The organism is Streptomyces sp. NPDC031497 (assembly GCF_055580905.1).
The window spans coordinates 1-41348 of the sequence record NZ_JBVIKO010000047.1; the positions used below are offsets into that span (position 1 = coordinate 1).

General features: G+C 67.7%; 12 protein-coding genes and 1 pseudogene. 9 read left to right on the top strand and 4 right to left on the bottom strand.

The annotated features are described in order from the left end of the window. Positions 1–101: 101 nt before the first annotated feature. Both ACZ5K7_RS47000 and ACZ5K7_RS47005 read left to right on the top strand, forming a co-directional pair. Positions 102–24752 carry a hypothetical protein gene (locus ACZ5K7_RS47000; protein ID WP_468924592.1) on the top strand — a complete coding sequence of 8217 codons (24651 nt, stop codon included), beginning with the start codon at positions 102–104 and terminating at the stop codon, positions 24750–24752. Between the two features lie 295 nt (positions 24753–25047). After that, positions 25048–25491 (top strand): cold-shock protein, encoded by a 444-nt coding sequence (locus tag ACZ5K7_RS47005; RefSeq protein WP_468924595.1) that lies wholly within the window; start codon positions 25048–25050, stop codon positions 25489–25491. 120 nt (positions 25492–25611) lie between these two features. On the opposite strand, the gene ACZ5K7_RS47010 is transcribed toward ACZ5K7_RS47005, so the two are convergent. Both ACZ5K7_RS47010 and ACZ5K7_RS47015 read right to left on the bottom strand, forming a co-directional pair. Beyond that, on the bottom strand, positions 25612–26019 hold the full coding sequence (locus tag ACZ5K7_RS47010) for a hypothetical protein (protein WP_468924598.1): 408 nt from the start codon (positions 26017–26019) through the stop codon (positions 25612–25614). Positions 26020–26186: 167 nt separating this feature from the next. Beyond that, the gene (locus ACZ5K7_RS47015; RefSeq protein ID WP_468924601.1) at positions 26187–27161 is read right to left on the bottom strand and encodes a helix-turn-helix domain-containing protein; all 975 of its coding nucleotides are present in this window, start codon (positions 27159–27161) and stop codon (positions 26187–26189) included. A gap of 263 nt (positions 27162–27424) precedes the next feature. Here ACZ5K7_RS47015 and ACZ5K7_RS47020 point away from each other — a divergent pair, with 263 nt between their 5' ends. The 7 genes and pseudogenes from ACZ5K7_RS47020 to ACZ5K7_RS47050 all read left to right on the top strand — a co-directional run bounded on the left by ACZ5K7_RS47020 (position 27425) and on the right by ACZ5K7_RS47050 (position 38673). After that, positions 27425–31402 (top strand): S8 family serine peptidase, encoded by a 3978-nt coding sequence (locus ACZ5K7_RS47020; protein WP_468924604.1) that lies wholly within the window; start codon positions 27425–27427, stop codon positions 31400–31402. A 765-nt stretch (positions 31403–32167) separates the two neighbouring features. After that, positions 32168–32662 carry a MarR family winged helix-turn-helix transcriptional regulator gene (locus tag ACZ5K7_RS47025; protein ID WP_468924619.1) on the top strand — a complete coding sequence of 165 codons (495 nt, stop codon included), beginning with the start codon at positions 32168–32170 and terminating at the stop codon, positions 32660–32662. An 86-nt stretch (positions 32663–32748) separates the two neighbouring features. After that, positions 32749–34299, top strand: a pseudogene (locus ACZ5K7_RS47030) (MDR family MFS transporter); the annotation flags it as partial. 305 nt (positions 34300–34604) lie between these two features. Next, on the top strand, positions 34605–37148 hold the full coding sequence (locus ACZ5K7_RS47035) for a sensor histidine kinase (protein WP_468924607.1): 2544 nt from the start codon (positions 34605–34607) through the stop codon (positions 37146–37148). 82 nt (positions 37149–37230) lie between these two features. Beyond that, a complete protein-coding gene (locus ACZ5K7_RS47040; protein ID WP_468924609.1) occupies positions 37231–37668 on the top strand; it encodes a roadblock/LC7 domain-containing protein in 438 nt (145 codons plus the stop codon). Then, complete coding sequence (locus ACZ5K7_RS47045) at positions 37665–38033, top strand: DUF742 domain-containing protein (RefSeq protein WP_468924611.1); 369 nt, start codon at positions 37665–37667, stop codon at positions 38031–38033. Before ACZ5K7_RS47040 ends, ACZ5K7_RS47045 begins: the two co-directional genes overlap by 4 nt. A gap of 34 nt (positions 38034–38067) precedes the next feature. Continuing rightward, positions 38068–38673, top strand: a complete 606-nt coding sequence (locus ACZ5K7_RS47050) for a GTP-binding protein (RefSeq protein WP_468924613.1) — start codon at positions 38068–38070, stop codon at positions 38671–38673. An 84-nt stretch (positions 38674–38757) separates the two neighbouring features. Here ACZ5K7_RS47050 and ACZ5K7_RS47055 read toward each other — a convergent pair whose 3' ends face one another. Continuing rightward, on the bottom strand, positions 38758–39807 hold the full coding sequence (locus ACZ5K7_RS47055; protein WP_468924615.1) for an esterase-like activity of phytase family protein: 1050 nt from the start codon (positions 39805–39807) through the stop codon (positions 38758–38760). A 263-nt stretch (positions 39808–40070) separates the two neighbouring features. Continuing rightward, on the bottom strand, positions 40071–41348 hold a 1278-nt coding region (locus ACZ5K7_RS47060), incomplete at its 5' end, for a glycoside hydrolase family 38 C-terminal domain-containing protein (protein ID WP_468924617.1).

Sequence of the window (41348 nt, forward strand, 5' to 3'; positions counted from 1 at the left end):
TCCCCGGCATGACACCCACCCGGATCATCCAGACCACACGCACCGTAGACACCGCCGCCCGAACCACCAACTCATGGCACCAAGAATGGCCAGTCGAACAGGTGGCTCAGATAGTCGCTGCGGGCAGGTGGACGACGCAGGAGCACGGTCCGACGATCGAGGCGTTGACCAGGCCTGGGCGCCTGCACATAGTCGATGCCGCCGCAGCCAGGCCCCTGCTCGCAGATCTGCTGCACAAGTTTCCGGTTCTGCCGCAGGCTCTGACGGACGCGCTGGGCTATGTGGAATTCATGACCTCTCCTGTCTTTTGTCCCGATCGACTTATCGATGCTTATATAAAGTATCCCCACCTGATGGAGGGGTTGCTCGCGACGCAGGACGGCAGGTATCCGCTGATCGAGGCGATGAATCAAAGAGACCGCGCCACGATCCTGAGTGTAAACCCGCTTATAACGACTTCCCTGGAGGGAATTGTTTCCCTGATCCTTTCCATGGCCGTACTAGGGCCTGCTACGGAAACGATCGTGGCGGAACCCGCGCTGGCGGCTTCATTGGTGAAGAGATACAGAGCCAAGGGTGGTGGAAAATACACGAGAACCTTTCCTACCGAGTGGTCGCTTATTGCTGCATTGCGTGGTTCATCCGACCGTAATCTGGACTACGACAGGCTGCTCGGCGACCTCGATTTGCGACGTTCCCTGCAGCAGCATGCGGACCAGAGTTTTCTGTGGACAAAGACGCGTGGGCTGCTCGAAGCGGTGATGGCTGAGCGCGAGTTGATCAACATATTGGGTGGTGCCGTCTCCCTGATCGACGTTCTGGAAGACGTGCCGTCTTTCGCCGAGCGCCTTGTAAGTCGAGCTGATTGGTTGAAGGCTGCAGTGGCCAACCCGGCCGTCGCCGATGTGCTCTCTCTGCACCCCGCCTATTTCAGCACGGTGAGTGACGAGGAAATGGGAGCGGCGCTGCGAGAAGCCACGGCCGAGCCGTTGCCTGGACGGACTGCGGCAGGCCGGGGTTCCACGTCGCTGCAGCAGGCCCGGGCGGCGAATCCCGCACTCGACCGACTGCTCATCGAGGAAGGGCATCTCATTGCCGAACTGACGGCGGTCCCGGATCTGGTCGCCACCTTGGCACGTCATCCCAACCTTCTCGATCGCCCGCACCACTTTCGCAGACTGCTCACAGAACAAGGCAAGGGGCTGAAGGGGGCGGTGCGTGAAGGGTCAGCGTTGCTGGCGCCGTTCATGCTGGCCACCGCTCTGCGCTATGCACATTTCCGGTCCTGGCTGCTCTACGACGGCGTACAGGCGCTCATTGAGGTTCCAGACAGTAATCAGATCGGGATGGCCAGTGGGTGGGCGGGTGAATACCCGAACGTGGGCCGGATGCTGTTCGAGTCTCCGACGTTCAGTCAGCTGTTGGTGTACACAGACATGACAAGGCCCCCCGAAATTCTCCTCAAAGCTTGGGAGGTGCGACCCTTCGACGAAACCGCTCTGCAGGCGACCCAAACTGGCAGCTTTGCCGATGTGATTCAAATGATCGACGATATCCCGCGTTTCCTGGACCTTTTGCTTCGGGATGATTCTGCTTTCATGCGCATCGCGGGAAAGACTGCGTACCATCTGAACCTGCTCACGGACGATTTCGTTCAGAACCTCGGGCCGCATGAAGTACTTGTGCGAGAGCTGGCTGCCAAGGCGCCTGTTAATATGCCATTCCCGCACTGGAGGAGGCTGTTCGGTGATGTAGCGCTCCTGAATGCCCTGGATGCGCCAGAGAATATAGAAATTACCAGGATTTTGGCGTCGGCGCCTGCTGCGCTAGCGGAGGTGATCGCCCGTCCCGGCGCTGTGCGCGCTTTTAGTAATGCAGATTTCCGGGCAAATATCAAAAACCTGGTCGGGTCGAAGAAGAAAAAGAATTGGGCGGATGCGCTCGTCGGTGTCGTATCTGACGAGTCGTTCACCGGTGAATCGAAACTTTCCCCAGAGGGAATTGAGCTGACGGCGGAGAAGATTGCGCTTGCTCGGCTCTGGCACCGGGATCCGACTTCTGAGCGAGAATTTTTCGTCGAGACTGCGGGTCGTTCGGGAATTGATCCGGCGCGGCTCTTGGATGCTGACAGGATTGTTCGTGAGAACAGTCAAGCCCTCGGGGCTGCACGAGCAAGCGTAGCCCTGGGAGCAATGCTGTACAGTAACAGCGACGTGGCCCCCTTGTTGATTGAGCGGCCGGCGCTCTTCCAGGCGAAGGAGGGAATTGCTGGTATTCTTCCCCTCGTCTCAAAATTCCCGCAGCTTGCCGGTGCCCTCCGTGCGAATGATCACCTCTACGGATTGTTCATCGAAGGTACGCTGTCAGGCGCTCGATCCATCGATCCGAGTTGGATGCAGGCGTTTGCCGATAACCATCAACTGGCGCGTCTATTCAATAAGTCGAATGCGGCGACTTGGGCTATTGTGCAGAACAGGCACGAGCTGAGGACTGTCGTGCGTGTGAGTGATTCCTTCGCGCGGGTCTTCGCTGACGGTGATCCGGTGGGAGAGCATTTTGTTTCTCCGGACGCGGCCCCTCTGCTGAAGCGGGTGATGGCACTGAAGCCTGCTGCACAGTCCCTCGTCACGGCCGTCGCCGTGAGCGGTATCCCGGTGGCGCGATGGCTGAAAGGCAATTTGTGGGGCGTCGATGTGTTGGCTGACCTTCCGGTGGTGGCTGCGGGCATAACGGAGCACGCTAAGACCTTTGTCGACGAGCGGCTGTTCGATCGGTTCATGAAATCGAATTTGCCGACGGAGCTTGAAAACCGGCCTAGTCAAGTGGGTGAGATCCTGGGCGAAGCAGATCTGTTGAAGACGGCGCTGAGCGTTCCCGGAGTGATCCCTGTGCTGGCTGCGGACACGCGCATGGCGAAGGCCTTGAAGCACGGCCGGGCGCTGCCGGAACTGCTGCAACAGTGGTCTGCGGGGGTCGAACTTCTAGCGCGGTCGTCAGAGACGCGGACTGCTCTGCGCGTGGTCCCCAATCTCGCTGACGCCCTCATAGAATCCGAAAGGCTGCGCGATGAGTTTATTTGGATGCCGTGGCTCCCCACCGTTCTGACGCGTAACCGTGTGATGGTGCAGGATGCTGCAGGCAACAGCGCCATCTGGCGTCTAGCGGTCTCCAGCCGAAAGCTGGCCAACGCGCTGACACCGAAATTGCGGCGGAGGCTGACGGGGCTGGAGAGTCTGCTCGGGCAGCACCCCCAAGTAATCGGCCATTTCTCGTCTACGCCTCGGTTGGTGGAACTGGCAATCGCCCACGGTCCGGCTCTTGCCGATGCTCTGCGGAGGTTGATGAGCAAACGAGCAGACCTGTTCGCTGAGGGGGCGCTCTCGGGCCCTCTGCTTCAGGCAGTGGACGAGGCAATGGCGGTTCCGTCGGCTTCGGCGCCGGTCATGGGGGTGACGTCGACCGAAGCCTCGGACCGAACGGTGCCGTCGGGTGGGCTGATGAACAGGCCGGGGCGCGGCCGCAGTCGCAGGATGGACACAAGGAGGCAGACCGGGGACGCCGAGAGTCGGGCCGGCTCTGTCCGCACGGTGGACCAGGCGTTGGAGTCGGCTCGGGTGTGGGCTGCCGCATTGCTGACGACGGACGAGGCGGTTCAGCTACTGCTCAGTCCTGAGAAGGTGCGGACCGTGCAAGGCCTTGCGGAAGACACGTCTTTGCTTGCACTTCTGATGTCCTCGGAATCCTTCGTGGAGAGTCTTAGTGTTGATCCTTCGCAGTGGCGTGAATTTACATTCCGTTCTTATCTGGCCCCTGGTGAGAGGTGGCGCGATGGGGACTTCGAAAGAGTATTCCAGGGGTATCTGGACGAGTTTGCGCTAATTTTGGATGGCCAGCAGCGGGAGCGAGTGCGCACCGAGTCCCTTCCGGTGTGGCAGGCGATGCGGGACGAAGGTGAGCAGAGAGCGGCTGTAGAAGCGGAAATAGTAAATGAAAGGTTGACGAAGCTACGGGGTAATGATCCGTCGACGTGGGATTTCAGCGGCCGATACGTGTATGCGCTTGACGTCGAAAAGGAGATTATCGAGGGTGTCGATGACATAGCTCTGACGCAAGTGGCGAATGGTCTGACGCCGCCCGTCGAGGATTCGCACAGAATTAAGTACGGGTTGAATGACGCTGTGCATCTCCATATCCGCTCCAGGTCTGGAGGGCTGTCGTACACCAATGTGCTCGGGTCCGACGGCCGGGTCACCGTCCTGGTGTATGCCATGGCGACCAAGCGGGACGGCAACAGCTACGTCTGGCGTGGCGGAAAGGGGACCAAGGGCGCGGCGGATGTCGGCTTGGTGCACAATCACCCCCTCATCATCACGTCACGCCTGATGCTTGAACGGGCTCGCTCTCTGCGGTCTGCCACGGACGCGGTCAAGGGCAAGGCTGTCGTCGGCGGCAGTGGCAAGCTTGGCGCGAGCGGCAAGGGCAAGAGCCGCGTCAAGGCCGGAGAGCCTGGACAGGCGGATGCGGCAGTCACTGGCGCGAGTTCCGTAGCGTCGCGGCCGGTCGGCGACCCGGGCCTGGCGAAGCTGGGCATGCTGCTGGCGAATTATCACACTGCCGTCAGCGAGTTCCAGCATGCTTCGGTCCTGCGCGTTACCCAGGGCCTGGAGCGGTTGAGGTCCGCATTGAGCCATGCCGAAGAAGAGTTGCGCAGTCTCGGCCTGCCAGTGGGTGACAGCTCGGTGCGTGTCGAGATGGCCCACGTCGACGAGGCTTTCGATGTCGGGCTTCGGCAGGCTTACGAGCAGGCCATGGTCGAAGGCGAATTCGGGTTGGCGCGCGAACTGTTCCGCAGGCTGGAGGAGCGCTGGCCCGGCGTGGGCTCGGACATCGCGGCGTTCGCCTCCGCGAGTTCGGCCATGGGGCGATCAGATGCGAAGGGAACCGGAACCCATGCTCGAAGTGGCGACTACGCTCTGTCGGCCGCACCCGGGCACCGGACCACGGACGCGGAATCGTCGACGAGCGCGGATCGGCTGCCGGAGAGCCCTGTCTCAGCAGCGCAGGAACGTTCCGCGGACACCTACTCAACGCCGACACAGCACCCGCAGCCGGAGCAGCAGGGGGGCCATTACGCCGAAGCGGCAGTCTCGGCCGCGGCTGGTGGCACCCCGCCGTCGGCTTCAGCCGTTGACGACGGGATCGAGCCGCACCAATCTGTGCGGCCCCCCGCCTATGTAATCCAGGGCATGCTCGGCGAGGGCGCTGTCGCCGACGCGGAGGTCTGGGACTTCCATCGCGCGACCCGAGAGGCCCATAACGCCACTGCCGCCCTGCGGGGCCGGCAGCCCGCGCTGGCCAGACTTGCCGCGTCCCAGATCGCTGGCATGCTGCTCACCCACGACCATGAGGCATGGAACAACCTGCTGCGTGACGGCCGCTACGTGGTCGCGGACGGCGACTACATCTTCAAGCCCGATGACGGGCCCTTCGGCGGGCAGCGGCTGCACAGGCCCCTTCTCTGGGTCAGGCCGGTTCTGAATGATCTGGCGCCCACTGCCGCCGCCGAACCCGACGAGGTGCGGACCTACGGCGTCAAGTTCGCTTCGCGGTCGATGGACCTGAAAAGCGTCAGGGACACCACCAGCGCCGCCAGCATTGGTGGGCTTCTCGCCCTACACGCCCCGTCTGTCGCCGCGTCGACCGTCGTGCCCGGAGTACCTGCCATCAAGCTGGAAGCAGGTACGTCCCTGGTTCAGGGAAGACGGCAGACGGTCATCGCCGGACGCACCATCATGGTCGACGAGACCACAAGCTTTCACTCCGGTCTGGCAGTCGCCCTGTACGTCAACGGTATTCACTACGCAACCTTGTCCGGAATTGAACGCGGTCTCACGGTCAATTTCCCGGCTGCCCATACCGGTGCCCCCGAGCGGCCGCTGCCGGCGGACCTCGAGTGGCAGCGAGTCGTGGTCGGCGATGACGCACATCTGCACGGCGTGGTCGTCCATGCCCTCGACACGGTTCCGCTGATGCTTGGGATCCAGGAGCAGTTGCTGGGTGCGGGCCTGAGGACCACCGAGGTGTTCAGGGCGGTGAAGCAACTGCATCTGAACGAGGAGCTCCGCAAGCGCGGGCCAGCCGCACTCGGCGGAGGCCTCGCCAGCCGCAAGGTTCGCGTCGGAGGGCTGCTGCCGGGGACCGGTACCGATCTGCAGCTCGTTCTGCGGATGCAGCCCGTCAGTCTGCGTCTGCGTGGGGTTTCTGGCGCGGTGAAAAACCGTCAGGACCTGGGTACCGGCGTGATGACGACGCGTGGACACGGAAGCGAGAGTTCCGTGTCCGCCACCGTGTGGGCGAACGTCCTTGGGCTCGCGGCGATCACGGGAACCCCTCACACCGGCCACCGTGTTGCGAACGGCCTGGCGGTGTCCAGTCTCACTGTCGGTTCCCAGCGGAAAACTGAGAACACGAGCGGCTTCAACAGCCTTGAGCATGTTGTCCTGACCGGCACGGACGTGGAAGCTCGCTATGACGGGCGTGTTCTGCTGCATGTCACATTTCAGTCCACCGACAAGTCGCTGGTGCTGCCGTCGATCGGTGTCACTGTGTCTGCGGACCTGGGGGTCCCGTGGCGTGGCGGCGCGGGGGCCGCTGACCTTGAGCGGCGCCTTCTGGGTCAGGTGGTCTCGCCTGACGTCATGCGCAGTCTCGCAGCGGTGCGGGATGACGCCCAGCGGAACACGCGCGCACTGTTGGAGACTGCGGCGGCCATACCGGCACAACAGGCGGTCCGCTCCTGGCGGGGGATCGGCGGGACGGAGCACCCACCCGCGGCGGACGGACGCGAACCGCTCGCACTGGCCTCCAGACGGGGTCTGGGCCTCGGCGTCGTGGCGGCCCTGCCGGGCGTGGAACTGGTCCGGGACACCCTGCAGAGGTCCGCACACGACCTGGCGCGGCGAACCGGACTCGATGACCGGTCTTTGAGGGCGCTTGTACAGCACATCGACCTCCACGCCGGTCCTGACGCCCTGCAGGGACAGCTGACCGACGCCATGGCCGGACTCGTCTTCACCGTGCCGCTCGGGGGGAGGCGGGTGTACTACGAGCTCAGGGCTCGGCTCCTGGAGGAGCGCGGTTACAGCACGCGGCAGATGACGATGAATACGCGCGTTTCCAGCAGCCGCACGCACGTCAGCCGCATGGACAGCCACTTGGGCGTGCAGCTCGGTATCGGTGCCGGTTCACGGCTGTCCCTGCCCGGCGGCGTCCGCTTTCAGGTCGGTGCGGTACGCCTGATCGGCAGCTACTCCGTCACCCGCGGGCAGCACTTCACCGAGGTCACCGGCGGATACGAGCGCATTGAGGCCGAGGGAGCCGACGTGCGTGAGTACGGCCTGGGCTTCGACCTGAACATGTGGGCGGAGGGCACCCGGAGGCCTTGGCCCCAGAGGCTTGATCATCCGGGGATGGCGGCGCACATTGTGGTCCCGCGGCAGGTTCTGCCCGCCCGCCGGATCACAGCAGACGACGCCGCGTCCGTTGGCACGCTGCGCTGGATAACCCACGGGGCGCGCCCGGACGAGAAGATGCTGGACCTGTCCCGGGGCACCCACGGGATGTTCCCGGTGTTCGCCGACATGCCGGCTCTGCGTATGTCGGTGAGCGGATTCTTCGCGCAGATGTATGGCAGGCGGACGCCGCTGCCGGACGTGTTCCTGCGCGCGATGACCCCGCTGACGCTGGCCGCGCTGCTTCCGCAAATGAGCAGTCCTGACGGGGCGACCGTCGCGGCCACCGGCCCGGATGGGCGGCCGGTGACGCTTCAGCTGAACCTGCGGGCTTACCGTCCGGCGTCGGTGACGACGGACGGTCCCATAGAGATCGAGAGTTACGTCAAGAACAGCGTCCGCAGTGCCGAAGTCGGGTCGACCGGTTTCGGGGCCGAGATCCAGGCCACGGTGGGACCGCAGTTCCGGTACGGGTCTGACTCTGGTGGCGACGCCGAGATCAGTGACGGCACTCTCATCTCACCGGAGGTCGGCCACCACGGTGGTATCCCCGGCGGACGCCTGACGGCGATGGCCTACGCCACCGCCGGAATCCATCACCGGACCCGACGAGAGGAGGATCGCGGGCTCGTCGCGATCAACCGGATCACCTACTCCGGGGACACCAGACTGATTCGCTCCGATGTGGGCATCGACTGGAGACTGACGAGCTACCACAAAACCGGCGAAGTTCGCGACAGTGTCAAGCGCTTCATGATCTTCGCGAACGCGCTGGAAATGGTCGCTTCCAAGGAGCGGACCGCGCACATCATGCCGGCCGAACCGGATCGGGGCGCCGAGGTCGGTGCCTCCACGCGGGGCGTGGCTGCGGCACCCGAGGCGACTGCCCCGGGGCAGAGTGCGGCCGGTGTGCGCACTCATCTGCACGGCGGAGTGCGCACCATGGTGCACGCGGAGGTCCTCAGAGCCGACGGCGTGGCCAGGACGATCGTTCGGGCGTTGGAGGACGCCGGAATGCTGCGCAAGACGGCGTCTTCGGGGCGGGAGAGCGAGGCGGCCGACCGTACGGCAGACGCGCCGGCGACCTTCGAGGAACTGCGCCTGTGGGTGGGGGAGCACTTCGGCTCGCACGCGCTGGCCACCCGTTTCAGCACCATGCTCGGCAACGGCGTCACGTCGTCGTATTACCTGCCAGGCCTGTTCGGCGCCGTACGGGAGGTGCAGGTGCGGGTGCGGATCCGGGAAGTGGGACCCCAGACCGCCGACCGGCCGCGCCCCGACGTCGGGTTTACCGTCCGCAGTGAGGCCGAGACGCATCGCAAGTCGGTCGTGCAGACGGTCAGCGCAGTGGGCGGCGGAGTGGCTCTCACTGGTCGTGGTGGTAGCCACGATCTGGACTCTGGCGGGCAGGGGCACGCTGGCGTCGACTACGGCGTCGGCTACAGCGCGGGCCGTGCCGTCGAGGAGGCCCAGGTAGAGAAGGTGGTGGACATCTACCGGGCCAGCCCCAAGGGCAAGGGTGAGGACCGGGGTGCCCACGAGATGACGCACCCGGTCGAGTTCGACGTCATGGTGGGGATCGTCAACCATCCGCCACGCACGGTCGAACTCCTGGCCAAGGCCGGTGAGCGGGCAGCGGGGGGCGTTGCCACCCTTCTCGGGCTCCGCCGTACTGCCTTGCCCTGGGTGCGTGCCTACAGGTGGCGGACCAGCCGGCGAGTCTCGGGGCAAGCGCAGTTGCTGGTGCCGCGTTTCATGACCTCCGACGCTGCCGCGCCGACGGTTGCGCGCCCCTTCGTCCGTCCAGCCGGTGTCCAACCTGGCTGGAACCGGCGGGCCCCGCAGAGTCCGGGCGGCCTGAGCGCGGCGCTTGCCGAGCATCTTCACGTCCTGGACGTGCCGGCTGCTGACGTGATCCGCTCCTATGCCTGGATCGCGGCTGAGGGCCCTGCCCATTTCCCTGTTTCGTCGCTGGCCCACGTGGCCTCCGGAGCCATCGGTCGCCGGGGTGTGGACGGCGAGCACCTCGGTACGGTCGCCAGGGCCGGCTACGACCTTTTCACTCAGCCGGATCTGCTCGTTCCCCGGATCGCGGAGCTGCTGGGTGCCGACGGGCTGCCGATACCTGTGGACGGCCGCATGGTCCGCGTAGCCCTCACGGTTACGGGAGTTCAACTCGTCGGTCCGGCGGGCGGTGTCCCGCATAAGGCGCGCCGGTACCGCCAGCGGGACGACGAGCACGAGAACTCCCGGGAACAGTTCGTCGGGCTGCACCACGGGGGTGGTCCCGAGGCCGGCGGAGGCTCGGAGGCCGTTGCGTTCCTCAACCGCGATCCCTTCGAAACCGGACTGCGGCGTGAGACCGGCATTACTGCGGCTGACTCCGAGGTCGAGGAGCACAACCGGGAAGGCACGCAGCCCTTTCGCTTGGTGGTGGCTGATGTCCGTGTAGCCATCCGCGGCGGCAAGGACGAGCTGTCGGTGTCCGTGCCCGGTGGTCTCGTGGGCATGATCCGTACTACGAAAGACGGTGCCCTGGTCGGCGGTCTCGATGCGCTGCTGGCTCCGCTGGTCTCTAGCGTCGATTCGGCGTCCGCAGCCGTGACAGGCCATGAGGAAACAGCTGTCGCAGGAGCCGGCGTCGCGGAGCCGGGCACCGCTTCTCTCCGTGAGGAAAGGGGCGACCGTACTGGCCAGGATGTCGGCGCACCGGCTCCGGAAACTGCCGACGGAAAAGCACGCGAGGCCGGTAATGTGCCGCGAGTACCCGCCCGCGGGGACGACGTGCCGGCCGCTCCGCTCACTGCCCTGCGGGCGGAGGAGGCCGCGGAGGTCCCGAGCACCGGAAGCGTCCGCCAGGGCGCCCCTGGGGCCGCCGAAACCGTCGCAGCGTCCGGGGAGCCGGCCAGCGGCACGGCTGTCGGGGCCGTGGACCGGGTCGACCCCAACGGCGCGGTCAGTGTGCTTTCCTTTGGTGCCGATGTTGAAGGCTCCGTTGCGCCGTGGGGCCACAGGATCGACCTTCAGCCGGACGCACTGGCTTTCGCCGTCCCTCGGTCGGGCCTTCCAGGTATGCCCGAACTCGTTCGGGCGGTTGAGCAGCACGCCGCCGAATTGGGCCACCGGCTGTCGCGGAGCACGGTGGACCGGCTGCCCAACAGCCTGCTGCTTGACTTCCGTCACCTGCGATCCGGTGTCGTGCTTCCGCTGGGATCCGACGCCGAGATGCGGATTCAGCTGGTCACGGAGGATCCGAAGCGTGTGATTCGTCCGGCCGGCGTCTATGACGGTCGGGCTTTGGACCTGATACCGGAGGAGTCCGAGGCGGACAGCGCTTCCGGGCCCGCGGACAGCAGTCCTGAGCCGACACTCGCCGATTCCCGTACGGGCAAGCCGCTCGGTAGCGTGCCCGAAGACGGCGAGGCGAAGCCGTTCCACGCCAACGAGGCGATCAACGCCGTGGTCAACCCCGGTGCCGTGGTGAGGACGTACTCGTCTCCCACAGAAGCGTTCCGTATCCAGGTCGCCGCTTCGTTCGGTCTCGGCGTTGGCCGGGTCGGCCTGGGCGCGGCACAGACCTATTCCACGAGCCGCAGCACCACCACGGTCGGTGACGCCGAGCGGGGCCGTGTCGCGGTCGCCAAGACCGATTCCGACATGGTCGCCCTCCGGGCCACCTGGCGGATCACGCTGCGCACCGGCAAGAAGCCGGCCGGGGGCGGGCAGAGTACGTTCACGGTCACGGCGGCCGAAGACGACCGCCTCGTGGTCTACGTGCCGCGCTATTACCTCGAACCCGCCCCGGCGCGGCAGGTCGTCGCACAGGGAGAGGAAGTCGCCACGCTGCGGACACTGCTGCCGCCGACGCATCTCGCCACCGGTCTGACCGGACTGCCCGAACTGTACGACAGCGTCGTCGCCCTGCTGGGGAACGGTCCGAAGCTGGGCGTCGGGAGCGCTGCTCGTGGCGAGCTGCGGCAAAAGCTCTGGGACCTCGAGGCCCATCTCGAAGAAGCGATGGACTCCGGGTATCTCATTACCCTCCATGACGCGTACGGTGCTCCCCTGGCCACGGTACTGGTACGCAGTGAGCGCGACTCGAGCCTGCCGCCCGTCCTTGTGGGTGCGGCCAGTGACAAGGCCGCGGTGGAAGACGTCAGAACGGCGATCGAAGGCGTCAGCAGCAGTGACACGAAGGCCGCCTCCATCCGTGTTGCCCTGTCGGGTGGGGCGTCACCGCTTCCTCTGGGCCCCAATGTCTCCGTTGAGCTCGCCCGCACGGACTCCACCAGTGCTGGCCTGAGCGTCGGGCGTACTGGTTTGAGCGTGGAAGTGCTGCGGGTGATGGAAACCGCTGGCTACCGGCTCGGCCTGGTGCATACCGCCCTGGTGTCGGTGGCCGGCCGCGACAAGCGGTGGACGCAGCCTGTATGGGGTCAGGGCCATCTGCGGACGCCCGTGTCCGAGGCATTCCGCTATGGCCTGCCCGTGGGCGAGGACGCCCTGGCCACCCCGGACGAATCCATGGCGGGGGCCGCTACCGATGCCGTTGCGGTCCCCCGTGCCGTACCTGAGAACACGGCTCTACGTCATGCGCCGCGTGCGGACAGCGTCGGCCTAGAACAGTTGCCGGCCCACGCGGTCTCCGGCCGCGGCTATGGCACAAGCGTGGTCACGGTTCCCCACAGCACGGCCCGAGAGCTGTTTGAACGCGTCTACGGGCTGGCACTGCAGGGGGGATATGTTCCCAACGATCCGACGGCGCCTCTGCGTGAGGGTAACGATGTGCTGCGCAGTCACCAGCACGCCAATCTGGAGACGCTGCGCAAGCACCTCAACGCCAGGGCTTTGGGCGTCTTTTGGTCGAAGCTCAGCCAAGGCGGCCTGTTCGTCGAGCTGACAGTCCCGACCAGCACCGCGGGCGTCGTCACGGGCATGAAGATCCTGTCCCTTCTTCTGCAGGCCCGACCCACTCCCGGTACGACGGCGCAGTTCGTCGGTACGACCGGCGACTTCACGGTTGCCCATCTCAGCATGGGTATGAGCACCGCCAGGTATTCGGCCAGCAGCAGCATGCGCACGAGCCTCGTCGGGAGCATCCGAGGCGGCGGATCCCTCCACAGTGGCGGTTTTGGCGTCGGTGCAGCGCACCAGTACAGCGTCAGCAACTCCCGTAACAACATGGTCAATGAACCCGAGCTCGAGGAGTATCAGGGCGGTGACCTCCGGCAGTTCACCCAGGCGGTCGACTACCAGCTCAGCCTGAAGGAGAGCCTGACGGGTCTGAACCGGCTGGGGACGGTGCTGCCGACGCCGTACCGGAGATGGAGTCCGCCGCCCACCGTCTCCTTGACCGGCCAGAACATAGGCGTCCTTCTCTTTCCCATTGGCACCCCGCAGGGAGCACCAGCAGCCGTCCCAACTCCGCATGCACTGCTGGAGCACGGCGTCATCCACTACGTCGACACCACGGGCCTGTACGACGAGGCGGCCGCGCTCCTTCCCGACCTGCTGGAACGGCCCGGCAACAACGTCGAGGCATATCTGCGCAACTTGCTTGGCCCCACCGTCGTCACGTCGCATTTCCGTCAGATCCTGAACGGCGACTTCTCCAGCGATCAGCCTTTCGCCGCCGACTACTTCTACAACCAGAACGCCGCCGTGAACGTGTCGGGCGCCCTGAGCGGGTCCACGTTCGTGGGCGCCACGTCCAAGCCGTTCGTGTCGGGCAAAATCACGATGGGGCTGACCCAGGCCGGCAGCGAGCAGAAGAGCTCACGCAGTCTTCAGCTCACCTTGCCCAGCATCGGCGCCAGCGGGCCCGTAGGGGAGGGCGGAGTGCTGCAGGCCGGCCTGGACGTCTCCTGGGGACGGCAGTGGAACACCGCCACGGCCACGGAAGTGACCGGTGCCACCGAGGCCATAAGCCTGGGCCTGGGACGGCCCATGTACTTCTACCGCACGTCCGTGACCTACACGGTCAACGCCCTGCAGATGGCGTCAGCCAAACTGCTGCCCACCCGGTCCCGGTCCGGAACACGGACGGTGCCGAACCGCGACGTGGTTTACGGCCTGCCGGAGTGGGCGGCGCTGCGTGCCTACGGACGCGGCGAAGTGCCCCTGCCCGACCAGCAGCTCGTCGATGTGATGAACCTCTGGCGCGGGGGAGAGGTCCGGCTCAGCGGCGACACCGTCGCCGCCGTCTTGGTCCGCTGGGCACAGACCACACCGGACACGGCCGGCTCCCCGGCCGGGCTCACCACCTCCCACGCCGGGCTGGCCGACCTGCTGTGGGAGATGCACAGCACAGGAGAACTGCCGATCCTGGACGGCACCGTCCTGACCGACTTCGCGAACCTGTTCGACAAGCCCCTTCCTGCCCCAGAGGCTGAATCGCAGGCCGCCGTGCCGACGGCCGCGCCTGCCGGGCGGGCGAACGACCTGCCCGACTACCTCACCCGTGCGGGTCGGAGCTGGTACTTCGGACACGGTGCGGTCCGTGACGTCATCGGCGACGATCCTCAGAAGACGCCGATGGCCGTCGTGACGGAACTCCTGCGCAGTGTCGCGCCGAACGCCATGACCACCAACCCCGAGGTGTGGGACTCGGGCGGCCGGAACATCGGCACGCTGCAGGGCCTGCGCAGCGCACTGGAGACCATGCTCAGCCCCAGGAGGCTGTGGGCGTTCAGCGAGGAACTGCTCTCCCCGGACGGGATGACGTTCTACTTCGCCCATCCCCGGTTCGCCAGGGCCGGAGTGGGCGTCGAGGTCGTCCAGCTGACGCTGCACGCCACGACCGACGCCTTCAAATTGGTCGAGTTCCTCCCGAACACCGGTCTGGAGCACTATCGGCACGGGGGTGCCACCACGTCGCGCACCACGTCCCGGGACTCGACCACGTCGGTGAACGTGAGATTCGGTGGCGGCGAAGGGACCGGAACCAGCACGTTCGCCCTGACCGGCATCGCGGGTACGGCAGCGGCCACCCATCGCGCGCTGAACCGCAGCACCACCGAGACCAACGAACAGACCGCGTACAGCTATGACCAGGGAACCTGGCGGGCCGACGCGCGATTCCGGCTCGATGTGGAAGCCAAGCGGTTGAGGCTGAAGGGGGCCGGCTGGCCGATCAACGCCGTCATCGCTGCCATCGGTGACCGGCTGGGCACCGTCGCCCGCTCCGCCTCCGACTCGGTCAGCGGTACGGTGAGCCTGCAACTGCCGAGCCCAATCGCCAGGTTCCAGCCCCAGTACGGGCCGTTCCTCTCACCGGACCCTCGGCCTCTGCCGCAGCTGCCCGCTGACGTTCATATCACCGGGGAGTCGGTGGACGGACTCCGCGAGGCGGCCCACACCTTGTGGCAGCGTCTGTTCGGTGTCCATCCGGAAAGGGACCGGACGCCCGTCAACAGCATTGTCCTCCAGCTGTCGAGCCCTACCCAGGTCGCGGCTCTCCTACCGCGGGCCCAGTGGGCTCCGGTGATATTGACCGAGTCCGCGTTCGAGCTCGGTCGGCCTGCCGACCGGGCCACCATCTCCCTGCGGCTGCACGGATTCACCCAGGCGCGGGTGCTCGGTCGCTTCGAAGGGGAGATCGGGATCGGCCGCTACGGCAAGACCCAGACCGCGACGACACCGAGTTCCGGCATTGACGGATGGCGACCCTCGCATGGTGTAACCGGTTCCGGGACCGCTCTTGTCCCCACGTCGGACCAATGGGCGCACACCGCAGGGGGAGAAGCTCCCTTCAGCCGTGTAACGGCCGGCACCACGACTGCCGCGGTCGGCGAGAGCTACCGGCGCGAGCAACACATCAAGCAGCTCGGCTCGGCTACCTGGCGGGTCGCCTTGACGGCACATCTCTCTCTGAGCGCACAGAAACGCCATGAGGGTTTCGGCCCGACGTATTACGACCTGCCGGTGGAAGAGCACGTCACCGGCCGTGTGGAAGTCCAGCTGAACGAAGGAGAACTGGAGCAGCTCCTGCACCGTCTGAGGGAGTCTCCCCATCCGCGGGCCCTGCGTCCGCGGAAGTGGTCGGCGCTCGACGGGGTGCGAACTCATCTCGACCTCGTTCCCCTGCTTGAAACGGCTGCCACGGCCCGAGGCGGCACAGTGGCTCAGTTGCCCGAATCAGTGCTTCACGCAGTGCACAGGCTTCCCGAGGGCCGCGGACGCGCGGCGATCGCCCTGCGCCTGGACCGGGCCCACCTGCGGCGCGTGGCTCATCGCGCGGCTCTGCGCTGGGGCATCGCCACACTGCAGGCCGATCTGGAGGCAGTGGTCCCGGCCCGGGCGGAGACCGTGGTCCTCGACCGGGTCCGGGACACCGTCGGCAGGTACGAAGCAGCCCTGCAGGACACAGCCGCAGGAGACAGCGATCCGTGGGCGTTGGTGCGTGAGGTGAACGAGGCCCACGACGCGCTCAGGCGAGGGGACAGCCCCGTGCCGCCGGTGAGTCTTCCCGACCTGTTGCACTTCGCCGAGCTGAACTGGGACCACTGGCTTCGCGCCTTCGCCCACGAAGCGGGCGTCCCTGTACGCCTTGACCTAGCCGGGCTCGACGGGGTCGTCCACCGGCGGTGGGCGGAGCCCTCCGGGCGTGTCCACGCCTTCCATCCGCTGGATCGTGACGACTCCTCGCCGGGCTTCCGCAGCCTGACCGTCGACCAGGCTCAGCAGGCCGGCCTGCTGATGCCCGCGCAGGCCAGGGCGGTTCAGGAGGCTGGTCTGACTCCTGCCGAACTGGCGCAGATCTACCGCACATCGTGGAGGGACGGCAGGACCTTCGCGGAAGCGGCGGCGCGGGACGTCGACGAGCGGATCCGTGCGCGCGTCCGTCTGGCCTTCCGCCCCCTGCCCGGTGAGGGCGCGGCCGCGCTGCGGGAGCTGACACGCGTGCTGCGCGGCCACGGTCATGGAACACGTGCCATGGTGGAGATCACCGGCCGCCACGTCTACGCGACCAACGTCCGGGGCCGGGTCCGGTTCTTCGATCGCGGTGGCAAGGAATTGTCGGCCGTCACGGCGGAAGGCCCGGTCCGCTCTCTCGAGATCGACACGACGGGTGCGCTGCTCGACCGACAGCCGCAGGTGGTGGACGCGAACGGAACGAAGATCGTCTTCCCCCAGGTGGGCCTCACTGTCGACTTGTTCGACTTCTTCGCGCGCTATGGACCCGTCGATGGTTCGCCCGACCGGCAGCATGATCCGGGGGACGCAGCCACCCGCTCGGGACGCACCCGATTTCTGGAGACGGTCGCTGAGGAGGAGTCCGAGCAGGAGTCGCGCCACCGGGGCGGCTTCGGCGACGACGAACTGGACGCCGGGACTGCGAGCTCCGGCGGACGCTCTTCGCTTCCCTCCGGCGCGGCTGTAGCCCGGGAGCCCGGCGTCGGTCTTTCTTCGCAGCTGCTCGCCTTCGGCGCCCCGGAACCACCCACCGACGACGCGATGGAGGAGCACATCGCGGGCGGCGCGGTGGTGACCGAGGGTCCAGGGTTCTACACGCTCCAACCGCTCGGGCCGCTGGACGAACTGCTCAGCGAACTGATCGTCATGCCGTCCCAGGTCAGCCGGCCCGTCGCTGCCCGGCTGGAACTGCGGCGACTTCTCGCTCTCGTCCTTCGTACCCCGGAGGCCCTCCGGGCTTTCCGGGAAGCGGATCGTGGCGGCGAGGACACCATGCCGTGGCGGGTGCTGGTACTGCCGCGTGACCTAAGACTGACGGAGGTGCCTGGCTACGGCGACTTGCACGACCTGCACTCCGCGTCCGGCCGTCCGCGTCCGGCCGGGGGAGCGCGGGCTCTGACCGATTCCGCCCGGCGCGTGGTGGTCGTGCCGGAGGAGAACCTGACCGGTGAGAGCCCCTCTGTCGAAGGGGTGCAGGCGCAGCACGAGGGGTACTCCGAGGTCCTGCACGAGTTGTTCCATCTGCTCTGGCACCGCCTGCTGACAGACCCACAGCGACAGGCGGTGAGCGATGCTTTCGAAGAGAAACGGTCGGCGGCGCACGCCTCCGCGGTGCGCTGGCCGGACGGCCCCCTGACCGCCGACGGCCGCGACGACGTCAACTACTCCGCCACCAGCGTCGAGGAGTACTTCGCCCAGGCCGGCAACGCCTACCTGGGTGCCAACCACGGCCGCGACCCTTACACCGGACAGTCCCGCAACAACGGCGCCCAGTGGGTCCGGGACAACGAACCCAGACGCGTCGTCACCCTGCTGGAAAGCCTGCTCGGTGCTCAGGACTCTGCGATTCCCCCGCTAGCCAATCCCCGGTTCGCCACTTGGTCGGAGACGGAGGCCCTGGGCGCGGCCGCAGACCTCGAACGGCTGGCCGCGTCCGGACAGCCGCACCTCCCAGCACAGGAGCGATGGGAGGAGCCCGACCCCAACCCGGCCGTCCCGCCCGTGAGCACCGCCATCGCCCGGTTCGGCACCCCCGAGGGCCCGTATGCCCTTGCCCATGTAGAGCCGATGCTGCAAGAGACCGTCGTGGCGCTCCAGGACCTGGTGATCCGGCAGGTCGAAAACGACCGAGGACCGGACGAGGCGCTCCGGGTCGCCGTGCGCGCCCGGCTGACCGCCCGCTGGCTGAGCGGCGAGCAGGGACGGCTGTTCGACGAACAGGGTGCCGCACTGCCGGTGACCCACCGGGACACACCTCACCTGGCTTTCCTGCGGCTGCGGCTCTCCGACCCTCGCCCAGGTGATCCGGCCATCGCCCCCATGCCGGACGGCAACCCGGTCAGTACTCAGTCCTGGGCGTTTGGTGTCGACTCACCGGGCAGCAGCGCGAGCCACGGCACCCAGGCTCCGGTGAGTGTCGAGTACACCCACGCCTTCCGATCCACAGGGAGCGGACGGCTTCCGCAGGTCACCCTGCTGCCGAGCCTTACCTTCCTCGCGCATCAGCGCCAGTCCGAGGCCACGGCTGCATTCACGAACCAGCCGATGCTCCTGCTGCGCAGCCGCGAGCGATCCGACCTGTACCACTACCGCGTCCAGGCCGCAGTGCATGTGGCCGTGGCAGACTCGTCCGCCTCCCGTCTTGCCGCCCACATCACGCCTCCAACTGGCGATGCTTGGTACGAGGTCCCCGGTCCCCTCAGCGTGTGGTGGCCCAAGCATGCCCAGGACGAGGCCAACCCTGCGTCTTTGACCAGCGGGAATCCAGAGCTTCGCCCGGCGACGAAGGATCTGCTGAATCGGGTTCCGCTGGTCATGACGGAGGCCTTTGAGCACGCTGGCCGCATCTTGCAGGACGTGCTGGTGTCCTTCGGCGGCGAGCTGAAGAACATCTCCGCGCTCTCCCTGGAGGAGCTGCGCATCTTCTTCGGTGAGGGCCAACTGCGGTCCAACATGCCTCTGATGACCGACGGTCAGCTCACCTCGCCCACGCTCTACGACGAACGCGGTGAGGCGATCGGCGCGTTCCAGGTCAGCGTCGACCTGTCGCATCGCACCGGTCCGGACGCGCTTGCCGGACCCCCCACCCGTGGTTCCGTGCTGGAGTCGCACGTCCTGCGGTCCGTGCAGGTGGCTGGTACTACCAGGGCGGTCAACCGGATGGGCGTCGGGTTGGGCGTCGGCCTGGGCTGGACATTGGGTACGCCCGACCATGCCACCGGCACTCGGCAGCCCGGGCTCGGGGTGACCGGACGCATCGGCTTCTCTCGGCAGGACGCCGTCACCGTCGGCGCTACTAACGGAGCCAAGAGGTCCAGCTCGCTGTGGACCTCACGCCCACTGCTGCGGGTATGGGCTGACGCACACTTCGACATCAGACTGGTGCGCGCTCACGGTCCGCGGCGTGATCCGGCCCCGGGTACTCCGCTGGCCGGCGACCCCCGGTACTCAGTGATCCTTCGGGTGCCGTCGGAGGCCACGCTGACGGGCGCCCCCCGGACCATGCGCTACCTGCCACCGGAGATCGGCCGCCTGCGCTCGCTGGACGTGTCGGTCACTCCGCTGACCGTCGACGGGATCAGTCCGCTCTTCGACCGGCTGGAATCCTGGTTGCGCGACCAGGGCTTCCTGCCGCCGGGACCGTATGGCGACGCTCCGTGGCTGCTCGGCAACATGCGCCGACTCGCGTGGCTGCGCTCCTCGCCACGCTACGCCCTCGCCGAAATGCTCCAGGGCGGCCAGCGGATCCGCTTCACCAAACCATCGGTCACCGGTGAGCGCAGCGTCTCGGTCCTGTTCACCACCGAACGCCGCGACCTGTCTGGACGGCCGCAGGGCGGGGCCGTTCACGAAATGGACCTACCGCACGTCCGGACGCTCAACTACACGGGCTCGACCATCCCCGGTGAGGGGAGGACCGAACACGTTCCATGGGCGTTCACCAGTACCTTGCAGGGCTCGCTGACCAATCTCTTCGGCGGCCGGGTAGGTCACTGGCTGAGAGGGCTTACCCCCGGCTACGACTACGGCAGGCAGCGAACTGTCACGCACGTCGGCGGAAAGGGCGTCGGCCACGAGTTTTATACCCTGGGCCCGGCTGACGGCATCAGCGTCTTTGCCGTTCCCGTCACCCACGTGATGCAATGGTGGACGGACGCCGGTAGGGCCCTGCCGCCTGAGGAGCACGAGGGCCAGATCAGGCTCGCACTTCCCGCGTACCGCACGCTCGGTGAGCCCGCCACCGAGGAGGCACCGGTTCGGCCGCGCGCCCGGCCGCGCACCGACGCGGACCGGGATCAGCCGGTCGGCACGCTGAGGCTGCCTCAGACCGCGGTTGTGGACCGGTTCGACGGCAGCGACGTCCTACGTGCGGCGGTGCGGGAGATGCTTGCCGAGGCTGACGGCACGGCAGCGGCACCGCAGCCGCGGACGGCCGGAGCCGACGAGAAGATCCGGCGACAGGCCCCAGGGGATGATGACTCCAGTGAGTCCGACCTGCCGTCCATGCCGGGTGCCTATCCCACACAGACGGTGCGGCCGCACGACGACGCCGAAGCGACCCCCCAGGGTCCCGAGGACCTTCGGCCCCGGCTCGCTGACACGCTCCGAAGGCCCTGGCGGCTTGCCACGGGGGAAACCTTGACGGCCCCGCACGGCGTCGTGCAGGAGATCCTGGATGCGGCACTCTCCCCACACCACCTGCTTGCCAATGTCTACCGCATCCTCAACGACTCGTACGTCGTGGAACTGCACGGCGCCGGCTCCTCAGGCATCCTCACCGGCCTCCAGGCCAGGATTGAGGTCAAGGGTCACCTGACCAACGTGCGGACTCTGGCCCGCCCGGGAGTGATGGACTACGAGCGCTGGGTCCAGTCGGTCGACTCCTCCGCGTACACGGTCGGTTCCACCAGCATCCACGCTTTCGGCCTGGGGGCCGCGGGCGACCATGGGGGATCCCGAGCCTCTGTCGCGCTGTCGGGCCGCTACGCGTGGGGTGGCGTCCGCACCGACGCCACCACCGTGAACGACAACTCGTCAACCCTGCGCGTCACTGCCGTCAACGACGAGCCCCAGGTCCATCACCTGGTCGGTGATGTGCGATTGGAGGTCGGCGTCGCGGTGGGCCGGGACGACGTTGTCGCCAGGACGGCGACCGGCGGCCCGGCCTACGAGAAGACGTACGTGGTGGACATGAAGGACGCGCTCGCGTTTCTGCTCTCGCCGGACGACCTGGCTGAGGGCAGCCATCCCGAGTTCCGGACGGAGGGCGCGCCTCTTCCTCCAGTCCCCGGGCCGGACGACCGGTTGCTGCCCGACTGGTTCGTCCGCAGTGGTGGGCAGATCGGTTATGGGTCGGTCGTAGAGGTGCTTCCCACGGGCGGACGGTCGGCACTCGCCCGGACTGTCCTCAGGCTCGTGGAGAAAGCGGCGCCTGGCACGACCGTTCCTGGTTCCTCGACCTACCTGCCGGGGGTGGCGGGTCACATCAACGGGATAGCCACCGGGCTCGGTCCGCATACGCTGGTCGATCACGGTCCGGACGGGCGTACCGTCGTCCAGTTCCTGTACCACTCCCCCCTGGGCATCCCACTGCTGGTGGAGGTCGCGTTGAATGCCCGGCCCGCCGACGGCTGGACGGCCGTTCGGGGCCGTCCGGTCCTGGGCAGACCCGGCTTGGACAACGTGCTGGGCCACACCGGCGGCGACGGCAGCGTGCTGCCCGATCCCGGAACGACTCGGCAGTCTCGCACTGCCGCAGACACCAGTGCCGCCGACTTCTCCTTGTCGGTGGGCGGCCACGGCCACACCGGGCGCCTGGGACTTTCCGGCACGCGACAGACCGGCGCCACCCGGGCCGCGACCTCGCTGCGCGAGGAGCGGATATGGGAGCGCAGTATGGGCGAGCAGAGCATCCGTCGATTCCGGCTTCCGTACGAGTACAGCGTGGCAGTCACCACCCGGGTCATGGACAGGTCGTCGCTGCTCGAACTCGTCCGGCTGCTGGGGACCGGCCTGGAGCGAGTCGGCGTACAGAAATCGGCTGCCGCCGTGTACGGACTGCTTCCCGATCCCGTGCGCGGCACGCTGGAGCGTCTGGTCGGGATGGTGCCGACTCTCCACCGACAGGAGTCCGAAGTTGTCCGGGCCGACGTGGTGATCCACTTCAATGAGTCCGAGACCCGACCCGAGCCGGTGGAGACGACGCGACCGGTGGGGCAGGAAGAAGCGGACCGGCCAGAGCGGACGGCGGTGGCCGAACGCGCCGAGCAGACCACGGAGACCGAGCTGACCGGGCGACCGGGGCGGACCGAGGCGGCACAGACGGACCCTGTCGTCCCAGCCGTCTACACCGACGACCCCGCGCTCTCGCTCGTGGGCCGGCCCGGCGCGGTCGTCGTCGACATGGAGGTGGCCGCCGGCCTCAGGGCCCGCCTCAACGGACGGCAGTGGGAGTTCACCCAGCGTCGGCCTGTCGCGCTGTACCACTTCGACGCCCTGGCCCAGTTTGCCGAGGCGCTGCGCGCCGTCGCGGGGATCGGTGCACCGCCCGGCCAGGGCACCTCCGTCTCACGTGAGGGAGGCCTGGTCCGGCTGATGGGCCCGGTGCTGACCGGGCTGCCCACAGCACTGTCTCCGGCGGCGGTCACGCAGTACCTCGGACAGCCGGTCACGGATACCGTGAGCATCAAGGTGTCGGTGCACGATCCGGTCGTCGTGGCAGAGAGCGTGGACACGGCGATCGACCGGGTCAGGATTGCCACGGACGGCTCTTTCGCCCAGGCTGCGGGAGCCACGGGCGTGTTCCCAGCTGTCGGCTACAGCGGCCCGCTCGGGGTCTCGGGCAACGACCGCCTCGGGGCCACTGCACCGTTCGGAGGCGGGCAGGTCACCGACGGCCAGACTCACAACACCGCCGCCCCAAGGCGGGACATGGGCCGGTTTGGCACCGCCGTGGCACGGGCGGAGAAGGGCGTTCCGGGCTATCTGATCGAGGCGGTCCTCAGGATCGAGGTCACCGGACCGGGTGGTGCCACGCGGTGGGTGGTCGGCAACGCCTGGCTGCGTACGACGGTGCAGCCGCCGATCCGGGACGCTGCACTCGGCGAGAACAGCGGTGCCCCGTCGAACGGCGCCGTCGTCGGCCAGCCCGTGGCCCAGGTTGGCAGCGGGCTCGCTGACGGGGGCTCTACCTTGCCCGTCGGGCGGCATGGTGCGGAGCCCGCTGACCGGCCGGCCCCAGAAGAACACGCCGCAGAGCCGCCCATGGGCAAGGCGGCCGCCCCTGGGGGCGAACGCGCTGCCGACGGCCCGCCCAGGCTGTCGGTTCCTGGAACACCCGACGGTTCGGCATCTGGCCGGAGCGTGCCTGCTCGCCCCGGCGTAGTTGTGGGGCATGACGCGCCCTCGCTTGATGAGTACGTTCTGACAGCACTGCGGGGTACCGGACCCGCTCCCCGGCCTCTGGGCGAACGGCGATATGAGGCTGAGGCCGCGGTGTCCTCCCCTGGGACCACTTGGCAACCTGTGAATCCCACGCTGAGTGCTCGTGCGCGGTCCGCTGTCCCGGGGGCCAGCGGCCAGGACGCATTGGGGATCACGGACACGGGAAGGCTCCAGAACGTCGATGCGGCTCCGTACGGCGTGCCGATCAGGTCCGCCAGGTCCGGCGCACCCGTGCTGGGTCACGACTTTACCGGCCTTCTTCCGCCGGGTCTGCAGGTGCTACGGGCATCGGACGTCTACATAGCGCATCAGCATTCCGGCACGGGGGATGAAACCTTGGAGGCGGCGAGGGCGCCCTGGTCCTCACCGTTCCGGGCCATGACGGAGCCCTACTTCGCCGTGCTCGCCGGCACTGCAGAGCTGCTGCAGGTCCGGATACCGAGCGGTACTGTCCCCATGGCGCCTCACGTGTTCGCGGACCACCTTGCTGCTCGGCCGGAGGTGCAGGCCCTTCGTCCCGACACCCCGATTGTCCTGCTGATGTCCGATGGTGCATCCGGCGACTTGCGGCTGCCTCGACTGGTGGCAGCCCGGACGGGGCGCGCGGTGTGGGCACACAGCGGAGAGATGTGGCTTCGTCCCGCTCAGCAGGCGCGAGAAATAGTCATGACCACAGTGACTCGTGATTCCGTGCCGAGGGGAGACTGGATTCTGAGCCTGCCGGACGATCTCGGCACCGTATCGCCGCGCGATCGCGCTCACGTGATGCCACCGCCCGCCGAGGAACTGACCACGGTGGACGATCAGTCGTTCTCCACCGGGTCTCTACTTCAGCAGACCCTCACCGACCGGTACGGCAGACCTCTGGGACGTGCCTCTCTTCCCGCCTGGGAATGGGCGGAGGACGATCAGTTCCGGCGTGCGGCACCTGTGGAGATCAGCGATACCTATTCGAGGTCTGTCCTCCGCTTCGGCAGCCGGGTGCAAGGACTGCCGGGCACCGAGCGGCGCGTGCCGTGGGCCTCAGGCGCCGAGATATATGTGTTCGACACTCACGGCTCGCCCGACAGCGTAGAGCTGCAGTTGCGGAACGGCGGAACCGTTCGTGTGGGCGGGAGGGAGTTCGGCCGGTACCTGCGCCGTCGGCCGAGCCTGTCCAGCCGTCCGGCTTCCCATGCGATCGTTCTCATCTCCTGTTTCACGGGTGGCCGGAGCACGTCACCGGACGGAAATCTGGCGCAACAGGTCGCTGATGCGACCGGGCGCGTTGTGTATGCACCGACGGGGGGGACGAGCATTTTGCTCGGGGTGACGGGCGAAGCCGACGGTAGCCCGGGCCAATGGCTCGTCTTCTACCCCCGTCCGAACCGCGGACGCCAATGATCGGCGGCTCCAGTGACAGGGCGGTCGGACACGACCGGGACCGGGCGACAGGACGGGGAAGTCGCCGACGGACGTGGCTGGACGGCCCGCCGTAGACGTGCGACAAGGAAACACATATGTGTGTCATCGGCACACGTATACTGTCATGGGTGTGCGTAGCGCGACTGACGCATAATCTGAAGAGTAGTTTTTCGATCACGAGTGATGCCGGTCGCGCCATGCGAGGTTCTGGCGTGTGCCACCGAGTGCATATGCTGCACCTGCGGGTGCGAAGTCGAGGCAGAGGGTTGGGTTCATGGTTGCTGGTCGTGTGGTGCGGTTCGACAACGCGCGGGGATACGGCTTCATCGCCCCGCAGCATGGCGGTGAGGATGTCTTTCTCCACGTCAATGACCTGCGTTTCCCCGAGTACGAGGTGCGTCCTGGGTTGTCCGTGGAGTTCGAGGTGGAGGAGGGCGGGCGTGGGCCGAAGGCTTCCCAGGTCCGGCTGTCGCTGACAGCCGACGAAGTCCCCGCCCAGCCGATCGTCCCGGCCGTGGCTCAGAGCGCGCTCACCACGCCCGGTGCGGCTGCAGAGCCGGACGATCAGGTGTGTGACGTATTGAACGAGGCAGAGTACCGTCACGAGATGACGGAGGCCCTGCTGAACGCGGTCCCGTCCCTGACAGGTGAGCAGATCATCCGGGTACGCGGCGCGCTGCTCGAACTCGGCAAGACCCACGGCTGGATCGAGAACTGATCCTGCTGCCCGGCTCGGGGAAACCGCAATGACGAGAGGGTCCGCCGGCGGTTCGCGGCGGACCCCTGTGGAGTGCGGCTCAGTTCACGGTCAGAGCCGACGTGTCAGCGACCGACTGGGTCACCATTCGCTCCACCCGAACTCATTCCACGATTCGAGATAGTGCTGGTTCTGTGCGGTGGTGCCCTTCGCGGCGGCGTGAGTGCCTCCGTAGCCCCCGCCGAAGTACCCGAGATAGAAGAAGTTTGAGCTGGTGTTGTACTTGCCGTACACCGTCACCGAGACGGTGCCGGCGGGAGCGTGCGTTGTACGGCACTGGCCGCTGAGCACCAGGGGATCGTTGTACTGGACACCCGACATCGTCTTCCACATGAGGAACGACGCGTAATTCCCCTTGGAGCAGAGCTCAACCTGGTTGAAATCCAGAGCAGCCGAGGCGGAGCCCGAGGTACCGATAACCGCGCCCAGGGACAGACCCGCGGCGGTGGCGCCCATGCCCAGATGCCGTAGCAGCTTGTTCACCTTCACGAAAACCCTTACCGGAGGAGGAACAGTCGACAAGTCCCGCGGCTGGAGTGATCCGCGGTTGCCTGAGGCTAGCCGTCGGCACTTGACGGATTGTGGAATGAGTGTGGAACTGCCCTTCCTAGCACGGTAGTTGGGAGCTTCACGGCGCCCGGTGACGCTCGGCGGGTTCACGTGAGCCAGCCTCGCCGGACTGCCTGTACCGCCGTCTGGAACCTGGTGGAGGCACCCAGTTCGGTCATCAGGCGATGGATACGGCGCTGGGTCGTCCGCGGGCTCCAGCCCTGTGTGCGGGCGATCACCGCGTCCGTGCAGCCCGAGGCGAGCAGTCCGATCAGGGCAAGGGTGTCGGGGTCGGGACCGTCGGCACGGGTGTCCCGCGAACCGGCGTCCACGGGTGCCGCATGGATCCATTCGGCCTCGAAGAGCGATTCGAGTGAGGTCAGTATCGGGGAGCGGTGTACCAGGTAGGCCGCGGACGTGCCGCCGGGCGCGAGACTGAAAGGGATGATCGCCGTTTGGTCATCGGCGAGCACCAGTTTCAGCGGCAGTTCAGGGCGTACCCGAGCCTGCTCACCGGCCCGCACGCTGGGGAGGATGTCGTTCTGAAGGCGGCCAGGCCAGGCCATCGCGGCCTGCGTGTAGATGACACGGTGCACGACACCGCCGCGCTGACGCCGGCGCTGGTCCTCCAGCCGGCTGCCGGGGCGGTCGACGTAGGGGGGACGGTCGAAGGCGCGGACCAGGCGGCGGGCGCCTTGCGTCAGCCGTTGTACCGCCGCGCTGATGTTCTCGCGTCCTCTCAGCAGTTCGACGGCTATGTCCGGGTCGCCGATGCGGATGGCCTTCCGGTGTCTGTCGGCCAGTTGCCCGACCAGTGAACGGGCCGCGTCGAGTTGCCGCTGGTGTTCGTGGAGGAGATCGGCGACCGCGATATCGGGGGCGGCCGCGGTGTAGCGAGGGGGCCGGTCTGCTGTCTTTGCCGCCAGTCCGCGTCGTACCAGAACGGACAGGGCTCGTCCGGCCGCGCTCGCAGTAGTCCCCAGTTCTTGCGCGATCTGTGCCCCGGTGCTGCGCGGCAGGTCGACCAGCGCCGTGTACACGGTCTGTGTTTCCTGGTCGAGTCCGATGACGTCAAGTTCCATGTCCGCTCCGGTCGTCGCGTGGCCGGTCGTCGCCACCTGGCGTGAACCGGCCACCTCGGCGTGCTTGCGCCGAGTCCACTCTCGTTGGCATTTTCGCTCTGGTGAAGGGATGCCGTCCTCGGCGATGACGCGCGGACGCAGGTCCCTGTCGTGCGTCAGAACGCCTGATTTCACCAGAAAGTGCCGCCATGCCGCCTGTAATACCCCCGGCGCGTAGGTTCGTCCGGGCTTTTACCGCAATTGTGCTCGCCTGGGCCGGTGCCATGACGGCAGTGCCCGCGAGCGCCGCGCAGCCGACCGGCTCCCAGTCCGTGGACAGCACTGCCGTCGGCCGGGCCACGTTCGCCCTGGACCAGACACCTGTCACCGACTTGGGCTCCACCTCCACCCGCCTCCCGCGGCAGCGCGAAGGCGCCGTACCGGGCCAGGTCCTGGTCACCCTGGCGAACGACACCTCGGTCACGGGCGCCCGTGTGCCGGGCACCCGGGTGGCCGCCCGGACACCGCACACCAGCAGCGCCGCCGTCAACGTCGCGCTGCACAACGTCGGCGCGCGTTCCCTGCGTCCGCTGTCCGCCGGCGGGGACCCCGCCGGTCCGGCACACATGTATCTGCTGTCCACCGACCGGCACGACTCCGACGCCGTCGCCCGCGCTCTGCGCGGCACGTCCGGCATCGCCGACGCCGAACCCAACCGCTACGTCAACACGTTCACCGCGGGGGCTCAGCCGCTGCCGCAGGCCACGTTCCGTGCCTTCCCCAGCGGTTCCGGTGCTGCGGCTGCGGCGGGCGAGCGGACGGACGCGTCGACCGCTGATGGGCTGCCCACCAACGACACGCTCACGACATCGGCCCAGTCCTTCCTCAACGCCGGCGGTGTGGACGCCGTCGGCGCCTATGCACTCATGGGCCGGCACGGACAGCAGCCCGGCGCCGGTGAGATCATCACCAACGTCTCGATCGGAGACCTCACCGACCAGTCCATGGCCGACGCCGGAGACTCCTACGTGGCGTCCAACGGCCCGACGACCGTCCTCAAGAACGGCCACCGCTATCTGGACCTGCCGTCGATGCCCCTGATCCCCACGTACGTCGCGAAGGACGGCGGCGGCCTGGACGACAGCGCCTCGACCGAGAACCAGGATCCGACTCTCGACGAAGTGCTGCTGGACTTCAGCGTGATGGCACCCCTTCCGCACGACCGGCAGCGGCCGGAGGCGGCCGGCAGTGGCTACACGGACCTGCTGGGCATCGCCCCCGGCGCGCGGTACCGCCTGGTCGTCCCGGAGCAGCCCACCACCGACCGCATCGCGGGCGCCTTGCTCGCCGCCGCCCACCAGTCGCCCAAGCCCGATGTCATCACCGCAAGCCTGGGCTTCGGCACGGACGCGGACGGCTTCCCCGGACGCTACCTGGAGGACGACCCCGCCATCCGCGCCGTCATCACCTCGATCGTCCACGACGACGGCATCGTGGTGTCCGTCTCCTCCAACGACGGCACCCGCCTGTTCACCCCCGCTTCCGTGGGGCCCGACGGAGGCAGCACCCCCACCGACCGCGTGACGGACAGCCGTTCGGCTACCACCATCGACGACGACGCGGAATCCACCACCCCCACCCGCGTGCCGGACAGCGGCGCGATAGCGGCCGGCGGTACCACCCTGGACGACACCCTGGCCTCCGGAGCATCGGGCGACGCGACCACCGCCGAGACCCGGATCAGCGGCTTCGGCACCTTCTCCGCCGGCTTCGGCAGCCGGGTCGACCTATCCGCGCCCAGCGACAACATCCTCGCTCTCTCCCACCGCACGGGTGGCACGGCGACGGACGTCGACGTGGTGCTCAACGGCGGGACGTCCGCCTCCGCACCGGAGATCGCCGCCGCCGCGGCCGTCGTACTGCAGGCCGGGCACATCGGCAACCACCGTCTGACACCCCAGCAGGTCCGCGCCATCCTCACCCGCACCGGACGCCCCGTCTCCACACCGCCCCAGATCGACCGCACCCTGCACATAGGCCCCCAGATCGACGTCACGGCCGCGGCCGAGGAGGCGCTCGGCACGTCCACGGCCTCTCCGTCGCTGCTCCGCCTCTCCGTCTCGCACCGCGTCACCATCGGCGACCTCGGCGGCCTGTTCCTGGAGACCACCGATCCAGACCGCATCGACCTCGGCGACCGCTCCGCGGGCGGTACCGGCGAGGGCCTGACCGGCCCGATCACCTTCGCCGGCGACGTCACCGGCCTCGACCAGCCCGCCCAGTACACCCTCACGGTCGGTTCGACCGTCCTGCGGTCCACGACCCCGGCGATACGGCTCACCCCGGCCCGGCTGCTGGCAGCCGCCGGTCTGCCCCTCACCTCGTCCACGGACCGGCAGGTCAAGGTCACCTACCGGGTACTGACCGGCAGTCACACCCGTGCGAGTGCCACCCGGACCCTTGTCGTCGGCCCGAGCGACGGCACCTACGCCGAGGCGACCGCCCCCGTGGGGCCCGCCACCGTCGCCGCCGGACACGCTGTCACCGTCTCCTACGACCTCACGGGCGTCACCCCGCTGTCCGATCCCCAGCTGGTCGTCTCGACCGTCGGTCACTGGAACCCCGACCTCGCCCCGCTGTTCACGGCGGGCTGGCACCAGGCGCTAACCGCGTCGAAAGGCACCGTCACCATCCCCGCAGACGCCTTCGCCGCAGGCGGCGGCCTGTACGGCATCGGCATCGTCCAGCAGGGCTTCGGCGGCAATCCGCAGCGTGTCCAGTACGGGGAGTTCCACCCGATCCGGGTGGACGGCGCCACCGCGGCGCAACGCCCGGCCGCACCCGTTCTGACCGCTACGGACGGCACACCACAGCACATGGCGACGGTCTCGCGTGCCGCGTCGCGGTTCACACTGCGGTACGACGTGCGGGGCGTCCCCGGTGCGCGGAACGCCGAAGTCGAGTTCTCCGCTCCGGCGCCGACCCTGCTTGGCACGTACAACACCTTCACCAACGCCAACGGCACCAGGCTGGACGACGACGGAGTGAACGGTCCGTCCGTCCTGCACCGCACCCTGAGCGGTATCTCGGGATCCGTCCGGCTGGACGCCTCGGCGCTCGGCCTCGGCAGCTCCGACTCCTACAACGTCCGTGTGCTGGCACTCGGCCGCGACGGCAGGGTCATCGGCCAGGCGTCGCCACTGTCCACCCTCGCCTTCGACGACGGGCCGGCCCCGGGCGACGCCTCCGTGACGGGATTTGCCGCGGCCGGCGCACATTCCGTGGCCTCCCTGGCGTTGCCCGGAGGCGGCTCGGAGGTCCGTCACTACACGACGGTCACCGGCAAGTACGGCAACGCCATCACCGCCGACTCCGCCGCCGGTTCCTCCTACGACGTTGTCGGCGCCAGCTCCGACCGAGTCCTGCTGCTGCACCGCACCGCGGGCGACGAGACACGCGTGGAGACCTGGAACACCGAGAAGGACTCACTCCTCGGATCCACCGTCCTGCAGGCTGACCGCTACACCTACGTCACCGGCCGGGTGGACGAGGTCCGTGACCGGGGCGCCCTGCTCGTCCACGACAGCGACGGCGCCGACCTGGTGCTCCCCGTCTCGCTCGACCGGGGCACGGTCGGTGAGCCGGTCGCGGCCGACCCGGACCCTGCCGCGCCGGGCGGATACGACCTCCTCACCGTGGACACGTCGACCGGCCGTATGTTCCTCGGAACGGAGGCTGGTCCCTTCAACTGCCTGGGTTCGAGCACTCCTGCCGCTGTCGACCTGACGGCCGGTACCGTGACCGCGCTGGCCGGCTCCTCACGTTGCAGTCACGGCATCGCCTCGGACGGCGCGGGCACGCTGTACAACCTGTCGGCCACCGTGATCAGCGTCAACGCCGTACCGACAAGTGTGCTCAGCCCGCTGGACGAGTCCGGTGCCACGGCCGGAGACACCGTCAACGTCCGCCTGGGCAAGGCCTCCGCCCTTGCGGTGGACGGCAAACACAAGGTCGCCGTCGTCTCCTTCCCGACACCTGCGGGAACGGCGTACTTCGGTGCCGGCATGTGGGTGCCGGACAACAACGGCACCGGCCAGCTCGCCGTGGTCGACCTCGTCACCGGACAGGTCATCCGCACCCTGACCGGTTTCTCCCCCGGTGACCATGGCGGTGCGGAGAACGCCCTCCAGCTCGATCCGCGCACACGGACGGGCTGGACGTATGGGGCTGGCGACCGCGAGATCCAGCAGTTCACCTATTGACGGCGGGCATGCCTGGGGGCAGCGGTTCGTGCAGGCGTTGGTGTGGCCGCATAGTCCTACGCTTGAACCTCTACTCCAGGCGCCGCCTGATCCTGCAAGATCTCACGTGTGACCAATAGGCAACCCAGGATGCAGGATACCGATCGGCACAATTGATCTCACCCCTCTGTTGCTGTCAAGTCGCGCTCGGCAATCGACAGCTGGCGTGTTGGCGCGAGGGCGGTCCAAGTCGGCGCGGCCAAGAACAACTGTCTGGCCGAGCTGGCTCGGAAGTGGGACGGGAATTCGGCCTGTAAGACCGTGACGACCAAGGGCGTGCTGACCCTGCTGCTGCCACGCAGCCTGACTGAGTTCCGCTCGGTGCAAGGACCGCTGCCGCCCCGGGACATGAGGCCGCTGGCTCCGTTCGCGGCTCGGACGGGACGCGCAGTCTGGGCCCACAGCGGTGCGGTGGGAATTCGTCCGGCCCCCGACGGACGTGCCCTGCTGATCACGGAGGGGGACGGTGGTGAGGATGTGCCCGAGGGGCGATGGGTGCGCATCCTGCCCGGCGACCTGGCCCCCACTCCCTGACGAAACCGTCCCGACCGGGTCAGATGACTGATGCCCGCGGAGCCGTGGGCAGGGATCCTGATACATGCGGGCCATTGCACACACATGTCACGGCCGACGGTGAAACGGGTATCCCAGGGTCCGGCTTTACTTGCCTCCAGCAACCAAGTAGACATATGTTTTCCTCAAGTAATGAGAGTGGGACGTGTGAACGTGGCGGAGCGGGCGCCATACGAGGAACTGATGCGTCAGCTCAGTGCCGTCGCGGTCGTACGCCGGGAACTGGAGCGTGTGCTGGCGCCCGAGTGCCCGGCCGGTTCTGTCGTCGTACTCACCCTTATCGACCGCCATGGCGAGACACGGATGAGCGGCCTCGCCGAACTCATGGCCGTGGACATCTCGGTGACGAGCCGCCATGTCGCGCACGCCGCCGCCCGCGGCTGGATCGAGCGCTCCGCCGATCCCGCCGACAGGCGCTCGCGGATCCTGCGGCTGACGCCCGCGGGCCAGGAGAAGCTCGGCGAACTGTCGGGGCGGACGGCAGACCTGCTCGCCGAGCGGCTGAGTCACTGGACCGACGACGAGGTCGGGCAGCTGATCCGGCTGATGACACGACTGCGTGCCGACTTCGGCAGCGGCCGGCCCACCCCTGTCCGTTATCCCGCCCCCATCGCCGACGAGCCCACGCGTAAGTTCCCGGAAGCGTAAGAAGAGGAAGCCCCATGGCAACGACCACACCAGATGATGCACGGGCTCACGCCGGACGGGGAGAAGAGCCCTCCGGTGCGGCTCCGATGACGCACCGGCAGATCATGGAGGCTCTCACCGGCCTCCTGCTCGGCATGTTCGTGGCGATTCTGTCGTCCACGATCGTCACCAACGCCCTGCCGCACATCATCACCGACCTGGGCGGCGGCCAGTCCGCCTACACCTGGGTCGTCACCGCCGCGCTGCTGTCGATGACCGCGGCCACGCCCCTGTGGGGCAAGCTTGCCGACCTGTACAGCAAGAAGGCGCTCGTCCAGATAGCCCTGGTCATCTATGTCCTGGGTTCGATGGTGGCCGGTCTGTCGCAGAACGCTGGCATGCTGATCGCTTGCCGTGTCGTCCAGGGCGTCGGTGTCGGCGGTCTGTCCGCGCTCGCCCAGATCGTCATGGCCGCGATGATCTCGCCGCGTGAGCGGGGCCGTTACTCCGGCTACCTCGGCGCGACCTTCGCCGTCGCCACCGTCGGCGGCCCGCTGCTCGGCGGTGTCATCACCGACACCTCGTGGCTGGGCTGGCGCTGGTGCTTCTACGTCGGCGTCCCCTTCGCCGTCATCGCGCTGATCGTGCTGCAGAAGACCCTGCACCTGCCGGTCGTGAAGCGGGACGTCAAGGTCGACTGGTCCGGCGCGACCGCCATCGCCGCCGCCGTCTCCCTGCTGCTGATCTGGGTCACCTTCGCCGGTGACAAGTACGACTGGATCTCCTGGCAGACGTACGCCATGACCGGCGGTTCGATTCTGCTGGGACTGCTCTTCGTGCTCATCGAGTCCAAGGCGAGCGAGCCGATCATCCCGCTGCGGCTGTTCCGCAACCGCACCATCACCCTGGCCTCCTTGGCCTCCCTGTTCGTCGGTATCGCGATGTTCACCGGCACGGTCTTCTTCAGCCAGTACTTCCAGCTGGCCCGCGACAAGTCCCCGACGATGTCCGGCGTGCTGACGATCCCGATGATCGGCGGTCTGTTCGTCTCCTCCACCGTCTCCGGGCAGTTCATCACCCGCACCGGCCGCTGGAAGGCCTGGCTGGTCAGCGGTGGCGTGCTCGTGACGGCCGGCCTCGGCCTGCTCGGGACCATCCGGTACGACACGGCGTACTGGAAGATGGCCATCTTCATGGCGCTGCTGGGTCTCGGCATCGGCATGATGATGCAGAACCTGGTGCTGTGCACGCAGAACCAGGTCGATCCCTCCGACCTCGGGTCGGCCAGCTCCACGGTCACCTTCTTCCGTTCCCTCGGTGGTGCGGTCGGCGTCTCCGCGCTGGGCGCGGTGATGGCCCACCGGATCACGCACTACGTGACGGAGGGCGCCGCCGCCCTCGACCCCAAGTCCCGGGCCGCGCTGGCCGGTTCCGGTGCCTCCACCGACAGCATCCCGGACCTGGGCAAGCTGCCGGCCCCGCTGCGCACCCTCATGGAGAGCGCGTACGGCCACGGCATCGCCGACGTCTTCCTGATCGCCGGGGGCCTCGCGGCCGTCGCGTTCCTGATCACCCTGTTCATCAAGGAGGTCCCGCTGAACACCAAGGGCGGCCTGGTGCAGGCGGCGGAATCCGCCGCGGCGTCCGCTGCTCCAGCCGACCAATAGACGGACGGTAGCCGAGTCCGCGCCCGGCCTTACACACGTGTGCGGAGAGCGAGGCACTGCCACACGTCAGATGTTCTCCGGGCTAGCACACTCAAGCCGACACCCTGACGTCATTCGATCTTGACATGTAGTACGGTTTGTGGGAACACTGCGCATATTCACTTCTGCTGAGGTAGCCGATCGGCACCTCGTCCCAACGACCTTGACGGTGGGTCCGGATGTTTCCGGCACAGATGCCGACAGATGGCTTCCTCACCAGCGGGCGACCCACTGTTCAGCGGAGATAGCAGTCACGCATGAGACACCCTGGCTGGTCCCTTCGCAGCAAGATAACCGCACTGCTGCTGCTGCCGCTCCTGTCCCTGTCGGCGTTGTGGACCTACGCCGCGTACTTGTCGCTGGACAACGCCCTGACGCTGGTGCATGTGGACACCATCGGCAGCAACCTGGCACATCCCCTGGGGCAGGTGTTCATCAGCCTTCAGACCGAACGCCGGGCGAGTCTGGTGGCGATGGTGTCGCCGGGCCAGGGCGACGCGAAGGTGCGATCGTCCCTGGAGCGCGCCCGCGCGGATACGGACGACGCCGTCGCTGATTTTGCCGAGAGGGCCTCCCGCCAAAAGGTGCGCGACAGCGCGAGCCCGCAGGTCAATCAGGACGTCGCCACGGCACGCGAGGCCATGGACGGCCTGCGGGGGCTGCGGCGTGACATCGACGGGCATCGTGTTGACACCCAGCACACCCTTGACGCGTACACGGGCATGAATTCGGCGATCTCTGAGGCGTTCGAGGCCATGACGGTGCTGCCTGACACGAAGGCGCAGCGCTTCGGCAACAGCCTGTACACCCAGACCCTGGGCAGCGATTTCCTGTCCCAGGAGGACGCGTTGATCTCGGCTGCCGCGGCCTCGGGCCGGATGACGCGTGAGTCCTACGCGCTGCTCGTCCAGGACATCGGGGCGTCCCGGCGTCTGACCGAACTTTCGATGCGGGGACTACCGAAGGAGCAGCGCGAGGAGTTCGAGAAGTTCGCCCAGCCGGGCCAGCCGCTGCGTGAGGTCATGGCGATGGAGGAGCAGCTGGTCCAGGCCGGCCCTGGGGCCGGCAAGCTGCCCTTCCCCGTATCCCGCTGGCGGAAGGCGTACGACGCACAGTGGGCGGGCACGAACAAGCTGGCACTCGGCGATATCGATGTTGTTTTCGAGCTGACGGGCCCCCCGGCCAGACGAGCCCTGTGGGAACTCGGCCTGTCCGGCGCGCTCGGGCTGATTGCCCTGGCGGCCTCTCTGGTGATGTCGGTGCGCGTCGGACGCTCGCTGGTCGGTGACGTGTCCCGGCTGCGGGAGTCGGCGCGCAATCTCACCGAGGACCGGCTCCGCGATGTCGTCGGCCGGCTACGCCGGGGGGAGAAGGTCGATGTCACCTCGGACATGTCCCGGCCGCGCTTCGTGCACAGGGAACTGGCCGAACTCGGCGATGCCTTCTTCGCGCTCCAGACCACGGCCGTCGAACTTGCCGACGAGGACGTCCGGCTGCACCGTCGCGTCAGCGAGGTGTTCGTGAACCTCGCCCGCCGCAGCCAGACGCTCGTCCACCAGCAGCTCGGCCTGCTCGACTCCATGGAGCACCGCGAGGAAGACCCCGACCGGCTGGCGGAGCTGTACCGCCTCGACCAGATTGCCATGCATCTGCGCCGGTATGCGGAGAGCCTCATCACCGTCGCCGGTTCGGTCAACGGCCGTGTCTGGCGCGAATCCGTTCCTGTCGTCGACGTCGTGCGCGGCGCGGTGGCCGAGACCGAGGACTACACGCGGGTGATCGTGCTGCCGGTGCCCTCCGTCCGCATCGGGGGACGTGCCGTCGCAGATGTCGTGCATCTGTTGGCCGAACTCATCGAGAACGCACAGCATTTCTCCCCGGCCGACACACAGGTCCGTGTCAGCGTTGGTACGGGAACCAACGGACTGGTCGTCGAGATCGACGACCGCGGCCTGGGCATGAGCACGGAGGACCTTGACGCCGCCAACGCGCGCATCAAGGAGCCCGTCGACATCAGTGACCTGGACAGTACTCGCCTCGGCCTCGTCACCGTGGGACGGCTGGCCCAGCGGCATCAGATCAGCGTGGCACTGCGGCACTCCCCGTACGGCGGTGTGACCGCCGTCGTCCTGGTCCCGCGCACTCTTTTGGAGGAGGCCGGTCCTGAGACCGGACAACCGGAGCAGGTGCCTTCGCGGTTGGACGGCGCCCCCGTCTGGAATGCCCCAGCGGTTGCCAGGCAGCCGGCGCCGGTGCCCGCCGCCCTTCCCGCCGGGGACAGCTCCGGGCTCATACAGCCGTACGCGATGACGGGCCCCGGCCACTACCCGGAGCCCGTGACGGCCGGTCACGGTGAGTACCCTGTGGTTCATGAGGGCGGTGGTCCTCCGCTGTCCGGCATGGGGGGAGAACCGGCGGAACCCGTCGTCTTGCCGGTCGAAGACCACGCTCGGCCACAGCAGACCGAGTACGTCGACGGACTGCCGCGGCGGGTCCGGCAGGCCAGCCTCGCTCCTCAACTGCAGTCCGGGGACTCACCGTCCAGCGTGCCCGTCTTCGACTGGAGTGGCACTGGGCAGGGAGTACACCCTGCTCCCCACCCGCCGCCCGGCCCGTACCCGGTCGGGACAGCAGTCCTCCCGCAGGCACCCCCCGGCCCTTCGGGGCCCGCCGAAGCCGACTCCACGCGCCCGATCCAGGTCCGCTCACTGATGTCGGCGCTCCAGTCCGGCAGTGCGCGGGGACGGCTCGCACGACAGGACGTCCCGCCCGTGGACCCTCGCTCCGGCGGGCACCTTTGATGCCGCCGCGCTTTCCGGCACACCCTTCCGGCCACAGCACCAGCGACCGGTCTTGCGATACAGATGGGAAGGAATCGATCCGATGACACAGCCGAGCACCACGGAGACTTCAGCACAACTCAGTTGGCTGCTGGACGACTTGGTGCAGCGGGTGCCGGACGTCGGCCATGCGATCGTGCTGTCCGCCGACGGCCTGCTGCTCGCGTCGTCCTGGGCATTGCCTCAGGAGGAGAGCCAGCGACTGTCCGCCGTCGCGAGCGGCTTCCACAGCCTGGCCAAGGGCACGGGCCGCCATTTCGGCGGTGGGGCCGTGCGCCAGACGGTGGTGGAAATGGAGAAGGGATACCTCTTCGTCTGCGCCGCCGGAGACAACGCGTGTCTTGCCGTACTCACCCCTGAGGGAGCCGACATCGGCAACGTTGCCTATGAGATGGCGCGGCTCGTGATCCGAGTGGGACAGCATCTTTCCGTTGCCCACCGCGGCGGCGGGCAACGGCCTGACGAGCGTCTGGCGATATGACCGAGGACGACTGGTCCGACGACGGGGCCGTCGCGCTCGTGCGGCCCTACGCGCTGGTGCGGGGCCGCACGCATGTCCGTCACGATGTCTTCGACTTGGTGACGTTCGTGATGAGCATGGTCGCCTCGGTACAGCAGTGGCACGATGTCGAACCCGAGCACGAGGCCATGCTCGTGCTGTGCCGGGTTCCTCTGTCGGTCAGTGAACTGACATCCCGTTCGGGGCTGCCGCTCGGAGTCGTCCGTGTACTCCTCGGTGATCTGTTGGACATGGGAGCCATCCGGGTGAGCAAACCGGCACGCCAGGACGGTCGGCTCAGCACCAGCGTCATCAGAGAGGTGCTTGAGGGTCTGCGCGCGCTGTGACCCGTTTTCCAGAGTTGCTCAGAACGGATAGGAAATGATCAGGGAAAAGTCATCGCCAGCCGCCGTGCCGGCGCCGGCGGACGATATGCCGCAGGGTGTCAAGATCCTTGTCGCCGGCGGCTTCGGAACCGGGAAGACGACCGCGGTTGCGGCGATTAGCGAGATCGCTCCGTTTCACACCGAGGAGAACCTGACCCGCTCCAGCATCGGCGTCGACGACACCTCGGGTGTCCACCTGAAATCCGTCACGACCGTCGCGATGGACTTCGGACGCATCACGCTGCACGAAAAACTGAGCGTCTTCCTGTTCGGCACCCCCGGCCAGGACCGCTTCTGGTTCATGTGGGACGACTTGGCCGCGGGCGCTCTGTGCGCGGTCGTGCTTGCCGACACACGCAGGCTGGCCACCTCGTTCCCGGCCATCGACTACTTCGAGCGCCACGCGATTCCCTTTGTGGTCGCGGTGAACACCTTCGAAGGCTCTCGTGTGTACGAGCCGGACACGGTTCGCACCGCACTGGATCTCGATCGAGGCGTCCCGGTGGTCCTGTGTGACGCCCGGCAGCGGGAATCCGTCAAGCAGGTACTCGTGACGGCCGTCGGCCACGCGCTGGCCATCGAGGAATCGGCTATGACCTGAGGACCGCTGGGGGAGTACCGGGAACGGCCTCCCCCAGCGGGCACCGACACCGGGCCTTCAGGGGCCGGCCGGCCCCGAATCGGCTCAGGCGTGGGGCAGGCGCGTGACGAGCCGGTACAGGCGCGTCTTCTGGGTGGCGTTCTGGTTGTCGTCGCTGACCAGCAGGATGCGCAGCCGCCCGTCACGCGTTCGTCCGGTGACGGTCATGCCCTCGATGTTGTCGAGCAGCGGGTTGGGCTGTGGCTGGGCACTCTGGGCACCCAGCGACGGGCACGCGCCGATGTCCGCCAGGAGCGTCTTGTGTGCGAAACGGACTTGTGCCGTGGTGTCGAGCTGCTCCACGTTCCGGACGTCCGAGGCGTGACGTAGGTCCGCGAGCTGGATCCGGACGGTGTTCCCCACACCGGCCGTGAAGCCGCGCTCGAGAATGAGCAGCCTTCCGTCGGGTGTGGCCGTGATGTCGGAGATGTTGAGACCGGCGTCGGCGACGACTGCGTACTGGCCGGAGAGCAGGAAGGGTTCCTTCGGGCCGTCGCGGTGCCAGGTCTGCAGGCGCCGGACGTTGCTGCCGTCTCCTGCCAGCGCACCCTCCATGGACGCCACCAGTGTCCGGCCGTCGGGCAGCAGCGTGAGACCTTCGAAGGTCTGGTTCCGGGTGGCCCGGCCGAGCGGAGCGACCCGGAGGGCGTCCGGCGTGGCCAGCTGACCGAGCGGCTTGCCGGAGCGGTCGAATCGCGTCACGGACGGCTCGATCTCGGACGCCACCAGCCGACTGCCGTCCTGGTCCACCGCGATGGCCTCGGAGTCCAGCGGCTGCCCCTGCGCGTCGGCCAGCGCCTGTACCGACTCCACCTTCCGGCCCCGCGGGTCGAGGGTGAACAGGTGGGACTCGTCGGCGACGGCCAGCAGCCGGTGGTCACGGTCGACGGCCAGTCCCGACAGCTCCGCCACCGGCAGGCCCGCGAAGGTCGTCTTGTCCAGCGCGTCGGAGTAGCTCTCGATGCCGGTCCAGGGGGAGCAGGCATAGGCGCGCGCCGAACTCCCGTACGTGGTGGCGGCGTTGGCGGTGGCGGTGAAGACCGGACAGGACACAGCCGTCAGGGCGGCGGCGAGAGCGAGCGCGCGAAGACGCACGATGACACACTCCTCAGGAGGCGACGGTTGATCGAAGCCGACTCGTCGATGCGTGCGCAGTCTACGCGCATCAACGTGTCTCGTGGGAAGTTATGGCAAGGATGTGTCAGGTGTGTGAACGGCCCTCGTGCGAGCTACGACATGTTGTCGGGCGGGCGACTGCACACGTGGGTGAAGTCGGCGATCAGCCCCGACACATGTGAACATGCTTCCCGGGACGGGGCCGGGCACAGGAAATCCTGGCGGCCCCGCCCCGGGTGTGCTCAGACCCGGCGCAGGCGGAGTGTCACCAGCTCGAACGGGCGCAGCCGGACATCAATGCGTCCGCCGTCCGCTGTCGGCGCGTCCGCCCCGGCCAGCGGCCGCTCCAACAGGTCGGTGACTGTGACGTCGGCGATCTCGAAGCCTGCGGTGAGGGTGGCGCGGGCCCGGCCGCCGTGGGCCTCGTGGAAGCGGACCACCACGTCGCCGCTGCCGTCGTCGGCCAGCTTCACGGCGGTGACGACGATCGCGTCGTCGTCGATCGTGACCAGCGGGGCTACTTCGCCGGCGCCGGTGACGCGGCGCTCAGGCTGGTTGATCCGCCAGCCTTCGCGGACCGCGTCGGCGATGTCCGCGCCCGGTACCAGTGCGTGCCGGAAGCGGTGGACGCCCTGGTCGGTCTCGGGGTCGGGGAAGCGCGGGGCGCGCAGCAGTGACATCCGGAGGCTGGTCGTCGTACCGCCGTCACCCTCGCTGCGGACGGCCCGGGTCACGTCGTGGCCGTACGTCGAGTCGTTGACCACCGCCACGCCCCAGCCGGGTTCCGCGAGGTGGATGAAGCGGTGGTTGCAGGCCTCGAACTTGGCCGCCTCCCATGAGGTGTTGGTGTGGGTGGGGCGGTGGAAGTGCCCGAACTGGGTCTCGGAGGCGTAGCGTTCGGCGTGCACGTCGAGGGGGAAGGCCAGCTTCAGGAACTTCTCGGTCTCGTGCCAGTCGACCTCGGTGTCAATGAGCAGCCGGCGCTCCCCGGGCGGCAGCGACAGTGTCTGGACGGCCTTGGAGGAACCGAAGGACCGGACGACCCGGACCGAGAAGCCGTCCTCGCCGCCGGTGACCGCGTCGGCCGCGGTGAGGTCGGTCACGGAGTTGCGGTAGAACTCGTCGACGTCCCAGGCGTCCCACATGTTGGGGAAGTCGGGGTGGAGTTGGAGCAGGTTGGCGGCCGTGCCCGGGGCGATGCTCTCGCGGTCGGCGCGGATGTCGTAGGCGGAGACGACCAGGCCGTCGCCGTTGATTTCGATCCGCAGCAGCCCGTTGTCCAGCACGAACCCGCCGGCCTCGCGCGCGGTGAGCGCCGTCGTACCGTCGACGGAGGGTGCGGCGGCGGCCCCGGGCAGTACTCCGTGGCGGCTGTGCGGTGCGGCGTTGAACACCAGCTCGGTGGTGCCGTTGCCGGCCAGGGCGCGCTGGGCCGCGTCGATGATCCCGTCGAGTTCGGCGGCGACCCGCTGATAGGTCGCCCGGGCCTCACGGTGCACCCAGGCGATCGACGAACCGGG

Coding starts and splice junctions, on each gene's coding strand:
- ACZ5K7_RS47040 (WP_468924609.1), top strand. CDS start 37,231: ATGACACAGCCGAGCACCACGGAGACTTCAGCACAACTCAGTTGGCTG.
- ACZ5K7_RS47020 (WP_468924604.1), top strand. CDS start 27,425: ATGACGGCAGTGCCCGCGAGCGCCGCGCAGCCGACCGGCTCCCAGTCC.
- ACZ5K7_RS47045 (WP_468924611.1), top strand. CDS start 37,665: ATGACCGAGGACGACTGGTCCGACGACGGGGCCGTCGCGCTCGTGCGG.
- ACZ5K7_RS47035 (WP_468924607.1), top strand. CDS start 34,605: ATGAGACACCCTGGCTGGTCCCTTCGCAGCAAGATAACCGCACTGCTG.
- ACZ5K7_RS47005 (WP_468924595.1), top strand. CDS start 25,048: ATGGTTGCTGGTCGTGTGGTGCGGTTCGACAACGCGCGGGGATACGGC.
- ACZ5K7_RS47050 (WP_468924613.1), top strand. CDS start 38,068: ATGATCAGGGAAAAGTCATCGCCAGCCGCCGTGCCGGCGCCGGCGGAC.
- ACZ5K7_RS47015 (WP_468924601.1), bottom strand. CDS start 27,161: ATGGAACTTGACGTCATCGGACTCGACCAGGAAACACAGACCGTGTAC.